Source organism: Mesorhizobium sp. M1143 (assembly GCF_040318435.1).
Classification (GTDB): Bacteria; Pseudomonadota; Alphaproteobacteria; order Rhizobiales; family Rhizobiaceae; genus Mesorhizobium.
Genome location: NZ_JAMYMJ010000050.1, coordinates 1 through 42,328 on the forward strand (window position 1 = coordinate 1; position 42,328 = coordinate 42,328).

A 42,328-nucleotide genomic window follows, 5' to 3' on the forward strand; every position below is an offset into this window, starting at 1 on the left:
CCTCTCCCCCGATCGACGGGGGAGAGGAAAGGCGCGAGCCCTTTGCCGGAAAGCACCCTTCCTCTCCCTCCGGAGGGGGAGAGGTGGCGCTGCGAAGCAGCGACGGAGTGGGGGAAGCCGGTCCTCAAATACCCCGGCGCTGACAACTTTCTCCAGATCGATGGTCGCAGCCGTTGAATGCGAAATCCCAGAAAACCTATCGGCCCACCGCACCCCGGCGAAAATCCGAGGGCGACATCCCCGCCAGCTTGCGGAAGGATTTGTTGAAGGCGCTGAGCGAGCCGAAGCCTGAATCCATGGCGACGCGCAGCACATTGGCGTCTTCATGCATCAGCAGCGCCTGCGCATAGCTCAGCCGCAGCAGGTTCATATATTCGTTGAGCGTCATGCCGGTCGACTTCTTGAAAGTGCTCATGGCGTATTTGGGATGGATGTCGGCCGCCGCCGCGATGTCGACGCAGTCTATCTCGTAGAGGAAATTCTCGGCGATGAAGTCGCACATGCGACCAACATTGCGCAGCGATTGCTGGTCGAACGGGCCGCCGGGTTCCTGGCCGATGGCGGTTTCCGGCACCAGCCGGTAGGGCTCGAAGCGCACCCGCTCCAACCGCAGCAGCAGCTCGTTCACGGCGTGCTCGGTTATCGCCGCATCGCCCGAGCGGAAATAGCGGTTCCAGCGCTCGAAATTGTGATGGTCGGCCTGGTCGGTCGCCGATGTCACCAGCGTGGCGCCGGTCATCAGCCTGTGGCGGACATCCGTCGGCAGATGCAGGCGGAAGAAATGCACCAGCGGCAGATGCGCGCCGGCATAGATGGCGTCGTCGGAGAGATCGTCCATCTGGTGCGGCAGCCCGCCCCAGAACAGGCACATGTCGCCCGCCGTGAGCGCGATCTCGTGCTCGTTCATGCGGTAGTGCACGCTGCCGCGGACGATGAAATTGACCTCGACCTGGGCATGCCAATGCGGCTTCAGCATCACCAGCGGATGGTTGTGAAACATCTGCAAAGCCATCGGCAGGCCTTCGACGCTGCTGGCGCCAGGCTGGTAAAACGGCCGTTCCGGCATCTTACTTTCCGCCCATCTTTTATTCCCGTTGTCAGGGACAAGCCTTCCGCGCCGCCTAGTCTAGCCATGCTCGCGAAGAGAGAGCAAATGAAATGGGAGGATTTCAATGCGCACGACACTGATCTGTGCCGCGCTGGCGCTTGGCCTGGGCTCAACCCCGGCTTTGGCGCAGTCCGGCGAAATCACGATCTGGAGCTGGAATATCGCCGCTTCGTCGCTGAAGGCGACGGTGTCCGGCTTCAACAAACAGCATCCCGACGTCAAGGTCACCGTTCAGGATCTCGGCAACCAGCCGACCTATGACAAGTCGATCGCCGGCTGCGCGGCCGGCGGCGTCGGCCTGCCCGATATCGTCTCGATCGAAAACGGCGAGGCCGAGAATTACTGGAGCCAGTTCCCCGATTGCTTCGTCGATTTGCACACGCTGGGCTACACCGCCGACGACCAGAAGAAATTCCCGGACTTCAAGCGCACCGAACTGGAGGTCGGCGACAAGGCCTATGCCATGCCGTGGGATTCCGGCCCGGTCGCCGCCTTCTACCGCCGCGACTTCTACGAGAAGGCCGGCGTCGATCCGGCCTCGATCAAGACTTGGGACGATTTCATCGCCGCCGGCAAGAAGGTCCAGGCCGCCAATCCCGGCGTCACCATGACCAATGCCGATTTCAACGGCGACACCGAATTCTTCCGCATGATTTCCAACGAACAGGGCTGCGGCTATTTCGCCGCCGATGGGCAGTCGATCACCGTCAACCAGCCGAAATGCGTCGACACGCTGGCCAAGATCAAGGACATGAAGGACGCCGGCATCATCTCGTCGGCCGACTGGGGCACCAAGATCACCAACAACACCGCCGGGACCGTCGCCACCCAGGTCTATGGCGGCTGGTATGAGGGCACCATCCGCACCGAATCGGCCGGCGAAAACGGCAAATGGGGTGTCTATCTGATGCCGAGCCTGACCGCCGACGGCCCGCGCGCCGCCAATCTCGGCGGCTCGTCGCTCGCCATCACCTCGGCCTCGAAGAACAAGGAGGCCGCCTACGCCTATCTGAAATACACGCTCGAGACCAATGAGGGCCAGATCACCATGCTCAGGGATTTCGGCCTGGTGCCGTCACTGATCTCGGCGCTCGACGATCCCTATGTCTCGCAAGGCCTGCCCTATTGGGGCGGCCAGGCAGTGTGGAAGGACATTCTCGCCACGCTGCCCAAGGTGGTGCCGAGCCGCGGCACGCCGTTCCAGAGCGACGCCGAAATCATCATGCGCGCCGTGCAGACCAAATATCTCGGCGGCGGCTATCCCGATGCCAAGGCCGCCCTCGACGACGCCGCCAGCCAGATCGCGGCGGCGACTGGATTGCCGGTAAAGTGACGAAGGCGGAGATGTTGGCGGGCCAGATATAGGGCAATTTGCCGGACCGTTGGCGCTGCCCCTCACCTGCCTGCCGGCATCCTCTCCCCGTATGGTGACGGGGAAAGGGACGCTCTCGCCCAACAGATCGCCAATTGCCGGCGGCGTCCGCCGGCTAACAACACGCCGGATATCAGCCGGGAAAGAGGAAGGAGGAGGAACCATGCGCTACCAGAACGCCACGGCCTATCGCTTCCTCACGCCCTACCTCCTGATCTTCGCCATCTTCTGGGTGTGGCCGATCATCTCCTCGTTCATGATTTCCTTCCAGGCGACGCGCACGGTGCCCTGGCGCTTTGCGCCGACATTCAACTGGGGCCGCCTGATCGGCGACCCCGCTTTCTTCAACGCGCTGAAGAACACGCTGCTCATCCTCGTCATCCAGGTGCCGGTGATGATCTCGCTGGCGATCATCATGGCGGTGCTGCTGAACTCGCCGCTGCTGAAAGCACGTGGCCTCTACCGCTTCGCCTTCTTCGCTCCGGTGGTGGTCGGCGAGGTCGCCTATTCCGCCGTGTTCCGGCTGATGTTCAATCTCGATTTCGGCATCATCAACAAGCTGCTCGCCGGCATCGGCCTGGCCAAGATCGACTGGTTCTCCAACGTCACCCCGGCCATGGCGCTGATCATGATCGCGGTGACCTGGCGCTGGGCCGGCTACAACGCCATCATCCTGCTCGCCGGCCTGCAGTCGATCCCCGAGGATGTCTATGAAGCAGCGACGCTCGACCGCGTCAGCAAGCTCAAGCAGTTCTTCTACATAACGCTGCCGCTGCTCAAGCCGGTCATCGTGTTTTGCGCCGTGCTGTCGATCATCGGCACGATGCAGCTGTTCACCGAGCCGTTCCTGATCACGGAGCGCGGCGGCCCCGGCGGCGGCACCGAGACGCTTGGCCTGCTGCTCTACCGCCAGGGTTTTCGCTCGCTCAATTTCGGCTACGCCTCGGCCGTCGCCTACACCATGGCGGGGCTGGCCATCGCCATCACGCTGGTGCAGCTGTGGCTAACAAGAGAGCCGAAATGAGTTCGCTGTCGCAACGCCGGCTCGGCCGCAGCGTCCTGCTGCATCTGGTCCTGACGCCGCTGGCGGTGATCTGGCTGTTTCCGCTATGGATGATGGTGGTGTTTTCGACCATGCCCGACAACGGCATTTTCAGCCCCGGCATCGAGCTTCTGCCGCACGGCAATTTCGTCGACAATTTCAACAACCTGCAGCGCGACACCAATTTCGTCGGCGCCATCGGCATTTCGGTGGCGGTGGCGGTGACCTACACCTTCTTCTCGGTGCTGCTGACCTCGATGGCCGGCTGGGCGCTCGCCCGCTATCAGTTCTTCGGCAAGGGCGCGGTGGTGGCGATCATCCTCGGCACCATCACGCTGCCCTATGCGGTGGTGCTGATCCCGCAATTCATCATGGTGGCGCGCGACTTCCGGCTCGCCAACACCTGGATTGCGTTGATCGTGCCACCCTTGTTCAATTCGCTGGGCGTGCTGTTCATGCGCCAGGCTTTCTCGATGATGCCGGCCGACCTTTTCGACGCGGCACGTGTCGAGGGCGTCAAGGAATGGCGTATCTTCCTGTTCGTCGCTTTGCCGCTGGCGCGGCCGATGCTGGCCGCACTCGCCATCATCCTGTTCCTAGCCTCGTGGAACAATTATCTCTGGCCGCTTTTGATCAACAGCCAGCCCGGCGCGATGACGGCCCCTGTGGCGCTCGGCACGCTGATCGGCCTGACCAAGGTCTCATGGGGCGGCATCATGGCCGGCGCCGTCATGCTGACCGTACCGATGCTGGTCGTCTTCGTGCTGCTGCAGCGCCATTTCATCGCCGGCATCGCCGCCGGTGCCGTCAAGTAGGGACAACAGCGATATGGCGGCAGTCACCCTCACCAATGTCGTAAAACGCTTCGGCGTCTATGAGATCATCCATGGCGCCAACATCGATATCGCCGATGGCGAGTTCGTCGTCTTTGTCGGCCCGTCGGGTTGTGGAAAATCGACGCTGCTCAGGATGATCGCCGGGCTGGAGGATATCAGCGGCGGCGAGATCGCCATTGGCGGCAAGGTGATGAACGATGTCGAGCCGGCCGAGCGCGGCATCGCCATGGTGTTCCAGTCCTACGCGCTCTACCCGCACATGAGCGTGGAGCAGAATCTGAGCTTTGGTCTCAGGATGACCGGCAACCCCAAGGAGGACACCGAGCGGCGGGTGAAGCGGGCCTCCGAAATCCTGCGCATCACAGAGTTGATGGCGCGGCGGCCGAGGCAATTGTCCGGCGGCCAGCGCCAACGCGTCGCCATTGGCCGCGCCATCGTGCGCGAACCGCAAGTCTTCCTGTTCGACGAGCCGTTGAGCAATCTCGACGCCGAGCTGCGCGTCCAGATGCGGGTCGAGATCTCGCGCCTGCACAAGGAACTCGGCACAACGATGATCTATGTCACCCACGACCAGACCGAGGCGATGACGCTGGCCGACCGGATCGTCGTGCTGCGCGGTGGCCATGTCGAGCAGATCGGCAGGCCGCTCGATCTCTACGACAATCCCGACAACCAGTTCGTCGCCGGCTTTGTCGGCTCGCCGAAGATGAATTTCATCAAGGGCCGCGTCGTCGGGCGCAACATGAGCAGCGTCACCGTCGAGCTGGTGGGCGAGGAAATGACCCGCATTATGCAACCGTTGACCGGCGCCGTGCCGCAAACAGGAGCCAAGGTCATTGTCGGCGTGCGGCCCGAACATTTCGGCAATGGCGGCGAAGGCGACGCCGACCTCACAGTCGGCATCGACGTGGTCGAGCATCTCGGCGGCACCAGCTTCATCTATGCCAGGACCGCCCATGGCGAAGACCTGGTGATCCAGCGCGACGCGGCAAAGGTCCCCGACACCCAGGAGATCACCGTGTCCATCCGCAAATCCTATCTGTTCGATGAAAATGGCCAGCGGCTGCGCTGAGCGCTTCCAGCCTTGCAAGGAGAATGACCATGACTGCAACCGCGCCCATCCGCTGGGGGATACTCGGGCCCGGCGACATCGCCAAAGCGTTCGCCCGCGGCGTGGCAGGCTCGCGCACCGGCACGATCGTGGCGCTCGGCGCCCGCAATCCCGGCAAGGCAGGCCTGGCCGAGACGTTTCCCGGCGCCCGCATCCTCGACGGTTACGACGCGCTGCTCGCCGACCCCGAGGTCGATGCCGTCTATATCGCCATCCCGCATCCCGGCCATGCCGAATGGGCAATCAAGGCGGCGGAAGCCGGCAAGCATGTGCTGTGCGAAAAGCCGCTGGCGCTGACCGCCTTCGAGGCCGACGCCATGATCCATGCTGCGCGCAAGGCCGGCACCTTCCTCGGCGAAGCGTTCATGTACCGGCTGCACCCGCAGACGGCGAAGCTGGTGGAACTCATCAAGTCGGGCGTCATTGGCGATGTCAGGCTGATGAAGTCGAGCTTCGGCTTCGCCATGCCGGGCTTCATGCCCGAGCACCGGCTCTACGCCAACGATCTCGCCGGCGGCGGCATCCTCGATGTCGGCGGCTATCCCGTCTCGATGGTGCGGCTGATTGCCGGGGCTGCGACTGGAAAACCCTTCGCCGAGCCGGACAAGGTTGTCGGCACCGCCCATCTCGGCAAGTCCGGCGTCGACGAATGGGCCTCGGCGCTGCTGCATTTTCCCGGTGGCATCGTCGCCGAGGTATCCTGCAGCATCTCGCTCAAACAGGACAATGTGCTGCGCATCCTCGGCACCAAGGGCCGCATCGAAGTGCCGGATTTCTGGTTCGCCGGCGGCGGCAACCGCGATGGCGGCCCTGGCCGGATCGATGTAATCCTCGCCGACGACACGCGCGATACCATCAGCGTCAACGAAACCCGCCATCTCTATTCCTTCGAGGTCGACGCCGCCGGCGAGGCGATCCTGGCCGGCAAACAGGAGTTCGCCTGGCCGGGCATGAGCTGGGCCGACAGCCTCGGCACGCTGCGCGTCCTCGACAGATGGCGCGCCGCCGTCGGGCTCGAATATGAGATCGAAAAGCCGGCTAAGCGAACCAACACCATTTCGGGCCGGCCGCTGCGCACCGGCGGCACGGCCATTGGCAAGCGCAAGATTCCGGGCCTGTCGAAGCCGGCCTCCGTGGTGGCGCTCGGCTTCGAGGATTTCCGCACCTTCTCGTCGGGCGCAATCCTGCTCGACGCCTTCTTCGAGACCGGCGGCAATCTGTTCGATACCGGCTATGTCTACGGCGCCGGCTACACCGAAACGCTGCTTGGCCAGTGGCTCAGGAATCGCGGCGTGCGCGAGCAGTCGGTGATCATCGCCAAGGGCGCGCACTCGCCGCTCTGCTATCCCGATGTCATCGGCAAGCAGCTCGCCCAGTCGTTGGACCGGCTGCAGACCGACCATGTCGACCTCTATTTCATGCACCGCGACAACGCGGATGTGCCGGTCGGCGAATTCGTCGATGCCATGGACGGCGAGGTCAAGGCCGGCCGCATCCGTGGCCCGTTCGGCGGCTCGAACTGGACGATGGCGCGCATGGACGAGGCGATTGCCTATGCCGAGCGCACCGGCAAGCAGAAGCCCGGCGTGCTCTCCAACAATTTCTCGCTGGCCGAGATGCTGGAGCCGATCTGGGCCGGCTGCATCACCTCGTCCACCGACGACTGGAAATCCTGGTTGACGAAAAGGCAGATGCCCAACTTCGCCTGGTCGAGCCAGGGCCGCGGCTTCTTCACCGACCGCGCCGGCCGCGACAAGCAGGACAATGAGGAGCTGGTGCGGGTCTGGTATTCCGAGAAAAATTTCGGCCGCCGCGACCGCGCCATCGAGCTGGCGCAGCGCCTGGGCAAAAGTCCGATCCACATCGCGCTCGCCTATGTGCTGGCGCAGCCTTTTCCCTCGGTGCCGTTGATCGGCCCGCGCACGCTGGACGAGTTGGAGGACAGCTTGAAGGCGCTGGATATCAAGCTGTCGGCGGAGGATGTGGCGTGGCTGGATAGCGGGCCGGAACGGCGCAGGGCTTAGCAGCTAATCTCCCCCCTTGAGGGGGAGATGTCGCCGAAGGCGACAGAGGGGGTCGCCTCGCGTGGAGCGCTAACCTCCTTCTGCAGCGGCAGGTAGGCCGAGCCCAGTCGAACCGACCCCTCTGGCCTGCCGGCCATCTCCCCCGCAAGGGGGGAGATTAGCAGCTCCATGCGTCCCACCTACCGATCAATCCGGGTCGACAAAATTATCGACGACGACGTCCGCTCGACCCCGTCCATCGCGCCGATCTCGTCCAGCAACGCATCCAGATCCCTGATCGACGGCGCGTCGACGATGACGATCATGTCGAAATTGCCGCTCACCGAATGCAGCGTCCTCACCGGCGGCAGCGCCTGCAGCGCCCGCACCACCTTGTCGGCGAGCTTGGGCGTGACGGTGAGCAGCACATGCGCCCGCACCAGCCCCTGCTCGTAGTCCGGCGCCATCCGCACGCCATAGCCGATGATGATGCCGCGCTGTTCCAGCCGCTCGATCCGGCTCTGCACCGTCGTGCGCGAAGCGCCGAGCTGGCGCGCCAGCTCAGTGGTCGATGCGCGGGCATTGGCGCGCAGCAGGGAAAGCAGTTTTTGTTCGGCGTCAGTGAGCATTTCGACGAACTTTATCGGCGTATTGATCAATTGTGGGGTTCGTTTCGAACAGTTTCACGCTTCCTTTCGGCAGGCAAGCTGCGATTCTTGAAGGCATAGCGTCCACCGCGCGGCGGTCTGGGCCAAGGAGTTTTCACGAGGGGCAAGGTCATGAAGAAAATCATCGTCGTCGGCGCCGGCAAGATCGGCTCGACCATTGCAGGCATGCTCGCCGACAGCGGCGACTACCACGTCACCGTTGTCGACCGCGCGGCGGCGCAGCTTGCCGCGGCCGAACTTCCCGCCGGCGTCGAGGGGCTGGAGCTCGATATCGCAGCGCCGGGCGCACTCGAGGCCGCCCTTGCCGGCGCCTTCGCCGTGCTCAGCGCCGCCCCCTTCCATTTGACCACTCGCATCGCCGAGGCCGCGGCCGCCACCGGCGTACACTATCTCGATTTGACCGAGGACGTCGTCTCCACCCGCCGCGTCAAGGAACTGGCGCGTTCGGGCAAGAGCGCCTTCATTCCGCAATGCGGCCTTGCGCCGGGCTTCATCTCGATCGTCGCCAATGATCTCGCCAGCCGCTTCGACACGCTGGAAAGCGTTCGCATGCGCGTCGGCGCGCTGCCGCAATACCCGTCCAATGCGCTGAACTACAATCTGACCTGGAGCACCGACGGCGTCATCAACGAATATTGCGAACCCTGCGAGGCGATCGTCGAGGGCGAGCTGATCGAGGTACCGCCGCTGGAGGAGCGCGAAGAGTTCTCGCTCGACGGCGTCACCTATGAGGCCTTCAACACCTCCGGCGGTCTCGGCACGCTGGCCGAGACGCTGAAGGGCAAGGTGCGCACGCTGAACTACCGCACCATCCGCTATCCCGGCCACGCGGCGATCATGAAGGCGCTGCTCAACGACCTCGGCCTGCGCCACCGCCGCGACGTGCTGAAGGATATCTTCGAGAGCGCCCTGCCGGCAACGCTGCAGGATGTGGTCATCGTCTTCGTCACCGTCTCGGGCCGCCGCAATGGCCGCCTGCTGCAGGAAACCTACGCCAACAAGATCTATTCGCAGCGCATCGGCAACCAGGTGCGCAGCGCAATCCAGATCACCACCGCCTCCGGCATCTGCGCCGTGCTCGACATGCTGGCCGACGGCACCTTGCCGGCGACCGGCTTCGTCAAGCAGGAAAACATCGCGCTGGATGCGTTTCTCGCCAATCGTTTTGGGCGCGCTTATGCGCAGCACGAGATGGTAAGCCGGCTGGCAAGCTGAGCTACTTCACCCTCCCCCTTGTGGGGAGGGTCGGCGCGCAATCGGAGCGAAGCGGAGATGGCGAGACGGGGTGGGGGTGAGCGCCGACGGTTGGCGAGGACCCCCACCCCGCTCCGCTCCGCGATCGACCCTCCCCACAAGGGGGAGGGTGAAGCGCCCGCTACTTCCGCAGAGCCATCGGTCGTCCGAGCAGAAACCGGATGAAGTTGCCTGCGGTCCGCGGCGCCATGCGGGGCTGCGTCGCCTGTCGTGGCGCGCTTTGCCTTCGCGCTGGCACCTTGGGTTCGACACCCGGTCGGCCCACCGTGAAGGAGGGCCCCGAGACCGGCTTCCCCCTCAACACGTTGGCGGCGTTGTTGTCATGGATGACGATGCACCATTGCGCGCCCTTCGATGCCGCCACGACGGTGTTGAAGCGCGTCGCCATTTTTGCGTGGTGCTCGCTGTAGACGCCGCTCATCGCCGGCGATCTCCTTTCGACCAGCGTGCCGAACGCCGACGTGACATAGTCGTGGTGCGTGTAGCGTCCGCTTGCCGTGTCGAAATTCTGGCCGTCCGGAAAGGCAATGTAGAGCGGCTGCAGGTCCACCACACGCTTTTCGATCTCCCGGCGCGCGTAGTGCTCGACGCGCTCCATGAAGGTCGGCGCCAGCGCGTCGTCGCTGTCGAGCCGCGTGAGCGAAACATAGTCGGCATCGGTATCGGCCTGGACGAAGGCATTGAAGCGATCATTGTAATCCTCGCCCGCCTCGACAAGGATCGGCCTGACGTCGACACCGGCCACGCAGCTGCACACGGTGCGAATATAGTTCTCGTGCGTATCGGCATCGAACGCCAGAAGGACGGTAAAATCCTTCAGCGACTGGCCTTCGAGCGACGACGCGCAATAGGTGTCGAACAACGCCAGGCGCTCGACCAGCCAGACCGGGTCGAGATTGGCGCGGCCCTTTCCGTCCCACTGGCTTGGCTTGAAGCCAGCGGCGATGTTGTAGCGTATGGCGATGTATTTCTTCAGGCCGGTGTCCATGGACCGACACTTAGTACATTCCGCTGATCTGCGACAACCGACGGCTGAGCGGCCACCCTCCCCCTTGTGGGGAGGGTCGGCGCGCGGGCGGGGCGCCGCGGAGCTGGCGGGACGGGGTGGGGGTGGGCGCTGCCGGTCGGCGCGGACCCCCCCCCCCCCCCCGGGGGGGGGGGGGGCGGCGGCGGGGGGCCGGCCCCCCCCGGCGGGGCCCCCGGGGGGGGGGGCTGAGCGCTGACGGTCGGCGAGGACCCCCACCCCGCTCCGCTACGCGGATCGACCCTCCCCACAAGGGGGAGGGTAAGCGCACTTCAAATATGCAGCGCGTGGCCCAGCGCCTTCAGCGCCGCTTCCTGGAAGCCTTCGCCTTGCGTCGGATGCGCATGGATAGTGCCGGCGATATCCTCCAGCCGCGCGCCCATTTCCAGCGCCAGGCCGAATGCCGCCGCCAGTTCCGACACGCCTTGCCCGACCGCCTGGATGCCCAGCACCAGATGGTTGTCCGCGCGGGCGACAACACGAACAAACCCGTCCTCGCCGAGTTTCGTCATCGCCCGGCCGTTGGCGGCGAAGGGGAACTGGCCGATCTTGATTTCGCCTGAAGCCTTCGCCTCCTCCGGCGTTAGCCCTGCCGTCACCAGCTCCGGATCGGTGAAGCAGACGGCCGGGATCGAGCGCTTGTCCCAGCTGCGCTTGTGGCCGGCGACGATCTCGGCCACCATTTCGCCTTGCGCCATCGCCCGGTGCGCCAGCATCGGCTCGCCGGTGACGTCGCCAATGGCATAGATGCCGCGCATTGAGGTGCGGCACTGGTCCTCGATCTTGATGAACTTGCCGGCCATGTCGAGATCGATCTGATCGAGGCCCCAGCCCTCCGTCACCGGCTTGCGGCCGACCGTGACCAGGATCTTGTCTGCCGCGATTTTGGTGCTCTTGCCGTCCGCGGTCTCGACCAGCAGCGCGTCGCCCTTGACCCCCTTGGCCTTGGCGCCAAGCATCACCTCGACGCCGAGCTGGGCCAGCCGTTTCACCACCGGCCGGGTCAGTTCCGCATCATACTGCGCCAGCACGCGCGGCAGCGCCTCGACCACGGTCACCGCGGCGCCCATTTTGGCGAACGCCATGCCGAGTTCCAGCCCGATATAGCCGCCGCCGACCACGGCGAGCTTTTTCGGCACCTCGCCGAGAGCCAGCGCTTCTGTGGATGAAATCACCGGGCCGCCGAACGGCAGGAACGGCAGTTCCACCGTCGCCGAGCCGGTGGCGATCACAACCGTTTCGGCGCGGATGATCTGGGTGCCGGTCTCGGTCTCGACCGCGACGGTCTTGCCGTCGCGGAACGTCGCCCAGCCATAGACGGTCTTGACCTTGGCCTTCTTCAGTAGCCCGGCAACGCCCCCGGTCAGCCGGCTAACAATGCCGTCCTTCCACGCAACCGTCTTGCCGAGATCGAGCACGGGCGCTGCTACCGAGATGCCGAGCGGACTGCTGCCGCCGGCCATATGCGCGACCTTCTCGAACTCTTCCGCCGCATGGATCATCGCCTTGGACGGGATGCAGCCGACATTGAGACAGGTGCCGCCCGGTTTGCCGGCTTCAACGATCACCGTATCGATGCCGAGCTGGCCGGCACGGATAGCGCAGACGTAGCCGCCGGGCCCGGCGCCGATGACCAGCAGCTTGCAGGAGATTTCTTTCATGGCGTGACCCTTTGATGCGAGGGAATGTTCCGTCGCGATCCTTCGCGCCCCCCTCTGTCCTGCCGGACATCTCCCCCTCGAGGGGGGAGATCAGCAGCTTCTTCGCTTCGCTCATTCCTGCAACGATGGAGATTGGCGAAACCCTGCGTGACGTCCAATCTCCCCCCTTGTGGGGGAAATGCCTGGTAAGGCAGAGGGGGGCGCTGTCCCGCCGTCATCTCGGTCGTTCCGCCCCTCAATCCACGAATATCAGCGCTGGCGTCTCAATCAGCGCCTTGATCCGCTGCACAAACACCGCCGCATCCCAGCCGTCGACCACCCGGTGATCGAAGCTCGATGACAGGTTCATCATCTTGCGCGGGATGAACTGGGTGCCGTCCCAGACCGGCCGCACCATCATCTTGTTGACGCCGACGATCGCCACCTCAGGATGATTGATGACCGGCGTCGTCGCCACGCCGCCCATGGCGCCGAGCGAGGTGATGGTGATGGTCGATCCCGACAGCTCGTCGCGGCTGGCCGTGCCGGACTTCGCCGCTTCGGCCAGGCGGTTGAGCTCGGCCGCGCAATCCCAGAGGTCGCGCGCCTCGGCGTGCTTGACCACCGGCACCACCAGGCCCGACGGCGTCTGCGCGGCAATGCCGATATGGACGCCGCCATGCTGATGGATGATGCCGGCCTCGTCGTCGAACAGCGCGTTAATGTTGGGCTGGTCGGCAATCGCCTTGACCATCGCCCGCATCAGGAACGGCAGCAGCGTCAGCTTCGGCCTCTCCACACCCTTGCGCTTTTCCTTGTTGAGCGCCGCGCGCAACTCCTCAAGTGCTGTGACGTCGATCTCCTCGACATAGGTGATGTGCGGGATGCGTGACTTCGCCAGCGACATTTTTTCGGCGATCTTGCGCCGCAGTCCGATGACCTTGATATCCTCGACGCTGTCATTGCGCGCCAGACCCGACGCCTTCGCTACCTGCGGTCCGCGTGCCAGGAATGCCTCGATATCTTCGTGGCTGATGCGGCCGGCAGGGCCGGTACCCGACACCTGGCGCAGATCGATCCCCGCCTCCTTCGCCCTGAGCCGGATGGCGGGCGACGCCAGGGGCTTTTCGCCCTCCGGGCGCGGCGCGCCGGAGGGTGCCGCACCTTTAGATGTCGGCGCAGCACCCCCACCCTTAGCCCCTCCCCACAAGGGGGAGGGGGATTCAGTCTCAGCTGCCCGTGCGCTTTTGGCTGCTGGTGCAGGTGGTGGCGACTTGGCGTCGGATTTCGTCGCCGAAACGCCTCCCTCTTGTGGGGGTCCGGAGGACGGGCGAGACCCGTGGCTCGCCCCGGCAGGGGTGGGGGTCGGTGCCGCCGTGACCTCTGACGATTTCGAGCCTTCGGCGACATTGCCCTCCCCCGCCACTTTCAGCCGCACGATGGGCGAGCCGATCGCCACCGTGTCGCCGATCTCGGCGCCCAGCCACAGGATCTCGCCATCGACCGGCGAAGGTATTTCCACCGTCGCCTTGTCGGTCATCACGGCGGCGAGCAAAGCGTCCTCGCGCACGAGGTCGCCGACCTTGACGTGCCATTCCACCAGCTCCGCCTCGGCAACGCCTTCGCCGACATCGGGCAGCTTGATGATGTGTTCGCCCATCCCTAGGCTCCCATGGTTTCGAGAAGCGCGCGGCCGACACGGGCCGGCCCCGGGAAATAATCCCATTCCTGCGCATGCGGGTAGGGCGTGTCCCAACCGGTGACGCGCGCCACCGGCGCTTCCAGATGGTAAAAACAATTTTCCTGCACCAGCGCCGACAGCTCGGCGCCGAAGCCGGAGGTCAGTGTCGCCTCGTGCACGACGACGCAGCGTCCGGTCTTCTTCACCGAAGCGACTATCGCGTCGAGATCGAGCGGCAGCAGGGTCCGCAAATCGATGATCTCGGCATCGATGCCGGTTTCTTCCACGGCCGCCTGCGCGACATAGACCATGGTGCCGTAGGCGAGCACGGTGACGGCCGAGCCCGCCCGGCGGATCGCCGCCTTGCCGAGCGGCACCGTGTAATGGCCGTCGGCGACCTCGCCCAGTTCATGCTTCGACCATGGCGTCACCGGTCGGTCGTGATGGCCATCGAACGGTCCGTTATAGAGCCGCTTCGGCTCCAGAAAAATCACCGGATCGGGATCCTCGATCGCGGCGATCAGCAGCCCCTTGGCATCATGAGGATTGGACGGCACCACCGTCTTCAGCCCCGACACATGGGTGAACAGCGCTTCCGGGCTCTGGCTGTGCGTCTGGCCGCCAAAAATGCCGCCGCCGGTCGGCATGCGGACAACGATCGGGCAGGTGAAATCGCCGTTCGAGCGGTAGCGCAGGCGTGCTGCTTCCTGCGTCAGCTGGTCGTAAGCCGGGTACATGTAGTCGGCAAACTGAATTTCCACGCATGGCTTCAGCCCATAGGCGGCCATGCCGATGGCGGAGCCGACAATGCCGGATTCGTTGATCGGCGCATCGAAGCAGCGGCTCTTGCCGTACTTCGCTTGCAGGCCTGCCGTGCAGCGGAAGACACCCCCGAAGAAGCCGACATCCTCGCCATAGACGATGACGCGTTCGTCGCGCGCCATCGACACGTCCATGGCGTCGCGGATCGCCTCGATCATGGTCCGTCTCGGCATGGTCAGACTCCCGCCTGCTGGCGCTGGCGCCTGAGATGCGGCGGCATCTCGGCAAACACGCCCTCGAACATCTCGCGCGTCGACGGCTTGCCGCCGGCATGCAGCGTGCCGTGGCCTTCAGCTTCCTTCTGCGCCGCGATCACCGTGTCGAGGATTTCGGCTTCCGCCTGGGCATGGCGCTCATCCGACCAGACCCCGCGCAGGATCAGATGGTTCTTCAGCCGCATCACCGGATCACCGAGCGGCCAGGCGTCGGATTCCGTCTTCGGCCGATAGGCAGACGGATCGTCCGAGCTCGAATGCGCGCCGGCACGGTAGGTCACGTATTCGATCAGCGTCGGGCCGAGATTCTGGCGCGCCCGCTCCGCCGCCCATTTGGCCACGGCATGAACGGCGAGATAGTCGTTGCCGTCGACGCGCAACGCCGGAATACCGAAGCCGAGGCCGCGCGCGGCAAAGGTGCCGGAACCGCCGCGCGCAATGCCTTGAAACGTCGAGATCGCCCACTGGTTGTTGACGACATTGAGGATGACCGGCGCCTTGTAGGTCGAGGCGAACACCAGTGCGGAATGGAAATCGGATTCGGCCGTCGAGCCGTCGCCGATCCACGCCGCCGCGATTTTCGAATCGTTGCTGATAGCGGAAGCCATCGCCCAGCCGACCGCCTGGATGTATTGCGTCGCCAGATTGCCGGAGATCGAGAAGAAGCCATGCTCCTTCGACGAATACATGATCGGCAATTGCCGCCCTTTGAGCGGATCGGCCTCGTTGGAATAAATCTGGTTCATCATCGTGACCATCGGATAGCCGTCGGCGATGAGCAGGCCGGCCTGCCGATAGGTCGGGAAATTCATGTCGCCTGGCGCCAGCGCCTTGCGGAAAGCGCAGCTCACCGCCTCTTCGCCCAGATGCTGCATGTAGAACGAGGTCTTGCCCTGGCGCTGCGCCATCTGCATGCGCGCATCGAAGCTGCGCAGCGTCATCATGTGGCGCAACCCCTCGAGCAGCTCCTCGTCGGTGAGCAGCCCGGCCCACGGCCCGACCGCCTCAGCGGTGCGGTTGAGCACACGGATGATCGAAAACGCCATGTCGCGGATGGTGCGCGGATCGACATCGATGTCCGGTCGCGGCACCGAGCCCGCCTTGGGGATAGGCACGTTGGAGAAGTCGGGCGTTCCGCCCGGCCGCACTTCCGGCTCCGGCACATGAAACCGCAACATCCCAGCATCGGTCATGACCATCGTCCTCCCATGTTGCCCGGTGGTGGATATTTGCACATCCGCGCGGCCGGCACAGCGCCAATTCATCGGGCCTCGAACCCAACCCGGCATCTCGGCCGTCAAGCGACCGCAAGATGCAGATATGGCCGCGAAATTTCTTGTCGATGTTTTGAGGCGGGGCGCAATTTGGCGCAAGATTGCGGGCGATTGCCGCCAGATACGAGCGCGACTGACCTTCTCCCCTTGTGGGAGAAGGTGGATTGCCGCGAAGCGGCAAGACGGATGAGGGGTGTTCCAGCGGAGTGAGACGTTGGTGCCTTCTGGAACACCCCTCATCCGTCGCCTTCGGCGACACCTTCTCCCACAAGGGGAGAAGGGAAGACCGCTTCTCCGTTCACTCCGCCCTCTCCCCATGCTAACCAACGCTAATGGCGCAGAAAAAAGGATACGAAGTCGATTCGTGGCTGGCGAAGCCGGAAGCGCGCATATCGATCGTCCTGCTTTACGGACCCGACCGCGGCTTGGTCGCCGAGCGGGCCAAAACCTTTGCCGCGAAAACTGGCCTGCCGCTCGACGATCCGTTTTCCGTCGTACGGCTCGACGGCGCGGAGGTCGATCGCGACCAGGGCCGGCTGCTCGACGAAGCCCGGACCGTGCCGATGTTCTCCGACCGGCGGCTTCTGTGGGTGCGCAACGCCAGCGGCCAGAAGCCGCTGGCTGAGGACGTCAAGGCGCTGACCGCGGAGCCCGCGCGCGACGCGATCATTCTCATCGAGGCCGGCGACCTTAAAAAAGGCGTCGGGCTGCGCGCCGTGGTCGAGGCGGCCGACAACGCCATGGCGCTGCCTTGTTATGCCGATGAAGCGCGCGACATCGACAGCGTCATCGACGACGAGTTGCGCAAGGCCGGCATGTCGATGGCGCTCGATGCGCGCCAGGCGCTGCGCCGCAATCTCGGCGGCGACCGGCTGGCCTCGCGCGGTGAAATCGAAAAGCTGGTGCTTTACGCCCACGGCCAGAAGGACATTGGCCTCGATGACGTCAGGGCGATGTCCGGCGACGTTTCCGGCGCCTCCTTCGACGACGCGGTCGATGCTGTGCTGGAAGGCAAGATCGGTGACTTCGACACCGCCTTCACCCGCCACTGCCTGTCCGGCGGCCATCCTTTCCTGGTACTGTCCTCGGCGATGCGGCAGCTGCAGCAGCTTCAAATCATGCGCGGCCAGATGGACACCGCCGGCCGCAACGCCGCCTCGGCAGTGGCCGGCGCCCGTCCGCCGGTGTTTTTCTCGCGGCGCAAGCTGGTGGAGAAGGCGCTGGAGCGCTGGAACGTCGAGGCGCTCAGCCGCGCGCTGAACCGGCTGCAATCGGCCGTGCTGCAGACCAGGCGCAGGCCGGATTTGTCGGAAGCGCTGGCGCGGCAGGCGCTGCTCGGCATTGCGGTGGAGAGCGCGAGGCTGGCGCAGCGGTGATCTCCCCCCTTGAGGGGGAGATGTCGCCAAAGGCGACAGTGGGGGTCGCGGCGCGTGGAGCGCTGGCGCCTTTCGCAACGACGAACGAGGTCGGCGCTTGATGGGAGACGACCCTTCTGGCCTGCCGGCCATCTCCCCCTCAAGGGGGGAGATCAGCAGTTCGATCCCTTCGGCAATCGCCAATAAAAAGAAGGGCCGGCAACCGCCAAGCCCTTTCTTCATCCTAAGCCAGAACTTCATTCGCCGGCTAAATATGGCGCAACCCCAACCCTCTACCGCTCATCCTTCAACCGCCGGCATAGCTCGTCGAGCTGCTCCAGACTGCGGTAGTCCACGCGGATCGCGCCGCCTTTGCCCTTGTGCTCGATGGTCACGATCATGCCGATCGTGTTGGTCATCAGCCTTTCCAGCGCCAGCGTGTCGGCATCCTTGCCCGATGCGCCGTGTGCTGGTTTTGCCTTGGGCGGCGTGCCGCCCGCCGGCATCTGCGCCAGCGCCTCAGCCTGGCGCACCGAAAGCCCTTCTTCGACGATCTGCTTGGCTAGCCCGGCGGGATCCTGCGCCGTCACCAGCGTCCGGGCATGGCCGGCCGACAGCACGCCGTCGACCAGCATGTCGCGGATTACGTCGGGCAGCTTCAACAGCCTGAGCGTGTTGGCGACGTGGCTGCGGCTCTTGCCGATGACATTGCCGAGGTCGGCCTGTGTGTAGCCGTGGTCGTCGATCAACTGCTGGTAGCCGAGCGCCTCCTCGACCGGGTTGAGATCGGTGCGCTGGACGTTTTCTATGATCGCCAGTTCCAGCGCTGTGCGGTCGTTGACGTCGCGCACGATGATCGGGATCTCGGTCAGCCCGGCGCGCTGCGCCGCCCGCCAGCGCCGCTCGCCGGCGATGATCTCGTAGCGCCCGGCCTGCGTCGGCGAAGGCCGCGCCACCACCGGCTGCACGACGCCATGTTCGCGGATCGATTGCGCGAGATCCGTCAGATCGGCGTCGCCGAAATGCCGGCGCGGGTTTTTCGGGTTCGGGCTCAGAAACTCGATCGGCACCTTGCCGTCGGCATTCAGGCCTGGCTTTTCGGCCGCTGCCACCGGGCGGTCGATCTCCCCGATCAGCGCCGCCAGTCCACGCCCCAGTCTCTTTCTCGAAAGGTCTTCGCTCATCTCAATTCCAGATTCTTGATCGTTTCGGTGCCGGATCGCTTTGTTTATCGACCCTGCCTAATCATGCAGCGCGCAATTTTCGCTCGCGGCGGATCACTTCGGATGCCAATTGCAGATAGGCTTGGCTGCCGGAGCATTTCAGGTCGTAGAGGATCGCCGGCTTGCCATAGGAGGGCGCCTCGGACACTCGCACATTCCTAGGAATGATGGTCTCGTAGACCTTGTCGCCCATATGTGCCCGCACGTCCTGAACCACCTGGTTGGCGAGGTTGTTGCGGCCGTCATACATGGTCAGCACGATGCCCTGGATGATCAAGTCCGGATTGATCGAACGGCGCACCTGCTCCACCGTTTCCAGGAGTTGGCTTAGCCCTTCCAGCGCGAAGAACTCGCACTGCAGCGGCACAAGAACAGAATCGGCTGCCGCCATTGAATTCAAAGTCAAAAGGTTGAGCGAGGGCGGGCAGTCGATCAGCACATAGCCGAACGGCGCACCGCGCTCGGTGGCGGCGCGCAGCGCGTTGCGCAGCTTAAGCACGCGATCCGGCGCCGAGGCGATTTCCATCTCGATGCCGAGCAGATCGAGCGTCGACGGCACGATCGACAGGCCGGGCACCGCCGTTGGAATGGCCGCCTCTTCCAGGCCCAGTTCGCCGGTCAGCACATCGTACGAGGAGACGGTGCGGTCCTTGCGGTCGATACCGAGACCCGTCGAGGCATTGCCTTGCGGGTCGAGATCGACGATCAGCACCTTTTCGCCGATCGCGGCCAGCGCCGTGGCCAGATTGATGGCGGTGGTTGTCTTGCCGACGCCGCCCTTCTGGTTGGCGACGGTGATGATGCGAGGTCCGGTTTTCATGGGTCTGTGCCAGGTATTCATGTGGGCCAGGTATTCATTGCGTCGCCAAGGTTGCGAAGGAGAGCTTACGCAGTCTGCAGATCGGTCACTTCGAGGATGACGCCATGGGCGTCGGTCATGCTCGGATGTTCTACCAGATCGAAAGCCCAGCGGTGAGTGCTTTCTTCCACCTCGGAGCGGTAATCCCGGCCTTTGTGGAACAGCGCCCGCGATCCCTTGGTCAGCCACGGCGCCGACAGATCGAGCAGCGCCGGCAGCGCGGCCAGCGCCCGCGCCGTGATGATTTCCGGTGCGGAAACAAGCGCATAGCTGTCGTCGATGCGCCGCGCGACAACCCGCGCCGGCAAACCGAACTGGCCTATCATCGCTTGCAGAAAGGACGCTTTCTTGCGGTTGCTCTCGACCAGATCGATCGATGCGCCGTCGCGCTCGACCAGCAGGAAAGCCAGCACCAGGCCCGGAAAACCGCCGCCCGAACCGAGATCGGCCCAGTGTTTGGCCTGCGGGGCGATTCGCGCCAGTTGCGCGCTATCCAGAATGTGGCGGCCCCAGACATCGTCCAGCGTCGACGGCGCGGCCAGATTGATGCTTCGGTTCCATTTCAGGAACAGCTTTTCGAACGCCACCAGGCGATCGAATGTTTCACGTGAAACCGGTCCCGCAGCCTCTTGCAGGCTCGCCCATGAGGCAGCGCTCACGCAACGGCCCTTTGGGCGGCCGATTCGGCGTTGCGAACGTGCGCGACGATGATGGCCAGCGCCGCCGGCGTCATGCCTTCCATACGCTGCGCGTCAGCGATCGACCGGGGCTGACGCGCTAGCATCTTCTGCTTCAGCTCATTGGACAGGCCAGGAACATCGGCGAAATCCACCGACGCCGGGATCAGCCGGCTTTCCTCGTGGCGGATTTGTGCGACATCTGTCTGCTGGCGATCGAGGTAAACCGAATATTTCGCTTCCGTTTCGAGCCGCTCAGAGGTTTTGACGTCGATTGCGCCAAAGGCCGGCGCAACACGGGCCAGCCAAGCTATATTGACGCCGGGATAAGCGAGCAATTCGTAGGCGGAGCGGCGCACGCCGTCCCTGTTGATCTCCAGCCCATGCCGCGCTGCTTCGTTGGGCGTCATCGTTGTCGCAGCTGCGAGTTCGCGCGCCCTATCAAGATCCTGTGTGACTTGATTGAACCGCCGCGTTCGCTCCGGCGACACGATACCCAGCCGATTTGCCAGAGGCGTAAGCCTTTCATCGGCATTGTCGGCGCGCAGCGATAGGCGAAACTCCGCCCGCGAAGTGAACATGCGGTAGGGCTCGGCAATGCCGCGGCTGGTGAGGTCGTCGACCATCACACCGATATAGGCTTCGGTGCGGCTGAGCACGATTTGGTCGTCGGCCGCCGCCTTGCGCGCGGCGTTGAGCCCGGCGAGCAGGCCCTGCGCTCCGGCTTCTTCATAACCGGTGGTGCCGTTGATCTGACCGGCGAGGAAAAGCCCCGCAATACGTTTGGTCTCAAGCGTCGGCTCCAACTCGCGCGGATCGACATGGTCGTATTCGATGGCGTAGCCGGGCTGCAGCATGGTCGCGCGTTCCAGGCCCGGGATCGTCTTCAGAATGTCGAGCTGGACGTCTTCGGGCAGGGAGGTCGAGATGCCATTGGGGTAGACGGTGTCATCGTCCAGCCCTTCCGGCTCCAGGAATATCTGATGACCTTCTCGATCGCCGAACTTGACGATCTTGTCTTCGATCGACGGGCAGTAACGTGGACCTACGCCTTCGATCGAGCCGGAATACATGGCCGAGCGGCCGAGATTGGCGCGGATCAGCGCGTGCGTCGCCGGCGTCGTACGCGTAATACCGCAATGGATTTGCGGATTCTTGATTGTGTCGGTGAGCAGCGAGAACGGCACTGGATGTTCGTCGGCCGCCTGGCTTTCCAGCGACGCCCAGTCGATGGTGCGGCCATCGAGCCGCGGCGGCGTGCCGGTCTTCAGCCGTCCAAGCGCGAAACCGGCGCGGCTCATCGTCGCCGACAGGCCAAGGCTCGCCTGCTCGTTCATCCGCCCGGCGACAATCTTCCTGTCGCCAATGTGGATGAGGCCGCGAAGAAAGGTGCCGGTGGTCAGCACCACGGCGCCGCACGCCAACCGGCGCCCGCCGGCCAGGCGCACAGCGGCGACCCGTCCATCCACGATGTCGAAGTCCAGAACCTCGCCTTCGACGACGTCGAGACCGTTCTGCTGCCGAATCGCTTCCTGCATGGCCAGCCGATACAGCTTGCGGTCGGCCTGCGTGCGCGGCCCGCGCACGGCAGGGCCTTTGCGGCGATTGAGCAGGCGGAATTGGATGCCGGCAGCATCGGCGATGCGGCCCATCAGCCCGTCCATGGCGTCGATCTCACGCACCAGATGGCCCTTCCCGAGGCCGCCGATCGCTGGATTGCAGGACATGACACCGATCGTGTCGAAGCGCAGCGTCACCAGCGCGGTCCTGGCGCCGGCGCGCGCGGCAGAGCTCGCAGCCTCGCACCCGGCATGGCCACCGCCTACCACAACCACGTCATAGTGATCGATCATTGTCCCTTCCAGATTCAGAGATTTCCCGACACATGTCCCCACGAGAGGACGCTGTCAAGGATTGCAGGTTGATTCGTTCACGTGGACCGGAGTGCTGAAAGCCGCAGAGGTGTTTCACGTGAGTCATGGAAGCGGCGAAGCCTCGTTTGGCGCTGCCCCTTATCTATCTTCCGGCATCTTCTCCCCATGAACGGGGACAATGAGGGGCGGTGCAGGCTTTCGGCCACTTGCCCTTTTGCCAACCGTCTCGTTTCACGTGAAACGCACTTGGGCGGCCCCTATGTTTCACGTGAGTCACTCATACCAGCGCCCCGTCATGTTTCACGTGAGTCACTTTCCAATGCAAAACTGCGAAAAGATCACGTCCAGCAGGTCCTCGACATCCACCGCGCCGACAATCCGGCCAAGTCGGTCCGCCGCAAGACGCAGCTCCTCCGCCCGTAGCTCCTGGCCGCACTCTTGCCCCGACAAAGCCGAGATCAGAAAGCGCCTGGTCTCATTGAGCAGCTCCACATGCCGCAACCGAGACGGCAGGATGTCACCGGCATCGCCGATAGCAGCCGCGGCGCGCCTGCCGATCTCAGCCAGCAGTTCAGCCAAACCAGTGCCGTCCACCGTCGATATCAACGCATCATACGCCTCTGATCGCGGCGAACCTTTCAAGAGATCGACCTTGGTGCCGATTCTCAAAGCCGGGGCGTCAACAGGCATGTTGCCGATCGCAGTAGGGTCCGCCAGATCTTCCAGCAACAGCACCAGGTCAGCCGTATGCGCCTTGGCCCGCGCCTTTTCGATACCGATCGCTTCGATCTTGCCGGGCGACTCGCGCAGGCCCGCGGTGTCGGTTACCCTGACCCGCACTCCGTGGAGATCCAGCACCACTTCGAGCAAGTCCCGCGTCGTGCCGGGCTCGTCGGTAACAATCGCCGCCTCACGCCTGGCCAGCGCGTTGAACAGGCTGGATTTGCCGGCGTTCGGTGCACCGAGGATGACAACCTCAAACCCGTCACGGATGATCTCGGCGGCATGGAAGCCATCGACATGCCGGCCGATCTCGCCCACCATTGCGCGCACATCGGACCAAACCGTGTCCGAAACCGAACCGGGCACGTCGTCTTCGTCGGCGAAGTCGATTTCCGCCTCGATCATCGCCCGTGCATGGATCAGCCGACGGCGCCAGCCAAGATAGAGTTCGCTTTGCACTCCTTCGGCATTCTGCACGGCAAAGCGCCGCTGCGCTTCGGTTTCGGCGTTGACCAGATCGGCCAACGCCTCCGTCTCGACCAGATCCAGCTTGCCGTTGAGAAGAGCCCGGCGCGTAAATTCACCAGGTTCCGCATGACGCACGCCGTCAAACCCGGCAATGATCTCCAGCATCTTGCTGGCGACGGCGCGGCCGCCATGGACGTGGAACTCGGCGACATCCTCGCCGGTAAAACTGTTCGGCCCCGGAAAAAACAGCACCAGGCCGTTGTCGATAAGCGACCCGTCCACTGTTCGGAGCTTGCGCAGGGTCGCAACCCGGTCCTTGATCATGCCGTCGGCAACCGTTTCGACAGCGAATCGAGTTCTTGGTCCGGAGATGCGGATGACAGCGATGCCGGCAGGCAGGCGGCCGCTGGACAGCGCAACAATCGAATCGCCTGAAATCATTTGCCCGTTCTCACCGGTCGCCTAGCTGTCCGGTCGACAATCCCACAGTATGCGGCCGTCATGAACCGGCTGTTCGTCAATATCAAGGTCGATCGCGAGGAGCGGCCGGGCATTACCAAATCTGTATAGCCGCCTTGTCATCCATGTGCGAGCAGGCGGGTCCTAATTCCGACGCCAAGCAGTTCTGGGCGGGCCAGCAAGCCCTACGCAGGCCGCATCGTTAACGCTTGTGCCTGGCCCCGAGCCGTGAAGCTGGATCCTTCGCCCCCGACAGGCAAGCTTCGTTCCGGCTGCGAATCAGAAGCCAGACCCGCGTCACGCCGATATTGTCGCCCCGATCGGAACGCATGCGAATCGATCGAACATTGGCCAGTGGCATCCGGCCGCCAACCGGCAGACCGGAGCTATGCACCGGCTATCCTGCCCGTGGCGCCGGATCCGTAGGAACCGAGCCGCTGTTGCGACGGCAGGTCAACCGGTGTTTCCGTCCAACGCCGAAGGAAGCGGCGTCGCATCAATGGATGGCGACCGCGGCCCGAACAGCAAATCCTTGGCCGCGACCACCGCTCCGACCGTGATCAGGATGCAAGCAACAGCCACCGACCAGTGAAACACACCAAAGCCTGCCAGCAGAAGCACGATGACCGAGAAGAGGGGCGCGGCATAGGAGAGGGCGCCGAGGATCATGATGTCCCCGTGCTTGCAGCCATAGTCCCAGGCGTAAAAGCCGGCGCCTAGCGGTATTACGCCCAAGATGACGATGGCGCTCCACTCCGTCGCCGTCTGTGCCCAGACGGTGGTCTCAAGGGTGAGGTGCAGCACCAAGGCGACCGCAGCCGTGATGAAGCAGTAACCGACGACCACATCGGTCGGCACCTTGCCAAAGCGGCGCGATAAAACCGAATAGCCGGCCCAGATGAAAGCGCAGAACAGCGAGATGACATGCCCCTTCATCACACCATTGGCCAGTCCGATCGTGCCGCCCTTGGTGATCACCACAATGGCGCCGGCAAGGCCGAGCATGACGCCGGCAATGTGATGGGCCCTCAGCTTTTCTCCAGGCAGGAAGGCGCCAAAGACGACGATCAGCAACGGCCAGAGATAGGCGATCAGGCTGACCTCGACCGGCGGCGCCGACTGGATGGCGAAGAAATAGGCGCAGTGGTAGATGCACAGCCCCGCTGTGCCGAGCGCCCAGACCTGCCACGGCTGGCGCAGCGACTTGATCGCCGCCGGACGGACAAGCCAGCTCGACGCGCCGACCAACCCGCCAAGCAGAAACGTCATCGCCGCCAGCTGAAAGGGCGGAATCGGTCCCGCCGCCGTCGAAAGCAGCGCCAGGAAGGACCATGTCAGGATGGCCGAGAAGCCGATCAGGGTCGGGATTGTTTTCTCCATGCGGCTTCCGATCTTCGAGACGCGATTACTCGCATGACGACAGCTGTGGAAATTGCCGCCCAAGGCCACGCCCTGTCGGAAATGCGACCTGTTTGCCCCCGCAATGAAAAACCCCGTCCCAGTTCCCGGAACGGGGCTTCAATGCGAAACGATGGCCGACGAGAAGCTTACGTGTTCATCGAATCGAAGAAATCGGCGTTGGTCTTGGTCTGCTTCAGCTTGTCGATCAGGAACTCGATCGCATCCGTGGTTCCCATCGGCGCCAGGATGCGGCGCAGGACGAAGATCTTCTGCAGATCCTGCTTGGAGACCAGCAGGTCTTCCTTGCGGGTGCCGGACTTCAAAATGTCCATGGCCGGGTAGATGCGCTTGTCGGCGACCTTGCGGTCGAGCTGGATTTCGCAGTTGCCGGTGCCCTTGAACTCTTCGAAGATGACTTCGTCCATGCGGCTGCCGGTGTCGATCAGCGCGGTGGCGATGATGGTCAGCGAGCCGCCTTCCTCGATGTTGCGGGCCGCGCCGAAGAAGCGCTTCGGCCGCTGCAGCGCGTTGGCGTCGACACCGCCGGTCAGCACCTTGCCGGAGGACGGCACAACGGTGTTGTAGGCACGGCCGAGGCGGGTGATCGAATCGAGCAGAATAACGACGTCGCGGCCATGCTCGACCAGGCGCTTGGCCTTTTCGATGACCATTTCGGCGACCTGGACGTGGCGCACCGCCGGTTCGTCAAAGGTCGAGGACACGACCTCGCCCTTCACCGAACGCTGCATGTCGGTCACTTCTTCTGGCCGTTCGTCGATCAGAAGTACGATCAGATAGCATTCCGGATGATTGGCCGTGATCGAGTGGGCGATATTCTGCATCAGCACCGTTTTACCGGTACGCGGCTGCGCGTTGATGAGCGCGCGCTGTCCCTTGCCGATCGGCGCCACCAGGTCGATCACCCGCGACGAGATGTCCTTGCCGGTCGGATTGTCGATCTCCATCTTCAGCCGCTTGGTCGGATAGAGCGGCGTCAGATTGTCGAAATGGATCTTGTGACGGATCTTTTCGGGATCGTCGAAATTGATCGTGTTGACCTTGAGAAGGGCGAAATAGCGCTCGCCCTCTTTTGGGCTGCGGATCGGCCCTTCGACGGTATCGCCGGTCTTCAAGGAGAAGCGGCGGATCTGCGAGGGCGAGATGTAGATATCGTCGGGACCCGGGAGATAATTGGCGTTGGCTGAGCGCAGGAAGCCGAAACCGTCCTGCAACAACTCGACCACACCATCGCCGATGATCTCGACGTCCTGGGCGGCCAGTTTCTTCAGGATGGCAAACATCAGTTCCTGCTTGCGCATGACGCTGGCGTTTTCCACTTCGAGCGATTCGGCATAGGCGATCAGCTCTGGCGGCTTCTTGTTCTTGAACTCTGCGAGTTTCATTTCTTGCATAGACGGACTCTGAATCTGCTTTGGGGAAAATATATCGGCTGGATGCGATAAATGCCGGGCGCGGCCGAAAGCAATCAAGGGCGGCGCATGACGGGAAGGAAGACCCGTCTTTTATCGTCGGTCGGGGGAAAGAGCAAGCTGCGTTTTGTCGACCGAAATGGGCCTAGAACGGCTTGACGACAACCAGGATGACGATGGCGATCATCAGCAATGTGGGGATCTCGTTGACGATTCGCCAGTGCCGCGCCGGTTTTTCATTGCGGTCCTCGGCGAATTTCCTGACAGCACCGGCCAGATAGCCATGCACGCCCGACAGCAACAGCACCAAGCCTATCTTGGCGTGCAGCCAGCCGCCGTGAAAGCCAAACACTTTCCAGGCAAGCCAAAGCCCGAACACCCAGGTGACGATCATCGCCGGATTGATGATGCCGCGCAGCAGACGCCGCTCCATCACCTTGAAGGTCTCCGATTGGACGGACCCCTTCTCTGCGTCGGCGTGGTAGACCAGCAATCGCGGCAGATAGAGCATGCCGGCCATCCAGGAGATGACGGCCAGGATATGGATTGCCTTCGCCCAGGGATAGAAACCCTCAGGCGCAAAGAAAAACAAAAGTGCGGTGAGAACAACCAGCACTCCGATGCCGATGGTCATGCGCATCATCGCCCCACGAGTGCTGTTGCCGCGCGTATTATCCGATTGAGCCATCAGCGTGTCGCGCTCCGCACCTGCTTCACCATCGCCTCGACATGTGCCACCGGCGTCTCCGGCGTGATGCCATGGCCGAGATTGAAGATCAGCGGTCCGTCGCCCAGCGCCTTGAGGATCGCATCGACGCCGTCCGACAGGGCTTTGCCGCCGGCCACGAGCCGCAAGGGATCGAGGTTGCCCTGGACCGCACCCGAGCGCTGCAGTTCGTTCGCCGCCGCCAGGGGTACGGTCCAGTCGATCCCCAGCCCCGTGACACCGGTCTTCTCACGATAGGTCTCGTAGCGGGCGCCGGCGCCCTTGGGAAAGCCTATGATCGGAACATCGGGATGAACCGCACGAACCTGCCTGACGATCTCCGCCACCGGCTGCACGCAGAACTGATCGAAAGACGCATCATCAAGCACGCCGGACCACGAATCGAAAATCTGCACCACGTCGGCACCGGCTTCGATCTGGCGGATCAAATAGGCCGCGGAGTGGTCGGCGAGCACTTTCAGGAGATGCTTGAAGGCCGTCGGTTCGCGATAGGCAAACAGCCGCGCCGGCGCTTGGTCGGGTGTGCCGTGGCCAGCGATCATGTAGGTCGCCACCGTCCACGGCGCGCCGCAGAAGCCGATCAGCGTGGTCTCGTCAGGCAATCTTGCACGCAGCCGGCGAACCGTCTCGTAGACGGGTTCGAGATTCACGTGAAACGTTTCGCCGTTGAGAGCCGAAATCTGAGCTGCAGTGATTGGCGTCAGCAGCGGCCCGCGGCCCTCCTCGAAGCGGACATCGCGCCCCAGCGCATGCGGCACGACCAGAATGTCCGAGAACAGGATCGAGGCATCGAAGCCAAAGCGCTCGATCGGCTGCAGCGTCACCTCGACGGCCAGATCAGGATTGTAGCAAAGATCGAGGAAGGACCCGGCGCGCTTTCTGGTCTCGCGGTACTCCGGCAGATAGCGCCCGGCCTGGCGCATCATCCAGAGCGGCGGCGGAAACACTGCCTCGCCTCTCAGCACGTCCAGCACGATGCGGTTCTCGGGCATTGAGCGCTCTCTTCCCTGCCTTCTCTATAATTAAATAGTCTATTTCTAGAATCTTCTGATTCTAAGAGTCTGTTGGTATCGGTGGTTGTCACCTGTCCCGCTTTGCCCTGGAAAAGGCCAGCCAGCATTTTGTCGCGTGTTTCTTCCGCGGGATTGGCAAAGAGTGTGGATGACCAGGATTCCATCACTGGAGTCAATGGTTTGGCGTAGCAGCTGCAAAACCGCCTCTGTGGATGAAGCGCTGGCAAAAACGCCCGTCCCCAGATTTGTCCCCAGCCGCACCGTGGAGCTGACAGCGCATCGAATTGTGGACAACTGGCCTTCTGATACAGTCGCCTCCAGCCGGTCGCCTTTGCGGTCCCTATTTATCCACACAAGCCCACAGCCTGAGGCGCCCCCTGTGAACAAACCCCAGAGCTTCTTTCATCTGCACCTGATTTCCGACGCCACCGGCGAGACGCTGCTGGCGGCCGGCCGAGCCGCCTCGGCGCAATACAAGGATGCGCGAGCCATCGAGCATATCTATCCGCTCATCCGCACCGAAAAGCAGGTGGCGAAAGTCTTCGAGGACATAGAGGAGGAACCGGGCATCATCCTCTACACCGTCGTCGACCAGAAGCTGGCGCGCGGCATTGACGAGCGCTGCGCCACCATGGGGCTGCCCTGTGTTTCGGTGCTGGAGCCGGTCCTCACCGTCTTCCAGTCCTATCTTGGCACGCCGGCCGGCCGCCGCGTCGGCGCCCAGCATGTGCTCGACGCCGAATATTTCCACCGTATCGACGCACTCAATTTCACCATGGAGCATGATGACGGCCAGCTGCCGCTCAATATGGACGACGCGGATGTGGTGCTGATCGGCATTTCCAGGACATCGAAGACGCCGACCAGCATCTATCTCGCCAACCGCGGCATCAAGACCGCCAACATCCCGATCGTGCTCGGCGTGCCCGTGCCCGAAAGCCTGGTCGCTGCCACCAAGCCGCTGATCGTCGGGCTGATCGCCACCGCCGAACGCATCTCGCATGTCCGGCAGAACCGCGTGCTCGGCAACAGCAGCACCTACGAAGCGACCGATTATGTCGACCGTGCCTCGATCGCCGAAGAGCTCGCCTATGCCCGCCAGATCTGCACCCGCCACAATTGGCCGATGATAGACGTCAGCCGCCGTTCGATCGAAGAGACCGCGGCAGCCATTGTTGCCCTGCGGGGGAAGAATAGATGATGGGATGGCAACGCGACCTCCTGCCCCGATCAACCACAATCGACCAGGCCCAGAACCCATGACCGAAAAAATCATCCTTGCCTCCGGCAGCCCGTTCCGCAAAGCAATGCTCATCAATGCCGGGCTCGGCATCGAAGCGGTGCCTGCCGATGTCGACGAGCGTGCGCTCGAGGCGCCGTTGCAGGACAGCGGTGTGTCGCCGGAAGATCTCGCCCTGATACTCGCCGAAGCCAAGGCGACCGAGGTCAGCGAACGCAGACCGGGCGCCCTGGTGCTCGGCTGCGACCAGACTTTGTCACTGGGAGATGAAGTGTTCCACAAGCCGGCCGACATGGAAGGCGCCCGCCGCCATCTGTTGGCGCTGTCAGGCAAGACGCATCAGTTGAACAGCTCCGCCGTGCTCTGCCGCAACGGCAAGGTGCTGTGGCGCCATGTCGGCATCGCCAGCCTTACCATGCGCAAGCTCGATCCGGCCTTCGTCGGCCGGCACCTGGCCCGCGTCGGCGCCAAGGCGCTGTCGAGCGTCGGCGCCTACCAGATCGAGGGCGAAGGCATCCAGCTGTTCGAAAAGATCGAAGGCGATTATTTCACCATTGTCGGCCTGCCGCTGTTACCGGTGCTGGCGGAATTGCGTGCGCTCGGAGCCATCGATGGTTGAGAAAAAAGCTTTCGTCACCGGCCATCCGATCGCGCATTCGCGCTCGCCGAAGATCCACGGCTATTGGCTGAATACATACGGCATCGACGGCAGCTACCGTGCGATCGATGTCGCGCCGGCCGATTTTCCCGAGTTCCTCTCGTCGCTCGAGGCCAATGGCTATCAAGGCGGCAACGTCACCATCCCGCACAAGGAAGCCGCCTTCGCCCAGGTCGAACGCCGCGACGAGGCGGCGGAGATGATCGGCGCGGTCAACATGCTGTGGCTGGACGACGGCGTGCTGTGGGGCGGCAATTCGGACTGGATCGGCTTTGCCGGCAACCTCGACGAGCATGCCCCGGGCTGGGACAGGAATAGTCCGGCCGTGGTGCTCGGCGCCGGCGGCGCGTCGCGCGCGGTCATCCACGCGCTTAAATCGCGCGGCATCAAAGATATCCGCATCGTCAACCGCACATTGGCGCGGGCGCAGGAACTCGCCGACCGCTTCGGCGCCGGCGTCTCGGCACATGGCGCGGTCGGCGACTTGCTTGGCGATGCCGGCTTGCTGATCAACACCACGGCACTTGGCATGCATGGCGATGCGACGCTGGCCGCCGATCCGGCCGGCCTGCCAGCTCACGCCATTGTCGCAGACATCGTCTATGTGCCGCTGGAAACACCGCTGCTTGCCGCTGCCCGCGCGAGAAATTTGAAGACGGTCGACGGGCTCGGCATGCTGTTGCACCAGGCTGTGCCCGGTTTCGAACGCTGGTTCGGCAAGATGCCGCAGGTCACGCCTGAGTTGCGACAGATGATCGTCGCCGACATCCTCGCCAAATGATGGGTCGCAAATGATGGGCGCCAAATGATGATCGTGCTTGGCCTCACCGGGTCGATCGGCATGGGCAAGTCGACGACGGCGAAAATGTTCGTCGACGCCGGCGTGCCGGTGCATGATTCCGACGAGACCGTACATCGCCTCTATGCCGGCAAGGCAGCACCTCTCGTCGAGGCGGCCTTTCCGGGCACCGTGATTGCCGGTTCGGTCGACCGCACCGAGTTGGCGCGCCGCGTGCTCGGCAACGCTGCTGCGCTGAAGACATTGGAGGCGATCGTCCATCCGCTGGTGCGGGCCGATGCCGATGCCTTTCTGGCAAGGCACCGCGCCGCCGGCGCGCCGCTCGTCGTGCTCGACATTCCGCTGCTGTTCGAAACCGGCGGCCGCAACCGTGTCGACAAGGTCATCGTCGTCACCGCGCCGGCCGATATCCAGCGCGCCCGCGTGCTGGCGCGTCCTGACTTGAGCGAGGAAAAGCTGGCGGCCATCCTGGCCAAGCAGGTGCCCGATGCCGAAAAACGCCGGCAGGCCGATTTCGTCATCGACACCGGTGAAGGCATGGACGCCGCCCGCACCGCGGTCGGCGCGATCATTGCCGAGCTCTCAGGACGCTGAGCTCGCCTGCTAACTCCTGGGGGATAAGTCGCGCCCATCAGGCCCCTGACGGCAGGCTGTCGGCATTACCCATTGCCATTTTGTTCCGCTCCATGATTCTACTCCTCCAGGAGTAGGTTGATTCTATGCGTGAGATCATTTTCGATACCGAAACCACCGGACTCGACATGCGCGACGACCGCATCATCGAGCTTGGCGGCGTCGAGCTGGTCAACCGCTTCCCGACCGGCCGCACCTTCCACAAATTCATCAATCCGCAGGGGCGCGCCGTCCATGTCGAGGCGCAAGCCGTGCACGGCATCAGCGCCGCCGACCTCGTCGGCAAGCCGACCTTTGCCGAAATCGCCGAGGAATGGCTCGCCTTCACCGACGGCGCCAAGCTCGTCGCCCACAACGCCAATTTCGACATCGGCTTCCTCAACACGGAATTCGGGCGGCTCGGCCAGCCGGCCATAGACACCGGGCGCGTCGTCGACACGCTGGCGCTGGCGCGGCGCAAGCATCCGATGGGCCCCAATTCGCTCGACGCGCTCTGCCGCCGCTACGGCATCGACAACGGCCACCGCACCAAGCACGGCGCGCTGCTCGATTCCGAGCTCCTGGCCGAGGTCTACATCGAACTCATCGGCGGCAAGCAGGCCGCACTTGTCCTCGACGCGGTCGTGGTGCAGCTCAACAGCAATGGCGACGTTGCCGACATCGACATCTCGATCGCCGCCAGGCCAATCGCCCTGCCGCCGCGCCTGACCGAGGGCGAGCGAGCGGCGCATGCGGGGCTGGTGGCGACGCTGGGTGAAAAGGCGCTGTGGCTGAAGGTGGCGGCGGGGTGAACGGATCGCGGAGGTAGCGTTCCGTCACACCCCTCTCTGGCCTGCCGGCCATCTCCCCCTCAAGGGGGGAGATCAGCAGCTTCGCCGCTCCAGCCCATTCCTGCAACGTCTAAAGTTGGCGAAGGTCGCGATGACGGCCAATCTCCCCCCTTGAGGGGGAGATGCCTGGCAAGGCAGAGGGGGTGCTGTCCCGCCAGCATCTCAGTATACTAAAAGCCCGGCACGAAGCCGGGCTTTCAACTCATGCGCGTGACGCTTGCCTTCAGCTCACCTTGACCTTCGATGCCGCCTGGTCCTCGGCCAGCTTCTGCTGGAACATCTGTGCAAAATCGATCGGGTCGAGCATCAACGGCGGGAAGCCGCCATTGCGGGTGGCTTCGGCGATGATCTGGCGGGCGAACGGGAACAAGAGCCGCGGGCATTCGATGAACAGGATCGGCAGCATGTGTTCCTGCGGGAAGCCGGCGATGGCGAATACGCCGCCATAGACCAGTTCGACATTGAACAGCACTTCCTGGTCGAAAGAGGCCTTGGCGTTCAAGGTCAGATTGACGTCGAACTGCTTGTCGGAGAGCGGGTTGGCATTGACATTGACGTTGATCGCGATGCCGGGGGCCTTGTCGCGGCCGCGCAACGAGTTCGGCGCGCCGGGGCTTTCGAAGGACAGGTCCTTCACATACTGGGCAAGCACGTTGAGCGACGGCTGCGCCGTTTCGCCGTTGCCGTTGGCGGCGCCGACCGGCGCGTCATCTTTGCTGGCCATGAGCCTTGTTCCTTTTGTCTGGACAGCAGCGCTGACCGAATTGAAATCGGGCGTTGGCTAGCATGGTCGGCATGACAAGACAAGGTTTGCCGCCTTCAGGCCGAAGGGGTCGATGTAGCCTCAGTCGTCCTCAAGGCGACGGTCAGTCGTCCTCAAGGCGACGGTCAGTCGTCCTTCAGGCGGCGCCACGGCGAGTTATGGTCGGGACCGCGCTTGAAATCGTCCTCGCGCGAATAGTCGCCGTCGTCGAGGTCGATGACCTTGTCGCGCGACCTGCCGCGAAAACCGCCGGCGGTGAAATCGGTCGCGACGACGATGCGGCCCTTGAGCCTGCGCCAGGCAAGGTCGCGTACCGGCGGCAGGAACAGCAGCAGGCCGACAATATCGGTAATGAAGCCGGGGATGATCAACAGGATGGCGGCGACCACGATCATGGCGCCATGCGCGAGCTGGCGGCTGGGGTCGCCGCCGCCGGCCATCTCGGCACGGACCCGCGCCATGACGCCAAAACCCTGGTGCCGGAGCAGAAGCACGCCGGCAATGCTTGAAGCCAGCACCAGGCCGACCGTCGCCAGCGCCCCGACCTCGCGGCCGACAATGACGAAACCGGCGATTTCCAGCAGCGGCAGCGCAAGCAGGAACAGAGGAAGGAAGGAAATGCGCAAATCTTGACCGATCGTTTCCATGTTTGCCGGGCGGCGCATAATCGCCGCTGGCACTGAGGCCGTTAGATAGGTATGCCTGCCTTTGATTTGAATGATTGCGCCATGCGTTCTATATGCTTTGCATGTTTAACGCCATGCGACCGCCGCCCGGATTGGCTGGCGGTCCCGGCCAGGTCAGGGATTGATTGGCGAAAGATATGGGATTCTTCGACTTCGGCACCATTTTCTTTCTGATTGCGGCGGTGGTGATCTTTTTCCAGCTGCGCAACGTGCTTGGCCGCCGCACGGGCAGCGAGCGCCCGCCCTTCGATCCGTACACGGCCAGCCGCACCGAGAAGGACGCGACCCAGAAGCCCGAAAATGTGGTTTCGCTGCCACGCAAGCGCATGCCGGGCGAGACGGCTGCCGAGACCTATGCGGCCATCGATGCCTTCGCCAAGCCCGACACCGACCTCAACAAGGGCCTGCGCGCGATCAAGGACAATGATCCCTCCTTCGACCCCAAAGTCTTCGTCGACGGCGCCAAGATGGCTTATGAGATGATCGTCATGGCCTATGCCGATGGCGACCGAAAAACGCTGAAAAACCTGTTGTCGCGCGAGGTTTTTGACGGCTTCGTTGCCGCGATTGGCGACCGCGAGGCGAAAGCCGAAAAGATCCAGTCCTCCTTCGTCGGCATCGACAAGGCCGACATCGTCTCGGCCGAGATGAAGGGCGGCGAGGCCCACATCACGCTGCGCATCGTGAGCGAACTGATTTCGGCGACCCGCGACAAGGCGGGTGCCGTCATCGATGGCGATCCCGAGACGGTGGCCGAGGTCAAGGATGTCTGGACCTTCGCCCGCGACACACGCTCGCGCGATCCGAACTGGAAGCTGGTCGCCACCGAGGAAGAAGACTGAGCCTATGCATGTCGCCCGGTGCGGGCAGCTTTTTTGGGATAGCGACATGCAGGCAAACATCGGCAGTGGCGAGGCTGAGGTGTCGCTCTCGCCGCTTTTCGTGGAAAAGTCCTTCGATGATCTTCCCGGTTGGAATTTCGATGACCATCTGCCCGCTTTCGAAGCCTTCCGCCGTTCGGCCTTTCATGTCCTGAACAAGCCCTACCGCACCGGTTCGTTGGGCGTCCGGTTCGACGCGTTTGCCGGCGCTTATGACGAGGCGCGCACCGTTTCGCCGGCGAATCGGTCGGCGGCCAAGGGTTTTTTCGAGCGCCATTTCGCCCCAGTCCAGATTCGATCCGAAAACCCCGGCCTGGTCACCGGCTTCTACGAGCCGGAGGTCGAGGCCTCACCAGTGCGCACGGATGAATTCACGGTGCCGCTGCTGGAGCGGCCTTCCGATCTCGTCGACATCGATGATGCCAACCGTCCTCGAGGGATGGACGACTATCTCGCCTTCGCCCGCGATACGCCGCAGGGCCTGGTGGAGTATTTCGACCGCAGTGAGATCGAGAGAGGCGCGCTGGCCGGCCAAGGCCTGGAAATCGCCTGGCTTGCCGACAAGGTCGACGTCTTCTTCATCCATGTGCAAGGTGCGGCCAGGCTGAAGATGACCGACGGCCGGCTTTGCCGCGTCACCTACGCCGCCAAATCCGGCCAACGTTTCAGCGGTCCGGGGAAGATTCTCGCCGAACTCGGCGAAATCCCACTGGAAAAAGTGACGATGCAGTCTATCCGCGCCTGGTTCAGGGCGCATCCGGATCGCGTCGACGAGATCCTCTGGCAGAACCGCTCCTATATCTTCTTTCGCGAAGCCGATGTCGACGATGCCGCACTCGGTCCTATCGCCGCCGCCAAGGTGCCGTTGACGCCGGGCCGTTCGCTCGCGGTCGACCGGCTGCGGCACACATTCGGTACCCCCTTCTACATCGACGCTCCGTCGCTGACCGCCTTCGACGGAAAACCGTTCCGGCGGCTGATGATTGCGCAGGACACCGGCTCGGCCATCACCGGACCGGCGCGGGGCGATCTGTTCGCCGGCTCCGGCGATGCGGCCGGCGAGATCGCCGGCGTCGTTCGCAATGCGGCCGATTTCTATGCCTTGGTTCCACGCGCTCTCGTTTCGGAATCGAATCGATGAGCAAGCGCCCCGATAAACTCAACGAAGACGACCGGGTGCTGTGGAACCTGGTGGCGCGCACCGCCCGACCGCTGAAGGGCCGGACCGCGGTCGAGATTCCCGACATCGTCGTCGACCCCAAGCCGGCACAGACGCCGGTCGCTGTCGGTCCGGTCCTCGCCGCCAAGCCGAAGGCGCAGCATGTATCGCACGCGCTGGACGAGCCGACATTGGACAAGCTGAAGAAGGGCCGGCTGCCGATCGAAGGCCGCGTCGATCTGCATGGCATGACCCAGGACGAGGCCTATTCGCTGCTGTTTTCGTTCCTGCACCGGGCCCATGCCGGCGGCATCCGCTATGTCCTCGTCATTACGGGAAAAGGGTCGTCGTCGGGCGGCGACGGCGTCTTGCGGCGCGCCGTGCCTGCCTGGCTGTCGACGCCTGCCTTCCGGCCGCTGGTCTCCAGCCACGATCACGCCGCCCGCAACCACGGCGGTTCGGGCGCGCTCTACGTTCGACTCAGGCGAACCCGCTGATGACGCCGTTCGGCGAAAAACTGCGGGCGCTTCGAGCCGAGCGCGGCTTGCGCCAGAAGGACATGGCGCAGGCGATCGGAGTCAGCGCCGCCTATTTGTCGGCGCTGGAACATGGCCGCCGCGGCGCGCCGACCTGGACGCTGATCCAGAAGATCATCGGCTATTTCAACGTCATCTGGGACGATGCCGAAGAGCTGGCGCGTCTGGCCGAGGCCTCACATCCGCGGGTGAGACTCGATACGTCCGGCCTCAGTCCTGCCGCCACCGAGTTGGCCAATCTCCTGGCCGAAAACATCGAGAAGCTGGACGAAGCCGAGCTTGCCCGCATCACCGGCTCGATCCGGGCCGCACTGGAGCGGCGTAAGTAGGGCGGCGCCAAGGCCACGAATGCTCATCAATAGCGCCGGCATTTCATCCTGAAGGCGATGCCCGCCGGCCGTTAGCCAGCGGGCATATAGCGAGATTACTTCGCGCCGGCCTGGCCGCCACGGCCGCCAGTGCTGTCATGATCGCCGCCGCGACCGCCACCCAGGCAGTCCGAGGTGAGATCGCAACAGCGATTGCCCCACTGGTTGTTCTTGGCGCAGCCGGTCTGGTCGGCCATAGCGGATCCGGCCAGGGACGATACCGCGATGGCGGCGAGGAAAGCATTACGCAGGAAAGCAGTCATTTGAAGTCTCCATGGTTGGGTTTCTGTTTACGGCTGTGTGTCGCCGCTGGAGACGGTTTGGTTCACGCAGGTAGCGAAATTTTTTGAGGAGGCGTTTCGAGAGATAAGATTTCGAGGGCAGCGCTGCCCTCATCCGCCTGCCGGCGACTATTTTGCAACGTTGACGATTGGCGAAATCACCGATGGCAGCATCTTTCTCCCCGTCATATACGGGGAGAAATGCCCGGCAGGGCAATGAGGGGCAGCGCCGACTTGCGGTTATCTCGTGAAAGTTATTAGCCGCGGGCTTCCGACGAAGCTGTTCGCAGCGACGCGCTCACATGCATCGTCCTTATTTACTGAACCGCGCCGACCAGCACCTGCTGGCCGCCGCGGATCGAGACCCAGCGGCCGGTGTTGTCGATGGCCTGCCGCTTGAGGAAGCGATAGCCGGTGGCGTCCCAGATCTTCACCTTGTCGGTCAGATTGTCGAGGACGTAGTCGCCCTTGTCGGTGCGCACCGTCAGCACGGCATGGCCTTCGCCGTCCGGCTTGCGCACGACGGTGATCAAGAGATCGGCCAGCGACACGCCAGAGCGCGAGAGCTGGCGGCGCTTTTCCAGCACATAGTCTTCGCAATCGCCGACGCCCTTGTCGGGATAGGCCCAGACCTCGTCCTTGCCATAGATGTCGTAGTCGCTCATCGGCTTTACGGCGGCGTTGACCCTTGACGTCACGTTGATCAGCTTGCGCATGAAGGCGTCGGTCATCGCGGCGGGGTTGGGGTTGCTCGGCCGGATCGAGCATTCGCCGGGCTGGGTTTTACAGAAATCATAGTGGCCGATCGGCTGCGAGGTCATGCCGCCCGTCGCCATGGCGCCGCCTGCAAGTGCCGGCACTGCCCCGCACGCAGAGATCGCCAGCCCTGCTGCCGCCCACAAGCGCAGCGTCCGTGCTATCGGTGAGGAAGTCATTGTCCCCGTTCGCCCTTGTTGTTAACGAAAGGTTAAAGGGGATTTACACTCCGTGTCAATTATCGGGGGAGCCAGATTCTTCGGCATGGTTACCCGCGCCCGCCCAACAGCGTCTATTGTGCAACAGAACGCCTGTGGCGCGCAAAATCGCCCCGCTGCTGCGGGCAATGCACGCTGCAGCTGGATCGAGCCTCAGCTTTTGGCGGAGCGGACCAGCTTGGGTTTCACCGCTACGCGTGTTTGGCGGCCGTAGCTTGTGATGAAATCGACGATGCGCGGAACGATTTCCGAGCGGAATCGCGACCCGTTGAAGACGCCGTAATGGCCGACGGCCGGCTGCATGTAATGCGCATGCCGGTCAGCCGGGATGTTGGGGCAGAGATCATGCGCGGCCTGGGTCTGGCCGAGGCCGGAAATGTCGTCGTTCTCGCCTTCGACCGTGAACAGCGCGACATTGCGGATCGCCTTGGTGTCGACCACCTCGCCGCGATGCGTCATCTCGCCCTTGGGCAGCGCATGGCGCACGAACACCGTGTCGACGGTCTGCAGATAGAATTCCGCCGTCAGGTCCATCACCGCCAGATATTCGTCGTAGAAATCGCGGTGCTTCTCGGCACTGTCGCCGTCATGCTTGACCAGGTGCATGAAGAAGTCCTTGTGGGCGGTGATGTGCCGGTCGAGGTTCATGCTCATGAAGCCCGACAGCTGCAGGAAGCCCGGATAGACTTCGCGGCCGAAGCCCGGCACCGGCCAGGGCGCGTGCATGATGACGTTGTCGCGGAACCAGTCGATGCCCTTTTCCTTGGCCAGAAGATTGACCGCGGTCGGATTGCGGCGGGTGTCGATCGGCCCGCCCATCAAGGTCATGGTCGAGGGCACGAAGGGATCGCCGCGCTTTTCCATCAGCGCCACCGCTGCCAGCACCGGCACCGAAGGCTGGCACACCGCCATCACATGGGTGTCCGGCCCCAGCGCATGCAGCATGTCGATGATGTAGTCGATATAATCGTCGAGGTCGAAATGGCCGTCGGTCACCGGTACCATGCGGGCATCGACCCAGTCGGTGATGTGCACGTCGGCATAGGGCAGCATCGCCTCGACCGTGCCGCGCAGCAGCGTCGCATAATGGCCCGACATCGGCGCCACAATGAGAAGCTTGGGGTCGGCCTTTCGCCCGGCGGGCACCGACCGCTCGAAGCGGGTAAGATTGCAGAACGGCTTCGACCACACCGTCTTTTCGCTGACCTCGACGCTCTTCCAGTCGACCACGGTCTTGCTCAGGCCGAAATGCGGCTTGCTGTAGCGGCGCGTCGTGCGCTCGAACAGTTCGGCGGTGGCGGCGACCGAGCGGCCCCACGGCGTATGCGAAAACGGATTGAGCGGGTTGGTGTAGAACAGCCGCACTGCATCGGCATAAAGCCGCGCGGGCTGCAGGGCGGCATGGTTCATTTCATAGAGCTGGTAGAACATCAGGTACTCCGCAGCTGCCGTGACCGAAGGGACGACGGACAGCGCCGAGCCTTGAATGTCTCGCGCGGAGGTTAACAAGATATTGCTGCGATGCAATACGTCACGTGGCGTGACATATGCCAATCTTTCGTCCAAGGCCTTGAGAAACCGCGTTGGGCGGGTGCAGCCGGCTCAATGTGCACTGCAAAATGCAAGGCTGTTGGACGACGGGGCAGGATGTGTCCGGCCCGATCGGGCCGGACTTGGACAGATCTAGACGCGCGCCATGCACACCGAGGTATGGCCGGAGCCGATGAAGCCGAGTTGGCCGGCGGCGCCCTTGGACAGATCGAGCACGCGCCCTTTGATGAACGGGCCGCGGTCGTTGATGCGCACGATGACGCTGCGGCCATTATTCTGGTTGGTCACTTTCAACTTGGTGCCGAAAGGCAGGCTGCGGTGCGCGGCGGTCAGCGCCGACGGGTTCATGCGTTCGCCATTGGCGGTCCTGGAATGCAGTGCGTACCAGGAGGCGCGGCCGCACTGGCCAGCGGCGGAGGAGGCGGATGCACCGACCATCAGGCCAGCCGCGATCGTTACCGCGACAAGCGCGGTCTGGTTTGTTTTCTTCATGTTGGGGGGATTGGCTCCGTTTTCGACAGACCCCAGCCGTTAAGTGTCGAATAAGGCAGGAAATGCGGCAAGCATCGGGCAGTTCCGTGGCACCGGCACACGTTTGGAGTCGCTGGGAAACAGTTTGTCAGGCATCTTTCGTGTGGCGCGGCCGTATCGCCGGCGATATTGCGAGCTGTTTCACAGATTCCGTGAGCAAGGCAGGACGTTATAGTACAAGTAGAAGAGAGCGCGATTGGGCGCCGTCCTTTCGCTCTGTCATCACGGTCATGGCGCAGTTGACGATCGACTTCGGAAAGGAATCTTGGCGATGAGACTGTTCAGATATCTGCTGGCGCTGATCGTACTGGCCATCGGCGCGCTGTGGTCGCTGCAAGGCATTGGCGTGGTCGGCGGCAGCTTCATGACCGGCCAGTCGCAATGGCTCTATATCGGCATCGTGACCATGCTGGTCGGTTTCGCCGGGCTGGTATGGGCGAGCCGTTCGCCGGGGTGAGTTGCGACGAAAAATCGACCCACACAGATCGACCCCACTCCGTCGCGCTTCGCTCGACACCTCTCCCCCGAAGGCGCGAGCCTTGCAGGGGCGCGAACTTATGCGGCCTGGCTCCCTTCCTCTCCCTCCGGAGGGGGGAGAGGTGGCGCCGCGAAGCGGTGACGGAGTGGGGGAAGGCGCTGGTCAAACCCGCAGTCGCAAACAGGGCCAACCCGGCGAGCAAGAAAACAGCCACCCCATATTGCCGGTCCATTCTGTTACCTATCTATCCGGTTCGGATAGAATGCCCTGCCCGCGATAGGCTCTACCCGAACAGCTGATCCAGAATCCTGCCCTCCAGCCTGGCAAGCTCGACCGAACCGCGCCGGCGCGGCCGCGCCACCGACACGTCGAGATCGAGCGCGATGCGGCCCTCGTCGATCACCACTACCCGGTCGGCGAGCGCAACCGCCTCGGCGACGTCATGCGTGACCAGCACGGCGGTGAATTTTTGCTCCAGCCAGATGCGTTCCAGAAGCTGCTGCATTTCGATGCGGGTCAGCGCATCGAGCGCGCCGAGCGGCTCGTCGAGCGCCAGGATCCGAGGCTGGCCGATCAGGGCGCGCGCCAGCGCCACGCGCTGCTTCTGGCCGCCCGACAGCACCGAGGGCCATTCGTCGGCGCGGTCGGCGAGGCCGACTTCACCCAGGATGGCGAGCGCGCGCCGCCTGGCTTCCGCACCGGTGGCAAGCCCGGTCAGCCCGACCTCGACGTTTTTCACCACGCTGGCCCAGGGCAACAGCCGCGGCTCCTGGAACATGAAGCGGCTCTCTTCCCCGGCGCCGGCCTTGGCTTCCGGCCCGAATGTCAGCGATCCTGCCGTCGGCCGGTCGAGCCCGGCCAGCAGCCGCAAAAGCGTGCTCTTGCCGCAGCCGCTCTTGCCGATGACGGCAACGAACTGCCCGACCGGCACGTCGAGATCGATGCCGTCGAGCACGACCTTGTCGCCAAAGCGCTTTTCCACGCCCTTGAAGGCAAAGGCGCGCTGCCTGTCGACGGCCTCCTCCGGCCGTGACGGTTCCGGCGCGGCGACGAAGGAACGGATGGCGGTCAGGCTGGCGGTTGGCATCGAACCCTCAGGCGTTCTGGAAGGCGGGATGCCAGCCGAGCGACAGCCGCTCGAGCAGGCGGGCGAAGCTGTCGGCAAGCTTGCCGAGCAGCGCATAGATCAGGATCGACAGCACGACGACATCGATCAGCAGGAATTCGCGTGCCTGCATGGCCATGTAGCCGAGGCCGGAACTGGCCGAGATGGTTTCGGCAACGATCAGCGTCAGCCACATGATGCCTAAGGCATAGCGCAGGCCGACGAAGATCGCCGGCAGCGCGCCGGGCAGGATCACCTGAAAAAACAACGCGCGGCGGTCCATGCCGTAGACCCGGCCCATCTCGACCAGATGCGGGTCGACGCTCTGGATGCCGAGCAGCGTGTTGACGTAGATCGGGAAGAACACGCCGAGCGCCACCAGGAACAGTTTTGCTTCCTCGTCGATGCCGAACCACAGGATGACCAGCGGGATCAGCGCCAGATGCGGGATGTTGCGGATCATCTGTAGCGTCGTGTCGGTCAGGCCGCGGCTGAGCGCCGACAGCCCGTTGGCAAGGCCGAGTGCAAAGCCTATCGAGCCGCCGATGGCAACCCCGGCCAGCGCGCGCAGCGGGCGGACGCCGATGTTCTGTATC

41 protein-coding genes and 1 pseudogene are annotated in these 42,328 nt (G+C 63.6%); 18 read left to right on the forward strand and 24 right to left on the reverse strand.

Features of this window, described 5'->3' with window-relative positions; genetic code table 11:
* Positions 1–196: 196 nt before the first annotated feature.
* Positions 197–1,066 carry a helix-turn-helix domain-containing protein gene (locus NKH35_RS25365; protein WP_352916779.1) on the reverse strand — a complete coding sequence of 290 codons (870 nt, stop codon included), beginning with the start codon at positions 1,064–1,066 and terminating at the stop codon, positions 197–199.
* A 106-nt stretch (positions 1,067–1,172) separates the two neighbouring features.
* Here NKH35_RS25365 and NKH35_RS25370 point away from each other — a divergent pair, with 106 nt between their 5' ends.
* From NKH35_RS25370 to NKH35_RS25390, 5 genes are all read left to right on the forward strand, one after another.
* On the forward strand, positions 1,173–2,441 hold the full coding sequence (locus NKH35_RS25370; RefSeq protein ID WP_352916781.1) for an ABC transporter substrate-binding protein: 1,269 nt from the start codon (positions 1,173–1,175) through the stop codon (positions 2,439–2,441).
* A gap of 202 nt (positions 2,442–2,643) precedes the next feature.
* Complete coding sequence (locus NKH35_RS25375) at positions 2,644–3,504, forward strand: carbohydrate ABC transporter permease (protein ID WP_023752837.1); 861 nt, start codon at positions 2,644–2,646, stop codon at positions 3,502–3,504.
* Positions 3,501–4,337, forward strand: coding sequence for a carbohydrate ABC transporter permease (locus NKH35_RS25380; protein ID WP_352916783.1), 837 nt, complete (start codon positions 3,501–3,503; stop codon positions 4,335–4,337). The genes NKH35_RS25375 and NKH35_RS25380 overlap by 4 nt, the downstream gene beginning before the upstream one ends.
* A gap of 13 nt (positions 4,338–4,350) precedes the next feature.
* Positions 4,351–5,430, forward strand: coding sequence for an ABC transporter ATP-binding protein (locus NKH35_RS25385; RefSeq protein WP_023706780.1), 1,080 nt, complete (start codon positions 4,351–4,353; stop codon positions 5,428–5,430).
* A 29-nt stretch (positions 5,431–5,459) separates the two neighbouring features.
* Positions 5,460–7,493 (forward strand): aldo/keto reductase, encoded by a 2,034-nt coding sequence (locus NKH35_RS25390; RefSeq protein WP_352916785.1) that lies wholly within the window; start codon positions 5,460–5,462, stop codon positions 7,491–7,493.
* 179 nt (positions 7,494–7,672) lie between these two features.
* Here the strand turns inward: NKH35_RS25390 and NKH35_RS25395 are convergent, their stop codons facing one another.
* Complete coding sequence (locus tag NKH35_RS25395) at positions 7,673–8,101, reverse strand: Lrp/AsnC family transcriptional regulator (RefSeq protein WP_023732827.1); 429 nt, start codon at positions 8,099–8,101, stop codon at positions 7,673–7,675.
* Between the two features lie 150 nt (positions 8,102–8,251).
* On the opposite strand from NKH35_RS25395, the gene NKH35_RS25400 reads away from it, so the two are divergent.
* Positions 8,252–9,355 (forward strand): saccharopine dehydrogenase family protein, encoded by a 1,104-nt coding sequence (locus NKH35_RS25400; protein ID WP_023732826.1) that lies wholly within the window; start codon positions 8,252–8,254, stop codon positions 9,353–9,355.
* A gap of 160 nt (positions 9,356–9,515) precedes the next feature.
* On the opposite strand, the gene NKH35_RS25405 is transcribed toward NKH35_RS25400, so the two are convergent.
* The 5 genes from NKH35_RS25405 to NKH35_RS25425 form a co-directional block, all read right to left on the reverse strand.
* The gene (locus NKH35_RS25405) at positions 9,516–10,382 is read right to left on the reverse strand and encodes a glycosyltransferase (protein ID WP_023707473.1); all 867 of its coding nucleotides are present in this window, start codon (positions 10,380–10,382) and stop codon (positions 9,516–9,518) included.
* Positions 10,383–10,690: 308 nt separating this feature from the next.
* Positions 10,691–12,079 (reverse strand): dihydrolipoyl dehydrogenase, encoded by a 1,389-nt coding sequence (lpdA, locus tag NKH35_RS25410; RefSeq protein ID WP_352916787.1) that lies wholly within the window; start codon positions 12,077–12,079, stop codon positions 10,691–10,693.
* Positions 12,080–12,314: 235 nt separating this feature from the next.
* Entirely contained in the window at positions 12,315–13,718 is a 1,404-nt protein-coding gene (locus NKH35_RS25415; protein ID WP_023687604.1) for a dihydrolipoamide acetyltransferase family protein, read from the reverse strand.
* Between the two features lie 2 nt (positions 13,719–13,720).
* The gene (locus NKH35_RS25420) at positions 13,721–14,734 is read right to left on the reverse strand and encodes an alpha-ketoacid dehydrogenase subunit beta (RefSeq protein WP_023687603.1); all 1,014 of its coding nucleotides are present in this window, start codon (positions 14,732–14,734) and stop codon (positions 13,721–13,723) included.
* 2 nt (positions 14,735–14,736) lie between these two features.
* A complete protein-coding gene (locus NKH35_RS25425) occupies positions 14,737–15,969 on the reverse strand; it encodes a 3-methyl-2-oxobutanoate dehydrogenase (2-methylpropanoyl-transferring) subunit alpha (RefSeq protein WP_352916789.1) in 1,233 nt (410 codons plus the stop codon).
* 413 nt (positions 15,970–16,382) lie between these two features.
* Here NKH35_RS25425 and holA point away from each other — a divergent pair, with 413 nt between their 5' ends.
* Positions 16,383–17,426 (forward strand): DNA polymerase III subunit delta, encoded by a 1,044-nt coding sequence (holA, locus tag NKH35_RS25430; RefSeq protein WP_023726718.1) that lies wholly within the window; start codon positions 16,383–16,385, stop codon positions 17,424–17,426.
* A 272-nt stretch (positions 17,427–17,698) separates the two neighbouring features.
* Here the strand turns inward: holA and NKH35_RS25435 are convergent, their stop codons facing one another.
* The 5 genes from NKH35_RS25435 to mnmE all read right to left on the reverse strand — a co-directional run bounded on the left by NKH35_RS25435 (position 17,699) and on the right by mnmE (position 23,670).
* A complete protein-coding gene (locus NKH35_RS25435; protein ID WP_023692912.1) occupies positions 17,699–18,589 on the reverse strand; it encodes a ParB/RepB/Spo0J family partition protein in 891 nt (296 codons plus the stop codon).
* Between the two features lie 61 nt (positions 18,590–18,650).
* Positions 18,651–19,448, reverse strand: coding sequence for a ParA family protein (locus NKH35_RS25440; RefSeq protein ID WP_023672118.1), 798 nt, complete (start codon positions 19,446–19,448; stop codon positions 18,651–18,653).
* Positions 19,449–19,513: 65 nt separating this feature from the next.
* Positions 19,514–20,146 carry a 16S rRNA (guanine(527)-N(7))-methyltransferase RsmG gene (gene rsmG, locus NKH35_RS25445; RefSeq protein ID WP_023672117.1) on the reverse strand — a complete coding sequence of 211 codons (633 nt, stop codon included), beginning with the start codon at positions 20,144–20,146 and terminating at the stop codon, positions 19,514–19,516.
* Positions 20,143–22,017: a tRNA uridine-5-carboxymethylaminomethyl(34) synthesis enzyme MnmG gene (gene mnmG, locus NKH35_RS25450; RefSeq protein ID WP_352916792.1), complete on the reverse strand. Its 1,875-nt coding sequence runs from the start codon at positions 22,015–22,017 to the stop codon at positions 20,143–20,145. Before mnmG ends, rsmG begins: the two co-directional genes overlap by 4 nt.
* Positions 22,018–22,347: 330 nt before the next feature.
* Positions 22,348–23,670 carry a tRNA uridine-5-carboxymethylaminomethyl(34) synthesis GTPase MnmE gene (gene mnmE, locus NKH35_RS25455; RefSeq protein ID WP_023672115.1) on the reverse strand — a complete coding sequence of 441 codons (1,323 nt, stop codon included), beginning with the start codon at positions 23,668–23,670 and terminating at the stop codon, positions 22,348–22,350.
* Between the two features lie 51 nt (positions 23,671–23,721).
* On the opposite strand from mnmE, the pseudogene NKH35_RS32055 reads away from it, so the two are divergent.
* Positions 23,722–23,864: pseudogene (locus NKH35_RS32055) on the forward strand (DUF255 domain-containing protein); the annotation flags it as partial.
* Between the two features lie 277 nt (positions 23,865–24,141).
* Here the strand turns inward: NKH35_RS32055 and yddG are convergent.
* The 4 genes from yddG to hemE all read right to left on the reverse strand — a co-directional run bounded on the left by yddG (position 24,142) and on the right by hemE (position 28,238).
* Positions 24,142–25,068 carry an aromatic amino acid exporter YddG gene (yddG, locus tag NKH35_RS25465; RefSeq protein ID WP_352916794.1) on the reverse strand — a complete coding sequence of 309 codons (927 nt, stop codon included), beginning with the start codon at positions 25,066–25,068 and terminating at the stop codon, positions 24,142–24,144.
* Positions 25,069–25,235: 167 nt separating this feature from the next.
* The gene (gene rho / locus NKH35_RS25470) at positions 25,236–26,501 is read right to left on the reverse strand and encodes a transcription termination factor Rho (RefSeq protein ID WP_023672113.1); all 1,266 of its coding nucleotides are present in this window, start codon (positions 26,499–26,501) and stop codon (positions 25,236–25,238) included.
* A 163-nt stretch (positions 26,502–26,664) separates the two neighbouring features.
* On the reverse strand, positions 26,665–27,207 hold the full coding sequence (hemJ, locus tag NKH35_RS25475; protein ID WP_023685042.1) for a protoporphyrinogen oxidase HemJ: 543 nt from the start codon (positions 27,205–27,207) through the stop codon (positions 26,665–26,667).
* Positions 27,207–28,238: a uroporphyrinogen decarboxylase gene (gene hemE / locus NKH35_RS25480; protein WP_023685041.1), complete on the reverse strand. Its 1,032-nt coding sequence runs from the start codon at positions 28,236–28,238 to the stop codon at positions 27,207–27,209. Before hemE ends, hemJ begins: the two co-directional genes overlap by 1 nt.
* Positions 28,239–28,545: 307 nt before the next feature.
* On the opposite strand from hemE, the gene NKH35_RS25485 reads away from it, so the two are divergent.
* The 5 genes from NKH35_RS25485 (at position 28,546) to dnaQ (ending at position 32,380) form a co-directional block, all read left to right on the forward strand.
* Positions 28,546–29,460, forward strand: coding sequence for a pyruvate, water dikinase regulatory protein (locus NKH35_RS25485; protein ID WP_502906996.1), 915 nt, complete (start codon positions 28,546–28,548; stop codon positions 29,458–29,460).
* 58 nt (positions 29,461–29,518) lie between these two features.
* Positions 29,519–30,118 (forward strand): Maf-like protein, encoded by a 600-nt coding sequence (locus NKH35_RS25490; RefSeq protein ID WP_352916797.1) that lies wholly within the window; start codon positions 29,519–29,521, stop codon positions 30,116–30,118.
* Positions 30,111–30,938 carry a shikimate dehydrogenase gene (locus NKH35_RS25495; protein WP_023702443.1) on the forward strand — a complete coding sequence of 276 codons (828 nt, stop codon included), beginning with the start codon at positions 30,111–30,113 and terminating at the stop codon, positions 30,936–30,938. Before NKH35_RS25490 ends, NKH35_RS25495 begins: the two co-directional genes overlap by 8 nt.
* 27 nt (positions 30,939–30,965) lie before the next feature.
* Complete coding sequence (coaE, locus tag NKH35_RS25500; RefSeq protein WP_023702442.1) at positions 30,966–31,550, forward strand: dephospho-CoA kinase; 585 nt, start codon at positions 30,966–30,968, stop codon at positions 31,548–31,550.
* Positions 31,551–31,675: 125 nt separating this feature from the next.
* A complete protein-coding gene (dnaQ, locus tag NKH35_RS25505) occupies positions 31,676–32,380 on the forward strand; it encodes a DNA polymerase III subunit epsilon (RefSeq protein ID WP_023672106.1) in 705 nt (234 codons plus the stop codon).
* 262 nt (positions 32,381–32,642) lie between these two features.
* Here the strand turns inward: dnaQ and secB are convergent, their stop codons facing one another.
* Together secB and NKH35_RS25515 are read right to left on the reverse strand one after the other, a co-directional pair.
* On the reverse strand, positions 32,643–33,143 hold the full coding sequence (gene secB, locus NKH35_RS25510; protein ID WP_023672105.1) for a protein-export chaperone SecB: 501 nt from the start codon (positions 33,141–33,143) through the stop codon (positions 32,643–32,645).
* 164 nt (positions 33,144–33,307) lie between these two features.
* Positions 33,308–33,808, reverse strand: a complete 501-nt coding sequence (locus tag NKH35_RS25515; RefSeq protein WP_352500180.1) for an FxsA family protein — start codon at positions 33,806–33,808, stop codon at positions 33,308–33,310.
* A gap of 197 nt (positions 33,809–34,005) precedes the next feature.
* Here NKH35_RS25515 and NKH35_RS25520 point away from each other — a divergent pair, with 197 nt between their 5' ends.
* The 4 genes from NKH35_RS25520 to NKH35_RS25535 all read left to right on the forward strand — a co-directional run bounded on the left by NKH35_RS25520 (position 34,006) and on the right by NKH35_RS25535 (position 36,773).
* Positions 34,006–34,710 (forward strand): Tim44/TimA family putative adaptor protein, encoded by a 705-nt coding sequence (locus tag NKH35_RS25520; RefSeq protein WP_023672103.1) that lies wholly within the window; start codon positions 34,006–34,008, stop codon positions 34,708–34,710.
* Between the two features lie 79 nt (positions 34,711–34,789).
* Positions 34,790–35,890: a murein transglycosylase A gene (gene mltA, locus NKH35_RS25525; RefSeq protein WP_023726729.1), complete on the forward strand. Its 1,101-nt coding sequence runs from the start codon at positions 34,790–34,792 to the stop codon at positions 35,888–35,890.
* Entirely contained in the window at positions 35,887–36,405 is a 519-nt protein-coding gene (locus tag NKH35_RS25530; RefSeq protein WP_023672101.1) for a Smr/MutS family protein, read from the forward strand. Before mltA ends, NKH35_RS25530 begins: the two co-directional genes overlap by 4 nt.
* The gene (locus tag NKH35_RS25535) at positions 36,405–36,773 is read left to right on the forward strand and encodes a helix-turn-helix domain-containing protein (RefSeq protein WP_023672100.1); all 369 of its coding nucleotides are present in this window, start codon (positions 36,405–36,407) and stop codon (positions 36,771–36,773) included. Before NKH35_RS25530 ends, NKH35_RS25535 begins: the two co-directional genes overlap by 1 nt.
* A 95-nt stretch (positions 36,774–36,868) precedes the next feature.
* Here NKH35_RS25535 and NKH35_RS25540 read toward each other — a convergent pair whose 3' ends face one another.
* The 4 genes from NKH35_RS25540 to NKH35_RS25555 form a co-directional block, all read right to left on the reverse strand.
* Positions 36,869–37,075: a hypothetical protein gene (locus NKH35_RS25540; RefSeq protein ID WP_023672099.1), complete on the reverse strand. Its 207-nt coding sequence runs from the start codon at positions 37,073–37,075 to the stop codon at positions 36,869–36,871.
* A 335-nt stretch (positions 37,076–37,410) separates the two neighbouring features.
* The gene (locus NKH35_RS25545; RefSeq protein ID WP_352916799.1) at positions 37,411–38,028 is read right to left on the reverse strand and encodes a transglutaminase-like cysteine peptidase; all 618 of its coding nucleotides are present in this window, start codon (positions 38,026–38,028) and stop codon (positions 37,411–37,413) included.
* Between the two features lie 192 nt (positions 38,029–38,220).
* Positions 38,221–39,498 (reverse strand): polyhydroxyalkanoate depolymerase, encoded by a 1,278-nt coding sequence (locus tag NKH35_RS25550; protein ID WP_023824080.1) that lies wholly within the window; start codon positions 39,496–39,498, stop codon positions 38,221–38,223.
* A gap of 252 nt (positions 39,499–39,750) precedes the next feature.
* Positions 39,751–40,110, reverse strand: coding sequence for a septal ring lytic transglycosylase RlpA family protein (locus NKH35_RS25555; protein ID WP_023672096.1), 360 nt, complete (start codon positions 40,108–40,110; stop codon positions 39,751–39,753).
* Between the two features lie 310 nt (positions 40,111–40,420).
* Between NKH35_RS25555 and NKH35_RS25560 the strand changes: the two genes are divergently transcribed.
* Positions 40,421–40,606, forward strand: coding sequence for a hypothetical protein (locus tag NKH35_RS25560; RefSeq protein ID WP_023686050.1), 186 nt, complete (start codon positions 40,421–40,423; stop codon positions 40,604–40,606).
* Positions 40,607–40,910: 304 nt separating this feature from the next.
* Here NKH35_RS25560 and NKH35_RS25565 read toward each other — a convergent pair whose 3' ends face one another.
* Both NKH35_RS25565 and NKH35_RS25570 read right to left on the reverse strand, forming a co-directional pair.
* Complete coding sequence (locus NKH35_RS25565; protein ID WP_027048691.1) at positions 40,911–41,714, reverse strand: ATP-binding cassette domain-containing protein; 804 nt, start codon at positions 41,712–41,714, stop codon at positions 40,911–40,913.
* 7 nt (positions 41,715–41,721) lie between these two features.
* Positions 41,722–42,328: ABC transporter permease subunit (locus NKH35_RS25570; RefSeq protein ID WP_352916801.1), on the reverse strand; the 607-nt coding region annotated here is incomplete at its 5' end.

Bases quoted from the DNA above. Each gene is read 5' to 3' on its own strand.
- NKH35_RS25550 (WP_023824080.1), bottom strand. From the start codon at position 39,498: ATGTTCTACCAGCTCTATGAAATGAACCATGCCGCCCTGCAGCCCGCG.
- NKH35_RS25380 (WP_352916783.1), top strand. From the start codon at position 3,501: ATGAGTTCGCTGTCGCAACGCCGGCTCGGCCGCAGCGTCCTGCTGCAT.
- NKH35_RS25405 (WP_023707473.1), bottom strand. From the start codon at position 10,382: ATGGACACCGGCCTGAAGAAATACATCGCCATACGCTACAACATCGCC.
- holA (WP_023726718.1), top strand. From the start codon at position 16,383: ATGGCGCAGAAAAAAGGATACGAAGTCGATTCGTGGCTGGCGAAGCCG.
- NKH35_RS25555 (WP_023672096.1), bottom strand. From the start codon at position 40,110: ATGAAGAAAACAAACCAGACCGCGCTTGTCGCGGTAACGATCGCGGCT.
- NKH35_RS25370 (WP_352916781.1), top strand. From the start codon at position 1,173: ATGCGCACGACACTGATCTGTGCCGCGCTGGCGCTTGGCCTGGGCTCA.
- NKH35_RS25535 (WP_023672100.1), top strand. From the start codon at position 36,405: ATGACGCCGTTCGGCGAAAAACTGCGGGCGCTTCGAGCCGAGCGCGGC.
- lpdA (WP_352916787.1), bottom strand. From the start codon at position 12,079: ATGAAAGAAATCTCCTGCAAGCTGCTGGTCATCGGCGCCGGGCCCGGC.
- NKH35_RS25420 (WP_023687603.1), bottom strand. From the start codon at position 14,734: ATGCCGAGACGGACCATGATCGAGGCGATCCGCGACGCCATGGACGTG.
- NKH35_RS25385 (WP_023706780.1), top strand. From the start codon at position 4,351: ATGGCGGCAGTCACCCTCACCAATGTCGTAAAACGCTTCGGCGTCTAT.
- NKH35_RS25540 (WP_023672099.1), bottom strand. From the start codon at position 37,075: ATGACTGCTTTCCTGCGTAATGCTTTCCTCGCCGCCATCGCGGTATCG.
- NKH35_RS25545 (WP_352916799.1), bottom strand. From the start codon at position 38,028: ATGACTTCCTCACCGATAGCACGGACGCTGCGCTTGTGGGCGGCAGCA.
- NKH35_RS25435 (WP_023692912.1), bottom strand. From the start codon at position 18,589: ATGAGCGAAGACCTTTCGAGAAAGAGACTGGGGCGTGGACTGGCGGCG.
- NKH35_RS25395 (WP_023732827.1), bottom strand. From the start codon at position 8,101: ATGCTCACTGACGCCGAACAAAAACTGCTTTCCCTGCTGCGCGCCAAT.
- hemE (WP_023685041.1), bottom strand. From the start codon at position 28,238: ATGCCCGAGAACCGCATCGTGCTGGACGTGCTGAGAGGCGAGGCAGTG.
- yddG (WP_352916794.1), bottom strand. From the start codon at position 25,068: ATGGAGAAAACAATCCCGACCCTGATCGGCTTCTCGGCCATCCTGACA.
- NKH35_RS25560 (WP_023686050.1), top strand. From the start codon at position 40,421: ATGAGACTGTTCAGATATCTGCTGGCGCTGATCGTACTGGCCATCGGC.
- secB (WP_023672105.1), bottom strand. From the start codon at position 33,143: ATGGCCAGCAAAGATGACGCGCCGGTCGGCGCCGCCAACGGCAACGGC.
- NKH35_RS25400 (WP_023732826.1), top strand. From the start codon at position 8,252: ATGAAGAAAATCATCGTCGTCGGCGCCGGCAAGATCGGCTCGACCATT.
- dnaQ (WP_023672106.1), top strand. From the start codon at position 31,676: ATGCGTGAGATCATTTTCGATACCGAAACCACCGGACTCGACATGCGC.
- mnmE (WP_023672115.1), bottom strand. From the start codon at position 23,670: ATGATTTCAGGCGATTCGATTGTTGCGCTGTCCAGCGGCCGCCTGCCT.
- NKH35_RS25495 (WP_023702443.1), top strand. From the start codon at position 30,111: ATGGTTGAGAAAAAAGCTTTCGTCACCGGCCATCCGATCGCGCATTCG.
- NKH35_RS25565 (WP_027048691.1), bottom strand. From the start codon at position 41,714: ATGCCAACCGCCAGCCTGACCGCCATCCGTTCCTTCGTCGCCGCGCCG.
- NKH35_RS25440 (WP_023672118.1), bottom strand. From the start codon at position 19,448: ATGAAAACCGGACCTCGCATCATCACCGTCGCCAACCAGAAGGGCGGC.
- mnmG (WP_352916792.1), bottom strand. From the start codon at position 22,017: ATGATCGATCACTATGACGTGGTTGTGGTAGGCGGTGGCCATGCCGGG.
- NKH35_RS25390 (WP_352916785.1), top strand. From the start codon at position 5,460: ATGACTGCAACCGCGCCCATCCGCTGGGGGATACTCGGGCCCGGCGAC.
- NKH35_RS25425 (WP_352916789.1), bottom strand. From the start codon at position 15,969: ATGACCGATGCTGGGATGTTGCGGTTTCATGTGCCGGAGCCGGAAGTG.
- coaE (WP_023702442.1), top strand. From the start codon at position 30,966: ATGATCGTGCTTGGCCTCACCGGGTCGATCGGCATGGGCAAGTCGACG.
- NKH35_RS25520 (WP_023672103.1), top strand. From the start codon at position 34,006: ATGGGATTCTTCGACTTCGGCACCATTTTCTTTCTGATTGCGGCGGTG.
- hemJ (WP_023685042.1), bottom strand. From the start codon at position 27,207: ATGGCTCAATCGGATAATACGCGCGGCAACAGCACTCGTGGGGCGATG.
- NKH35_RS25375 (WP_023752837.1), top strand. From the start codon at position 2,644: ATGCGCTACCAGAACGCCACGGCCTATCGCTTCCTCACGCCCTACCTC.
- NKH35_RS25365 (WP_352916779.1), bottom strand. From the start codon at position 1,066: ATGCCGGAACGGCCGTTTTACCAGCCTGGCGCCAGCAGCGTCGAAGGC.
- NKH35_RS25415 (WP_023687604.1), bottom strand. From the start codon at position 13,718: ATGGGCGAACACATCATCAAGCTGCCCGATGTCGGCGAAGGCGTTGCC.
- NKH35_RS25530 (WP_023672101.1), top strand. From the start codon at position 35,887: ATGAGCAAGCGCCCCGATAAACTCAACGAAGACGACCGGGTGCTGTGG.
- NKH35_RS25490 (WP_352916797.1), top strand. From the start codon at position 29,519: ATGACCGAAAAAATCATCCTTGCCTCCGGCAGCCCGTTCCGCAAAGCA.
- rho (WP_023672113.1), bottom strand. From the start codon at position 26,501: ATGCAAGAAATGAAACTCGCAGAGTTCAAGAACAAGAAGCCGCCAGAG.